This window comes from Aeromonas sp. S5(2024) (assembly GCF_041403025.1).
Classification (GTDB): Bacteria; Pseudomonadota; Gammaproteobacteria; order Enterobacterales; family Aeromonadaceae; genus Aeromonas; species Aeromonas hydrophila.
The window spans coordinates 1-56748 of record NZ_JBGLRI010000016.1; the positions used below are offsets into that span (position 1 = coordinate 1).

Annotated in this window: 51 protein-coding genes; 27 read left to right on the forward strand and 24 right to left on the reverse strand. The window is 61.6% G+C overall.

The window, feature by feature from the left end; translation table 11 throughout:
* Positions 1-219 precede the first annotated feature (219 nt).
* Genes hemG through pepQ form a run of 4 tightly spaced genes read right to left on the reverse strand, consistent with a single transcriptional unit; the run spans position 220 to position 4185 of the window.
* Entirely contained in the window at positions 220-744 is a 525-nt protein-coding gene (gene hemG, locus ACB032_RS21265; RefSeq protein ID WP_371138708.1) for a menaquinone-dependent protoporphyrinogen IX dehydrogenase, read from the reverse strand.
* A gap of 7 nt (positions 745-751) precedes the next feature.
* Complete coding sequence (locus tag ACB032_RS21270) at positions 752-2209, reverse strand: TrkH family potassium uptake protein (RefSeq protein WP_011704169.1); 1458 nt, start codon at positions 2207-2209, stop codon at positions 752-754.
* Between the two features lie 36 nt (positions 2210-2245).
* On the reverse strand, positions 2246-2863 hold the full coding sequence (locus ACB032_RS21275) for a YigZ family protein (protein ID WP_043168037.1): 618 nt from the start codon (positions 2861-2863) through the stop codon (positions 2246-2248).
* A complete protein-coding gene (pepQ, locus tag ACB032_RS21280) occupies positions 2863-4185 on the reverse strand; it encodes a Xaa-Pro dipeptidase (RefSeq protein ID WP_371138709.1) in 1323 nt (440 codons plus the stop codon). Before pepQ ends, ACB032_RS21275 begins: the two co-directional genes overlap by 1 nt.
* Before the next feature lie 190 nt (positions 4186-4375).
* Here pepQ and ACB032_RS21285 point away from each other — a divergent pair, with 190 nt between their 5' ends.
* From ACB032_RS21285 to ACB032_RS21310, 6 genes are all read left to right on the forward strand, one after another.
* Positions 4376-6313, forward strand: coding sequence for an acetoacetate--CoA ligase (locus tag ACB032_RS21285; protein WP_371138710.1), 1938 nt, complete (start codon positions 4376-4378; stop codon positions 6311-6313).
* 202 nt (positions 6314-6515) lie between these two features.
* A complete protein-coding gene (gene fadB, locus ACB032_RS21290) occupies positions 6516-8663 on the forward strand; it encodes a fatty acid oxidation complex subunit alpha FadB (protein ID WP_371138711.1) in 2148 nt (715 codons plus the stop codon).
* A gap of 21 nt (positions 8664-8684) precedes the next feature.
* Positions 8685-9848, forward strand: a complete 1164-nt coding sequence (gene fadA, locus ACB032_RS21295; protein ID WP_016348993.1) for an acetyl-CoA C-acyltransferase FadA — start codon at positions 8685-8687, stop codon at positions 9846-9848.
* 324 nt (positions 9849-10172) lie between these two features.
* Positions 10173-10895: a response regulator gene (locus tag ACB032_RS21300; protein ID WP_016348992.1), complete on the forward strand. Its 723-nt coding sequence runs from the start codon at positions 10173-10175 to the stop codon at positions 10893-10895.
* A gap of 51 nt (positions 10896-10946) precedes the next feature.
* Positions 10947-12392 (forward strand): ATP-binding protein, encoded by a 1446-nt coding sequence (locus tag ACB032_RS21305; protein ID WP_016348991.1) that lies wholly within the window; start codon positions 10947-10949, stop codon positions 12390-12392.
* Positions 12393-12396: 4 nt separating this feature from the next.
* A complete protein-coding gene (locus tag ACB032_RS21310) occupies positions 12397-13635 on the forward strand; it encodes an ABC transporter substrate-binding protein (protein WP_041218421.1) in 1239 nt (412 codons plus the stop codon).
* A 72-nt stretch (positions 13636-13707) separates the two neighbouring features.
* On the opposite strand, the gene ACB032_RS21315 is transcribed toward ACB032_RS21310, so the two are convergent.
* The gene (locus ACB032_RS21315; RefSeq protein WP_005307420.1) at positions 13708-13899 is read right to left on the reverse strand and encodes a hypothetical protein; all 192 of its coding nucleotides are present in this window, start codon (positions 13897-13899) and stop codon (positions 13708-13710) included.
* 171 nt (positions 13900-14070) lie between these two features.
* Here ACB032_RS21315 and tusA point away from each other — a divergent pair, with 171 nt between their 5' ends.
* Together tusA and ACB032_RS21325 are read left to right on the forward strand one after the other, a co-directional pair.
* Positions 14071-14316, forward strand: coding sequence for a sulfurtransferase TusA (tusA, locus tag ACB032_RS21320; RefSeq protein ID WP_005307416.1), 246 nt, complete (start codon positions 14071-14073; stop codon positions 14314-14316).
* Positions 14317-14337: 21 nt separating this feature from the next.
* Positions 14338-14685 carry a RidA family protein gene (locus ACB032_RS21325; protein ID WP_045528576.1) on the forward strand — a complete coding sequence of 116 codons (348 nt, stop codon included), beginning with the start codon at positions 14338-14340 and terminating at the stop codon, positions 14683-14685.
* Between the two features lie 144 nt (positions 14686-14829).
* On the opposite strand, the gene ACB032_RS21330 is transcribed toward ACB032_RS21325, so the two are convergent.
* Positions 14830-15486 (reverse strand): OmpA family lipoprotein, encoded by a 657-nt coding sequence (locus ACB032_RS21330; protein WP_371138712.1) that lies wholly within the window; start codon positions 15484-15486, stop codon positions 14830-14832.
* A gap of 252 nt (positions 15487-15738) precedes the next feature.
* On the opposite strand from ACB032_RS21330, the gene ACB032_RS21335 reads away from it, so the two are divergent.
* Positions 15739-17775: a bacteriohemerythrin gene (locus ACB032_RS21335; protein WP_371138713.1), complete on the forward strand. Its 2037-nt coding sequence runs from the start codon at positions 15739-15741 to the stop codon at positions 17773-17775.
* A gap of 76 nt (positions 17776-17851) precedes the next feature.
* Here the strand turns inward: ACB032_RS21335 and ACB032_RS21340 are convergent, their stop codons facing one another.
* Positions 17852-18433 carry a DNA-3-methyladenine glycosylase I gene (locus ACB032_RS21340; RefSeq protein WP_259232467.1) on the reverse strand — a complete coding sequence of 194 codons (582 nt, stop codon included), beginning with the start codon at positions 18431-18433 and terminating at the stop codon, positions 17852-17854.
* 209 nt (positions 18434-18642) lie between these two features.
* On the opposite strand from ACB032_RS21340, the gene glyQ reads away from it, so the two are divergent.
* Together glyQ and glyS are read left to right on the forward strand one after the other, a co-directional pair.
* Positions 18643-19566 (forward strand): glycine--tRNA ligase subunit alpha, encoded by a 924-nt coding sequence (gene glyQ, locus ACB032_RS21345; protein ID WP_005339464.1) that lies wholly within the window; start codon positions 18643-18645, stop codon positions 19564-19566.
* Positions 19567-19575: 9 nt separating this feature from the next.
* Positions 19576-21645 (forward strand): glycine--tRNA ligase subunit beta, encoded by a 2070-nt coding sequence (glyS, locus tag ACB032_RS21350; protein WP_371138714.1) that lies wholly within the window; start codon positions 19576-19578, stop codon positions 21643-21645.
* Between the two features lie 388 nt (positions 21646-22033).
* Here the strand turns inward: glyS and ACB032_RS21355 are convergent, their stop codons facing one another.
* The 3 genes from ACB032_RS21355 to ACB032_RS21365 all read right to left on the reverse strand — a co-directional run bounded on the left by ACB032_RS21355 (position 22034) and on the right by ACB032_RS21365 (position 24458).
* Positions 22034-22933: a hypothetical protein gene (locus tag ACB032_RS21355; RefSeq protein ID WP_371138715.1), complete on the reverse strand. Its 900-nt coding sequence runs from the start codon at positions 22931-22933 to the stop codon at positions 22034-22036.
* A gap of 41 nt (positions 22934-22974) precedes the next feature.
* Positions 22975-23643, reverse strand: coding sequence for a hypothetical protein (locus ACB032_RS21360; RefSeq protein ID WP_371138716.1), 669 nt, complete (start codon positions 23641-23643; stop codon positions 22975-22977).
* Between the two features lie 308 nt (positions 23644-23951).
* The gene (locus tag ACB032_RS21365) at positions 23952-24458 is read right to left on the reverse strand and encodes an AAA family ATPase (RefSeq protein ID WP_371138717.1); all 507 of its coding nucleotides are present in this window, start codon (positions 24456-24458) and stop codon (positions 23952-23954) included.
* 563 nt (positions 24459-25021) lie between these two features.
* On the opposite strand from ACB032_RS21365, the gene ACB032_RS21370 reads away from it, so the two are divergent.
* From ACB032_RS21370 to ACB032_RS21380, 3 genes are all read left to right on the forward strand, one after another.
* Entirely contained in the window at positions 25022-25402 is a 381-nt protein-coding gene (locus tag ACB032_RS21370; protein ID WP_371138718.1) for a hypothetical protein, read from the forward strand.
* Positions 25403-25662: 260 nt separating this feature from the next.
* Complete coding sequence (locus ACB032_RS21375) at positions 25663-26067, forward strand: g-type lysozyme inhibitor (RefSeq protein WP_371138738.1); 405 nt, start codon at positions 25663-25665, stop codon at positions 26065-26067.
* A gap of 111 nt (positions 26068-26178) precedes the next feature.
* Complete coding sequence (locus ACB032_RS21380; RefSeq protein ID WP_371138719.1) at positions 26179-26658, forward strand: DM13 domain-containing protein; 480 nt, start codon at positions 26179-26181, stop codon at positions 26656-26658.
* Between the two features lie 83 nt (positions 26659-26741).
* Here ACB032_RS21380 and ACB032_RS21385 read toward each other — a convergent pair whose 3' ends face one another.
* Positions 26742-28283: an AexT-like T3SS ADP-ribosyltransferase toxin gene (locus tag ACB032_RS21385; RefSeq protein ID WP_371138720.1), complete on the reverse strand. Its 1542-nt coding sequence runs from the start codon at positions 28281-28283 to the stop codon at positions 26742-26744.
* A 198-nt stretch (positions 28284-28481) separates the two neighbouring features.
* Here ACB032_RS21385 and ACB032_RS21390 point away from each other — a divergent pair, with 198 nt between their 5' ends.
* On the forward strand, positions 28482-28838 hold the full coding sequence (locus tag ACB032_RS21390; protein ID WP_029302611.1) for a CesT family type III secretion system chaperone: 357 nt from the start codon (positions 28482-28484) through the stop codon (positions 28836-28838).
* A 122-nt stretch (positions 28839-28960) separates the two neighbouring features.
* On the opposite strand, the gene ACB032_RS21395 is transcribed toward ACB032_RS21390, so the two are convergent.
* From ACB032_RS21395 to norV, 6 genes are all read right to left on the reverse strand, one after another.
* The gene (locus ACB032_RS21395) at positions 28961-29260 is read right to left on the reverse strand and encodes a hypothetical protein (protein ID WP_017410841.1); all 300 of its coding nucleotides are present in this window, start codon (positions 29258-29260) and stop codon (positions 28961-28963) included.
* 165 nt (positions 29261-29425) lie between these two features.
* Complete coding sequence (locus ACB032_RS21400; protein WP_041218429.1) at positions 29426-30652, reverse strand: aromatic amino acid transporter; 1227 nt, start codon at positions 30650-30652, stop codon at positions 29426-29428.
* A 287-nt stretch (positions 30653-30939) separates the two neighbouring features.
* Positions 30940-32157 (reverse strand): 4Fe-4S binding protein, encoded by a 1218-nt coding sequence (locus tag ACB032_RS21405; protein ID WP_371138721.1) that lies wholly within the window; start codon positions 32155-32157, stop codon positions 30940-30942.
* A gap of 121 nt (positions 32158-32278) precedes the next feature.
* Positions 32279-32620, reverse strand: a complete 342-nt coding sequence (locus ACB032_RS21410; RefSeq protein WP_019840749.1) for a DUF1971 domain-containing protein — start codon at positions 32618-32620, stop codon at positions 32279-32281.
* A 51-nt stretch (positions 32621-32671) separates the two neighbouring features.
* Entirely contained in the window at positions 32672-33838 is a 1167-nt protein-coding gene (gene norW, locus ACB032_RS21415; RefSeq protein ID WP_371138722.1) for an NADH:flavorubredoxin reductase NorW, read from the reverse strand.
* Positions 33835-35319: an anaerobic nitric oxide reductase flavorubredoxin gene (gene norV / locus ACB032_RS21420; protein ID WP_371138723.1), complete on the reverse strand. Its 1485-nt coding sequence runs from the start codon at positions 35317-35319 to the stop codon at positions 33835-33837. Before norV ends, norW begins: the two co-directional genes overlap by 4 nt.
* Positions 35320-35489: 170 nt before the next feature.
* On the opposite strand from norV, the gene norR reads away from it, so the two are divergent.
* Positions 35490-37016, forward strand: a complete 1527-nt coding sequence (gene norR, locus ACB032_RS21425) for a nitric oxide reductase transcriptional regulator NorR (RefSeq protein WP_371138724.1) — start codon at positions 35490-35492, stop codon at positions 37014-37016.
* 77 nt (positions 37017-37093) lie between these two features.
* Here norR and ACB032_RS21430 read toward each other — a convergent pair whose 3' ends face one another.
* Positions 37094-37801 carry a GntR family transcriptional regulator gene (locus tag ACB032_RS21430; protein WP_044798810.1) on the reverse strand — a complete coding sequence of 236 codons (708 nt, stop codon included), beginning with the start codon at positions 37799-37801 and terminating at the stop codon, positions 37094-37096.
* A 284-nt stretch (positions 37802-38085) separates the two neighbouring features.
* Between ACB032_RS21430 and ACB032_RS21435 the strand changes: the two genes are divergently transcribed.
* Positions 38086-39672, forward strand: coding sequence for an alpha-glucoside-specific PTS transporter subunit IIBC (locus ACB032_RS21435; RefSeq protein ID WP_371138725.1), 1587 nt, complete (start codon positions 38086-38088; stop codon positions 39670-39672).
* A gap of 2 nt (positions 39673-39674) precedes the next feature.
* Positions 39675-40994: a 6-phospho-alpha-glucosidase gene (locus ACB032_RS21440; protein ID WP_041217760.1), complete on the forward strand. Its 1320-nt coding sequence runs from the start codon at positions 39675-39677 to the stop codon at positions 40992-40994.
* A 69-nt stretch (positions 40995-41063) separates the two neighbouring features.
* Here ACB032_RS21440 and ACB032_RS21445 read toward each other — a convergent pair whose 3' ends face one another.
* Positions 41064-42068, reverse strand: a complete 1005-nt coding sequence (locus ACB032_RS21445; RefSeq protein WP_011704143.1) for a substrate-binding domain-containing protein — start codon at positions 42066-42068, stop codon at positions 41064-41066.
* Positions 42069-42503: 435 nt separating this feature from the next.
* On the opposite strand from ACB032_RS21445, the gene ACB032_RS21450 reads away from it, so the two are divergent.
* From ACB032_RS21450 to ACB032_RS21475, 6 genes are all read left to right on the forward strand, one after another.
* A complete protein-coding gene (locus ACB032_RS21450) occupies positions 42504-43625 on the forward strand; it encodes a branched-chain amino acid ABC transporter substrate-binding protein (protein WP_016348967.1) in 1122 nt (373 codons plus the stop codon).
* A gap of 64 nt (positions 43626-43689) precedes the next feature.
* Positions 43690-44616 (forward strand): high-affinity branched-chain amino acid ABC transporter permease LivH, encoded by a 927-nt coding sequence (gene livH / locus ACB032_RS21455; protein ID WP_011704141.1) that lies wholly within the window; start codon positions 43690-43692, stop codon positions 44614-44616.
* Positions 44613-45881, forward strand: coding sequence for a high-affinity branched-chain amino acid ABC transporter permease LivM (locus tag ACB032_RS21460; protein ID WP_017410832.1), 1269 nt, complete (start codon positions 44613-44615; stop codon positions 45879-45881). Before livH ends, ACB032_RS21460 begins: the two co-directional genes overlap by 4 nt.
* Positions 45878-46651, forward strand: coding sequence for a high-affinity branched-chain amino acid ABC transporter ATP-binding protein LivG (gene livG / locus ACB032_RS21465; RefSeq protein WP_011704139.1), 774 nt, complete (start codon positions 45878-45880; stop codon positions 46649-46651). The genes ACB032_RS21460 and livG overlap by 4 nt, the downstream gene beginning before the upstream one ends.
* A 10-nt stretch (positions 46652-46661) precedes the next feature.
* The gene (locus tag ACB032_RS21470; protein ID WP_011704138.1) at positions 46662-47363 is read left to right on the forward strand and encodes an ABC transporter ATP-binding protein; all 702 of its coding nucleotides are present in this window, start codon (positions 46662-46664) and stop codon (positions 47361-47363) included.
* A gap of 3 nt (positions 47364-47366) precedes the next feature.
* Complete coding sequence (locus ACB032_RS21475) at positions 47367-48200, forward strand: helix-turn-helix domain-containing protein (RefSeq protein WP_371138726.1); 834 nt, start codon at positions 47367-47369, stop codon at positions 48198-48200.
* Here ACB032_RS21475 and ACB032_RS21480 read toward each other — a convergent pair.
* Positions 48197-48883, reverse strand: coding sequence for a LysE family translocator (locus ACB032_RS21480; protein WP_371138727.1), 687 nt, complete (start codon positions 48881-48883; stop codon positions 48197-48199). The two genes, ACB032_RS21475 and ACB032_RS21480, sit on opposite strands and share 4 nt — an antisense overlap.
* 70 nt (positions 48884-48953) lie before the next feature.
* Here ACB032_RS21480 and glpE point away from each other — a divergent pair, with 70 nt between their 5' ends.
* Both glpE and glpG read left to right on the forward strand, forming a co-directional pair.
* Positions 48954-49277, forward strand: a complete 324-nt coding sequence (glpE, locus tag ACB032_RS21485) for a thiosulfate sulfurtransferase GlpE (protein WP_011704135.1) — start codon at positions 48954-48956, stop codon at positions 49275-49277.
* Complete coding sequence (glpG, locus tag ACB032_RS21490; RefSeq protein ID WP_371138728.1) at positions 49274-50107, forward strand: rhomboid family intramembrane serine protease GlpG; 834 nt, start codon at positions 49274-49276, stop codon at positions 50105-50107. The genes glpE and glpG overlap by 4 nt, the downstream gene beginning before the upstream one ends.
* Positions 50108-50247: 140 nt before the next feature.
* Here the strand turns inward: glpG and ACB032_RS21495 are convergent, their stop codons facing one another.
* Positions 50248-52665, reverse strand: coding sequence for a VolA/Pla-1 family phospholipase (locus ACB032_RS21495; protein ID WP_371138729.1), 2418 nt, complete (start codon positions 52663-52665; stop codon positions 50248-50250).
* A gap of 301 nt (positions 52666-52966) precedes the next feature.
* Here ACB032_RS21495 and ACB032_RS21500 point away from each other — a divergent pair, with 301 nt between their 5' ends.
* The gene (locus ACB032_RS21500; protein ID WP_005307315.1) at positions 52967-53224 is read left to right on the forward strand and encodes an accessory factor UbiK family protein; all 258 of its coding nucleotides are present in this window, start codon (positions 52967-52969) and stop codon (positions 53222-53224) included.
* Positions 53225-53353: 129 nt separating this feature from the next.
* On the opposite strand, the gene fre is transcribed toward ACB032_RS21500, so the two are convergent.
* The 3 genes from fre to ACB032_RS21515 all read right to left on the reverse strand — a co-directional run bounded on the left by fre (position 53354) and on the right by ACB032_RS21515 (position 56728).
* Positions 53354-54052 (reverse strand): NAD(P)H-flavin reductase, encoded by a 699-nt coding sequence (fre, locus tag ACB032_RS21505; RefSeq protein ID WP_045790953.1) that lies wholly within the window; start codon positions 54050-54052, stop codon positions 53354-53356.
* Between the two features lie 168 nt (positions 54053-54220).
* The gene (ubiD, locus tag ACB032_RS21510) at positions 54221-55690 is read right to left on the reverse strand and encodes a 4-hydroxy-3-polyprenylbenzoate decarboxylase (RefSeq protein ID WP_371138730.1); all 1470 of its coding nucleotides are present in this window, start codon (positions 55688-55690) and stop codon (positions 54221-54223) included.
* Positions 55691-55720: 30 nt separating this feature from the next.
* The gene (locus ACB032_RS21515) at positions 55721-56728 is read right to left on the reverse strand and encodes a hypothetical protein (protein WP_123784994.1); all 1008 of its coding nucleotides are present in this window, start codon (positions 56726-56728) and stop codon (positions 55721-55723) included.
* Positions 56729-56748: the final 20 nt, after the last annotated feature.

Sequence of the window (56748 nt, forward strand, 5' to 3'; positions counted from 1 at the left end):
TTTCGCTTTTCTTTCGGCGCCCACTTCGCAAGGAAGCTGGCTCATCAGGTTGGCGTGTTCCGCCGTGCTGGTAGGGGCGCATTATAGGGAGCCGCGCCGCGATGACAAGGGGAATTTTGCAAAAATTGGCATTTTTTGGCTTTCAGCAGTTCAAACGCCTATTTATCCAACAAAAAACCCCGCAACCGCGGCGCTCAGGCCATTCAGGACGATGGATTGCTATCTATTTGACCAGAAATCCCGGGCAAAGCCGCGCACTTTTTCCCAATCGGTAAACTCGAGGTCCTTGCTGGTATCCGTGCTGCCACCGGTGATCTTCATGATCAGCTGGATGATGCGGGTCTGCCACCAGTTGTAGCGGGAGTACTGCAGCGCACCGGCAAACACTCCCAGGGTTTTCGGCTTCCAGGGAGAGAGGCGCAGAAACTTCTTCATATAGGCGTTGGTTTGCGGAGTCTGCTTTTCCGGCTTGCGGGCCGTCAGGTTGACGCAGAAGAAGGCGGCGTTGGCCACTTCCAGCTGTTCGTGATGAGCGTGGATAAAGCTGAACAGACTGGGGTGGAAGTTGCCATAACGAACGGAGGCACCGATCAGCACCTTCTTGAACTTGCTGAGATTGCACTTCGGCAGGGTATGCAGATCCTGCATCACCACCTCACACCCCTCGGTCTCTGCCAGCATGGCATCGACGATCTTTCGTGTTTGCCCGTCACGGGAAGAATAAAGCACCAGAATCTTGTCCATACCAACCTCAACTACGCCAGAATGCAGGGGTAAACAGTACCAGAAGAGTGAAGATTTCCAATCGGCCAAACAGCATGGCGACGACCAGTATCCATTGTGCCGTTGCCGAGATCTTGCCGAAGTTGGCCGACACCTCGCCCAGCCCCGGCCCCACGTTGGTGAACGCAGCCGCCACGGCGGAGAAAGCGGTCACCTCGTTCAAGCCGGTCATCAGCAGCAACAACATAAAAATGAAGAACAGGATGATGTAGGTGGCGAAGTAGCCCCATACAGCTTCCACGATCCGCTCAGGCACGGCACGACGACCCAGCTTGAGGGTATAAATGGCGCGCGGGTGCACCAGCCGCTTCAGCTCGCGCATCCCCTGCAGGAACAGGATCATGAAGCGCATCACCTTGATGCCGCCCCCGGTACTGCCGGCACAACAGCCGATGAAGGCCGAGAACATCAGCAGCATGGGTAGAAAGGAGGGCCACTCCGCATAGCTGGTCGTGCTGTAGCCGGTGGTCGTGCCCAGCGACACCGCCTGAAACAGACCGTGGTTGAGCGCCTCCTGCCAGGTGGCGTAATGGCCGTGAAACAAGAGGGAAACGAAGCAGATCAGCACCAGCACGCACTGGATACTCAGAAACACCTTCAGCTCGGAGTCGCGCAGATAGTTGCTCAGCCGCACCGGCTTGTGGGCGAACACCATGAAGTGCAGGGCAAAGTTGACACTCGCCAGCAGCAGAAACACCACAGTAATCAGGTTGATGGCCGGGCTGTTGAAAAAGCCGATGCTGGCGTCGTGGGTCGAGAAGCCGCCCACCGACAGGGTGGAGAAGGAGTGGCAGATGGCATCGAACAGGGTCATGCCCGCCATCCAGTACGCCAGGGCACAGAGGGAGGTGAGCAGCAGATAGATGAACCAGAGCGCCTTGGCCGTCTCGGCGATGCGCGGGGTGACCTTGTTGTCCTTGACCGGCCCCGGAATTTCGGCGCGATAGAGCTGCATGCCCCCGATGCCGAGCAGTGGCAGTATGGCCACCGCCAGCACTATGATCCCCATCCCCCCCAGCCACTGCAGCAGCTGGCGATAGAACAGAAACGCCTTGGGCAGGTTGTCCAGCCCGGTGAGCACGGTCGCCCCCGTGGTGGTCAGGCCGGAAAACGACTCGAAGAAGGCCTCCGACACCGTCATGCCGGGTACCTCTCCCAGCAGGAATGGCAAGGCCCCCACGCTGCCCAGCACCACCCAGAACAGCACGACGATGAGGAAGCCTTCCTTGGATCTGAGATCTTTCTTCTGATGGCGGTTGGGAAACCAGAGCGCGGCGCCGAGCAGCAGGGCGATGAAGAAGGAGTTGACGAACTCGGCACCACCGCCATCACGATAGCCAAAGGCGACCAGCGCGGGCAGCAACATGGTCGAACTGAACAGCGCGACCAGCAGGCCCACGATACGAATGATGCTCAGAATCTGCATTCCGGCTCCCTCTTCAGACTAAAAGAGCGATGGATTCTAGCCATCTAAGGGACGAAGGGATACCCGACCCTGGGTTCGGTCGGTCAATTCCTGTGCAATTCTGCTCCAAACAGCGGCTTCCCACGCCACCTGCAGGGTGACGCTGGCGCCGTAGTCGGCCGCCAGCAACTGACCCTGATGCGCCTGGATCAGCGCTTCCACCGCTCCCATGTCGGTATAGTCGCACTGGATGAGGGAGGCCGTCTGCTGGCGCTTGATACGGGTTTCGAGCTGCTTGAGGGCGGCGCCCACGCCACCGCCATAGGCCTTGACCAGGCCGCCGGTGCCCAGCAGTACCCCACCGTAATAGCGCACCACCACGGCAGCGATCTCCCCGAGACCGGCCCCCATCAGCTGGGCCAGCATGGGCTTGCCGGCGGTGCCCGAAGGCTCGCCGTCATCACTGAAACCGTACACCTGACTGTCCTGCGGGGCACCGGCGACAAAGGCCCAGCAGTGATGCCGGGCCCCGGGATGTTGCTGTTTTATCTCGCCGACCCAGGCTTTGGCAGCCTCTACGGTCGGCGTGTGGGCAATATAAGTGATGAAGCGGCTCTTCTTGATCTCCTCACTCACCTCCAGCGGTGCAGCCGGTATGGAATAGTCTGCCGCCATCAGAGCCCTGCTTGTCTGGTCAGGTTTTCCACCCCGTTGGCGTGCAGCACCACGTTGTCTTCGATGCGGATGCCGCCATAGGGGCGCAGCGCCTCGACCTTGTTCCAGTTGACCCGTTTGCCCTGTTCACCGAGGCGCAGCGGCTCCAGCAGGCTGTCGATGAAGTAGAGCCCCGGCTCGATGGTGAACACCTGGCCCACTTCCATCACCCGGGTGCAGCGCAGGTAGGGGAACTGTTCGGGGGCCGACAGGTGGGTACCGCGCTCATCCTGCATGAAGCCGCCGGCATCGTGTACCTGCAGGCCGAGGAAGTGGCCGAGACCGTGGGGGAAGAAGACGTTGGTCACCCCGGTATGGATCATCTCGTCCACCGACATGTCCACCAGCTCGGTGGCTTGCAGCAGGCGCGCCAGTCGGTGGTGCATCTGCAGATGCAGCTCGCTGTAACGGCGACCCGGCTTGATCTCCTCGATGATCTCCTGCTGCTGGGCATCCAGCGCCGCAATCAGATCGGCAAATTCACCGCGGCGCCAGGCCCAGGTCCGGGTGATGTCGGAGGCATAGCCGTGCACATCCACACCGGCGTCGATGAGGAAGGAGTGCCGCTCCGCATCGGGCACCCGCTGGGTGGAGAGGTGGGTGTAGTGCAGGATGGCCGCATTGCGGTTGATGGCAACGATATTGCCGTAGGGCGCCTCATTGGCCCCCTGCCCGACCGCCTTCATGTAGGCCAGGTTGATCTCGAACTCGCTCGCCCCCGCCATGAAGGAGTCCTTGGCCGCAATGTGGCCGCGTACCCCGATGCGGTTGGCATCGCGCAGGCATTCCAGCTCATAGGCCGTCTTGTAGGCGCGATGATAATGCAGATAGTTGAGCACCGCCTCCGGATTGGGCTGGCCCAGCCCCAGCAGCTCGGCCACCTCCAGGTGGCCGCCCAGATAGGCCCACTCCTGCTTGTTGGCCGGCAGGTGATCGGCAACCTGCTCCGGGCGGGTCAGGAAGCGTATATCGAAGAAGTCGACCCAGAAGGCGTTAGGCAGCTCCGCCACCTTGTGCCAGAAATCCACCGGCCGGTAGAACAGCAGCACCGGCTTGTTCACACCGTCCACCAGCAACCAGCAGTGGGGATTGTCCAGCACCGGCAACCAGGCCTTGAACTGGGGGTTCACCTTGAAGGGGTAATCCTGATCATCGAGGAAGATGCGGTGGGTCTGGCCGGAGTGGATGGCCAGACCGCTCAGTCCCTGCTGTTGCAGTATGTCGCGGGTGCGCTGCTGCAAGGTGTCGAGGTGCTGGGCAAAAAGTTGGCTGTAGCTGCTCATGGCGTCCTGCTCCGGGAGAAATGTGGTTTCAGCATAACATCAAGCGAATCAAGGCTCGAACCGTCAAGCAATCGCTTCGTGAGGTAACGCATACGTTACAAGGCTTTTGTTATGAAACAAAAACCAACCATTAACAAATAAAAAACAATTCAATACACTGCCGGTAGATACATGCAGTCAGGGACTACTCATGCACAACCTTTGCCTGTGGCAACCGGATCAGGAGCGGATTCAGCAATCCAACCTCCAGCACTTCATGGCCGAGGTCAACCGCTTCCACGGCCTGCAGCTGCACAGCTACGCCCAGCTCTACCAGTGGTCGGTGGAGAAGACAACCCGTTTCTGGCCGCTGGTGTGGCAGCACTGCGGCGTCAAAGGCGAGCTCGGCAACATAGTGGCGGAGAACCGCCAGGAGATGCAGCGCACCCGCTGGTTCCCCGACAGCCGGCTCAACTTCGCCGAAAACCTGTTGCGCCGCCAGGATGACACGCCGGCCATCATCTCCCGCATCGAAGGTAGCCCCAGCCAGACCTTGAGCTGGTGCGAGCTGGCGGATCAGGTCGCCAGGCTGGCCCAGTGGCTGCGTGGCCAGGGAATCAGCCGGGGCGATGTGGTGGCGGCCTACCTGCCCAATATCCCGGAAACCGTGGTGGCCATGCTGGCGACCACCAGCCTGGGGGCGATCTGGACCTCCACCAGCCCCGATTTCGGCGAAGCCAGCGTGGTGGAGCGCTTCGGCCAGACCCGGCCGCGGGTGCTGTTTGCGGTGGATGGCTACCGCTACAACGGCAAGGCCATCGACATTCAGGACAAAGTGGCGGGGGTCGTCAGCCAGATCGACAGCATACAGCAGACAGTCATCATCCCCCTGCTGGGCCATCCCCTGCAGCTGGGCCACGACTGGCGCCAGATCCTGGCCGGTCAGCCGGATGCCAGCCTGCAATTCGAGCCCATGGCCTTCAATGACCCGCTCTACATCCTCTATTCGTCCGGCACCACCGGCAAGCCCAAGTGCATCGTGCACGGCATCGGCGGCACCCTGCTGCAACATCTGAAAGAGCACCAGCTGCACTGCGACATCAAGCCGGGGGAGCGCATCTTCTACTTCACCACCTGCGGCTGGATGATGTGGAACTGGCTGGTGAGCGCGCTCGCCTCCGGCGCCACCCTGGTGCTCTACGACGGCTCCCCCTTCTACCCGGACGGCAACGTGTTGTGGGATCTCGCCCGCGACGAAGAGGTCGCCCTGTTCGGCACCTCGGCCAAATACCTGGATGCGCTGCACAAGCAGGGTTATGCCCCGATCAAGACCCACCAGCTGCCGCAGTTGCGGCTTATCTGCAGCACCGGTTCCGTGCTGTCGCCGGAGGGATTCGACTACGTCTATCAGCAGATCAAGCAGGATGTGCAGCTCAGCTCCATCTCAGGTGGCACCGACATCTGCTCCTGCTTCGTCATCGGCAACCCCATCAGCCCCGTCTACCGCGGTGAGAGCCAGGGACGCGGCCTCGGCCTCGCGGTACAGGTGTTCAACGAAACGGGCCAGCCGGTGCAGGGCGAAAAGGGCGAGCTGGTCTGTACCAAACCCTTCCCGGCCCAACCGATCGGCTTTTGGGGGGACGACAGCGGCGACAAGTACCACGCCGCCTATTTCGAACGGTTCGACAACATCTGGTGCCATGGCGACTGGATCGAGCTGACCCCGACCGGCGGCATCCTGTTCTACGGTCGCTCCGACGCCACCCTCAACCCGGGCGGCGTGCGCATCGGCACCAGCGAGATCTACCGCTATGTCGAGCAGCTGGAGGAAGTAGAAGAGAGCATCGTCATCGGCCAGCAGTGGCAACAGGACGAGCGGGTGGTGCTGTTCGTCAAGCTCAAGCCAGGCCTCATGCTGGACGAAGCGCTGCGTGAGCGCATCCGCCAGCAGGTACGCCTGCACTGCACCGCCCGTCACGTGCCGGCCCGCATCCTGCAGGTGGACGCCATTCCGCGCACCAAGTCCGGCAAGATAGTAGAGCTGGCGGTGCGGGAAGTGGTGCACAACCGGCCCGTCAACAACACCCACGCCCTCGCCGATCCCGAGGTGCTGAGCCAGTATCGCGACCGGCCCGAGCTGGCCAGCTGAGGCCACACAAGGTTAATAAAGGCGTCATCAGACGCCTTTATTTTGGTTGTTAATCTGAGGCGAGCTTTTACTCGAGATCTGTTAAACAAATGTTTTAAATAGGTGTTGAAATTGTCTTCTTTTGGATCAATAGTGAGCCTCGCCCCCTGCTGGGGATAAAGGAGCACCACCCCCCACCATGTGGGAACAAGGAGACACTCTCATGATCTACCAAGGCGAAACCCTGACGGTCAGCTACCTCGAAGACGGCATTGCCGAGCTGAGGTTCGATGCTCCGGGTTCAGTCAACAAGCTGGATCGCGCAACCCTGCTCTCCCTGAGCGAAGCGATCGCCGCATTACAACAAGAACGTGAACTAAAAGGTCTGATCCTCACCTCCGGCAAAGACGCCTTCATCGTCGGCGCCGACATTACCGAATTCCTGGAACTGTTCGATCTGCCGCAGGCTGATCTGCTCGGCTGGCTGAAAAAGGCCAACGACATCTTCAGCGCCATCGAAGATCTGCCGGTGCCCACCCTCTGTGCCATCAAGGGCCACGCCCTGGGCGGCGGCTGCGAGACCATTCTCTCCACCGATTTCCGTCTGGCAGACACCACAGCCAAAATCGGCCTGCCCGAGACCAAACTCGGCATCATGCCGGGCTTTGGCGGCACCGTCCGTCTGCCGCGGGTGATCGGCGCCGACAACGCGCTGGAGTGGATCACCACCGGCAAGGATTACCGTGCCGATGACGCCCTCAAGGTGGGTGCCATCGACGCCGTGGTCGCCCCCGACGCGCTGCAGAGCGCTGCGGTGCAGATGCTCAAGGACGCGATCAAAGGCAAGCTGGACTGGCAGGGCCGCCGCGCCGCCAAGAAGGCCCCGCTGCGCCTCTCCAAACTGGAAGCAATGATGAGCTTCACCACCGCCGCCGGCATGGTTGCCGCCGTGGCGGGCAAACATTACCCGGCGCCGATGACGGCGGTGAAAACCGTCGAAGCGGCTGCCGGCATGGGTCGTGACGAGGCGCTGGCCGTCGAGGCGCAAGGCTTCATCAAGCTGGCCAAGACCGATGTCGCCAAGGCGCTGGTCGGTATCTTCCTCAACGATCAGCACATCAAGGCGCTGGCCAAGAAGGCTGCCAAGCAGGCAGCTAAGGCCACTGGCCACGCCGCCGTACTGGGTGCCGGCATCATGGGGGGCGGCATCGCCTACCAATCCGCTAGCAAGGGTATCCCGGCGGTGATGAAGGACATCAACGAGAAGGCGCTGGCACTTGGCATGGGTGAAGCCACCAAGCTGCTCAACGGCCAGCTCGAAAAGGGCCGCATCGACGGTATCAAGATGGGCCAGGTGCTCTCCGCCATCACCCCGACTCTCAGCTATGACAACATCAAGCATGTGGACGTAGTAGTCGAAGCCGTGGTCGAGAATCCCAAGGTGAAAGCCGCCGTACTGGGCGAAGTAGAAGGGATCATTGGCGAAGACGCCGTGCTCGCCAGCAACACCTCCACCATTCCCATCTCTCTGCTGGCCAAGGGGCTGAAGCGCCCGCAGAACTTCTGCGGCATGCACTTCTTCAACCCGGTGCACCGCATGCCGCTGGTGGAGATCATCCGCGGCGAGCAGACCTCCGATGAAACCATCAACCGCGTGGTGGCCTACGCCGCCGCCATGGGCAAGTCCCCGGTGGTGGTCAACGACTGCCCAGGCTTCTTCGTCAACCGGGTGCTGTTCCCCTACTTCTTCGGCTTCAACAAGCTGGTCGCCGATGGCGCCGACTTCGCTGCCGTCGACAAGGTGATGGAGAAAGAGTTTGGCTGGCCCATGGGCCCTGCCTACCTGCTGGACGTGGTCGGCATCGACACCGGCCACCATGCCGGTGACGTGATGGCGCAGGGCTTCCCGGCACGTATGAGCAAGGAAGGCCGTACCGCCATCGACGTGATGTACGAAGTGAACCGCTTCGGTCAAAAGAACGGCAAGGGCTTCTACGCCTACGAGCAGGACAAGAAGGGCAAGCCGAAGAAGGTGGCCGACGCCGCCAGTTACGAGCTGCTGGCCCCCATCGCCAAGCCGAAACAGGATTTCGACAAGGACGCCATCATCGCCCGCATGATGATCCCGATGATCAACGAGGTGGTGCTCTGTCTGGAAGAGGGCATAGTCGCCACGCCAGCCGAAGCCGACATCGCGCTGGTCTACGGCCTGGGCTTCCCTCCCTTCCGCGGCGGCGTGTTCCGCTATCTGGACACTATCGGTCTGGATCGCTACGTGGCCATGGCCGACCAGTATGCCGACTTGGGCCCGCTCTACCGCGTCAGCGACAAGCTGCGCGAGATGGCCGCCCAGGGCAAAACCTTCTACTGATTGCGGAAAGGAGATCCATTCATGAAAGACGTAGTCATTGTCGACTGTATCCGGACCCCGATGGGCCGGTCCAAGGGCGGCGCCTTCCGCAACGTGCGTGCAGAAGACTTGTCCGCGCACCTGATGAAATCCATCCTGCTGCGCAACCCCAACCTCGACCCGAACGAGATCGAGGATATCTACTGGGGCTGCGTGCAGCAGACCCTGGAGCAGGGCTTCAACATCGCCCGCAACGCCGCCCTGCTGGCCGGCATTCCCAAGCAGGTGGGGGCGGTCACCGTCAACCGCCTGTGCGGCTCCAGCATGCAGGCGCTGCACGATGCCTCCCGCGCCATTCAGGTAGGTGATGGGGATATCTTCATCATCGGTGGCGTCGAGCACATGGGTCACGTGCCGATGAGCCACGGAGTAGACTTCCACCCCGGCATGGCCAAGTCGGTGGCGAAAGCCTCCGGCATGATGGGGCTGACCGCCGAGATGCTCGGCAAGCTGCACGGCATCAGTCGTCAACAGCAGGACGAGTTTGCCGCCCGCTCCCACCGCCGCGCTCACGCCGCCACCGTGGAAGGGCGCTTCGCCAAGGAGATCGTCGGGCTGGAAGGCCATGACGCCAGCGGCGCCCGCTTCTTCTACGACTACGACGAGGTGATCCGCCCCGAGACCACGGTGGAAACCCTGAGCCAGCTGCGCCCGGTGTTCGACCCGGTCAACGGTACCGTCACCGCCGGCACCTCGTCGGCGCTGTCCGATGGCGCCGCCGCCATGCTAGTGATGAGTGCGGACCGCGCCAAGGCGCTCGGCCTCACCCCGCGTGCCCGGGTACGCGCCATGGCCGTCGCTGGCTGCGATGCCGCCATCATGGGTTACGGCCCGGTGCCGGCCACCCAGAAGGCGCTCAAGCGGGCCGGCCTGACCATCGGCGACATCGACCTGTTCGAGCTGAACGAGGCGTTTGCCGCCCAGTCCCTGCCCTGCGTGAAGGATCTGGGTCTGCAAGACGTGGTGGATGAGAAGGTGAACCTGAACGGCGGCGCCATCGCCCTGGGTCACCCGCTCGGCTGCTCCGGCGCCCGCATCTCCACCACCCTACTCAACCTGATGGAAGAGAAGGACGCCACCCTGGGGGTTGCCACCATGTGCATCGGCCTGGGTCAGGGCATCGCCACCGTGTTCGAACGAGTGTAAGTATCCCCCTGGCCGGTTCGCCGGTCGGGGCTGGATTGACAGAGAGGAGCCCGCTCCTGCTTCCCGGCGAAGCGGGCTCCTGTCACCGGTTTTGGGGTCGGTCTGCCCGGCCCGTCATCGAGTCTGTGGAGTGCGCCACACGGGGTGCACTTCTGCCGTCGGAATCTGCGTATTGGCCGGCCCGTTTGGGTCGGCCTTTTTTATTTGCACGGCAGGATATGGGAGGATATTGCCCATAACCTCACATTAGATGGGGGGCTTGCTTGCTTTTTGCGCCCCTGACAGGTTCAATCTGCACAAAAAAATGGGTGGATGCACATACATATGTCAACGAGCAAACAACTGCTGATCGTCGACGACGACCAAGAGATCCGCGAGCTGCTCAACGAATACCTGACCAGGGCCGGCTTCGAGGTATTGACCGCAGCGGAGGGCAACGAGATGCGCAAGCAGCTCGCCCAGCACAACCCGGACCTCATCATTCTCGATATCATGATGCCGGGTGACGACGGCTTTACCCTCTGCCAGCAGATCCGTCGCGACTCCCAGGTGCCCATCATCATGCTGACCGCCGCCTCCGACGAAGCGGACCGGGTGATCGGCCTCGAGCTCGGTGCCGATGACTACATCGCCAAGCCGTTCAGCCCGCGCGAGCTGCAGGCCCGCATCAAGGCGCTGCTGCGCCGCGCCGAATTCCGCCAGCCGGAGAAAGAGAAAGAGCCGAGCCGCCGGCTGCGCTTCGCCGAGTGGACCCTGGATACCCTGAGCCACCAGCTGACCCACGAGGATGGCAGCCTGCTGGATCTCTCCGGCAGCGATGCCCTGCTGCTCGGCATGTTCCTGCAACAGCCCGGCGTGGTGCTGGATCGGGATACCATCTCGGACGCCACCCGCGGTCGCGAAAGCCTGCCGATGGAGCGCGGCATCGACGTGCAGATCAGCCGCTTGCGCCAGAAGCTGGGTGACAACGGCAAGAGCCCGCGCATCATCAAGACCATTCGCGGCAGCGGCTACATGCTGATCGCCGAGGTGCACGAGATCCCATGAGAGCCAGCAAGGTAGCGACGGCATGCTGATCGACACAAGGCGAGAGATCCCATGAATACCAGATGGTTCTGGCGGGCGCTGGTGCCCCGTTCCCTGCTGTCGCGGATGCTGCTGCTGTTGCTGCTGGCGATCCTGCTCTCCCAGACCATCCTCACCGGCATCTGGATGCAGCAGATCCAGAAGCGGGAACTGGAAGGCATGCTCAGTACCACCCGAAACCTGGCGCTGTCGGCCGCCTCCACCGTCAACTTCTTCAAATCTCTGCCGTTGCAGTACCGCCACATCGCGCTGGACCAGTTGCGCAACATGGGCGGCAGCCGCTTTTTCGTGTCGCTGAACGAGGAAGAGATCCACATCAGCGCCATCCCCGACAGCGAACGCAAGACGCTGGTGCTCAAAGAGGTGCAGGGGGTGCTGACCCGCAAACTCTCCGACGCCATGGCGATCAAGGTGGATTTCTCGCGGCCCGAAGAGCTGCACGTCTTCAACAACGACACCCTGCTGGCGGATCTGCCCTCCTCCTGGGCCCGCTACACCCTGTCGCTGGAGCCGATCAATCCACCTGTGCTGGTGACCCAGATCGAGATAGAACCGGGCGAGTGGCTCTATCTGGCGGCCCTGCTGCCGGCCCCCTACATGACGCTCGACGACACCGTCATGCCGAGCAACCAGGTGCGCTTCATCGCCCTGATGACGGTGTTCCTCTGCTTCTTCACCTTCCTGCTGGTGCGCTGGCAGACCCGGCCGCTGCGCCGGCTGGCCAAGGCGGCGGTCAACCTCGGCAAGGACATCGACCAGCCCTCCCTAAAAGAGGAGGGGGCCTCCGAGATCGTGGCGGCCACCCGCGCCTTCAACATCATGCAGCACCGCATCCGCCGCTATATCGACGATAGAGAGCGGTTGTTCAGCTCGATTTCCCACGACCTCAAGACCCCCATCACCCGGCTACGGCTGCGGGTCGAACTGCTCGACGACGAGCAGCAGATCGCCAAGTTCAACAAGGACCTGGACGAGCTGGAGCTGATGGTGAAGGGGGCGCTGCAGACGGTGAAAGACACCGACATCCACGAGAACATCGAGCAGCTCGACATCGACGCCATGCTGGAGCAGATGGCGGAAGCCATGAACCTGCACGACGAGCGGCTGACCATCGAAGGCCACTGCAAGCAGCCCTACCGCGGCAAGCCGCTGGCCCTCAAGCGCTGCATCGGCAACCTGGTGGACAACGGCATCAAGTACGGCCAACGGGTGCGCATCATCATCATGGACGATGAGGAGATGCTGATCCTGTTCATCATGGACGAGGGGCCTGGCCTGCCGGAGGATCAGTTCGAACGCATCTTCGAGCCCTACTACCGGCTCAGCACGGATCTGGCCGGCACCGGTCTGGGTCTGGGCATTGCCCGCAACATAGCCCACGCCCACGGCGGCGATCTGGTGCTGGAAAATCGTCCGCAGGGCGGCCTGCAGGCCACCCTCTCCCTACCAAGGCAGTAACCTTATGAAGTGGTTGTCTTTTTCTGTCATCGCCCTGCTCTCCCTGCCTGTAAGCGCCTCCCAGGTGGAAGTACTGCACTGGTGGACCTCCGGCGGCGAGGCCAGGGCGGTGGAAGTGCTCAAGTCCGAGTGGACCGAGCAGGGCAACCAGTGGAACGACTTCGCGGTGCAGGGGGGCGGCGGCAAGAGCGCCATGACGGTGCTGAAAAGTCGGGCACTGGCGGCCAATCCGCCGGAGGCGGCCCACCTCAAGGGGTTCGAGTTGCGGGAGTGGGCCGGGCTCGGCTTCCTGCGCGATCTCACCCCCATGGCCGAACACCTCGGCTGGTATCCCCAGCTGCCGCCCATGGTGCGGGAGACCCTCAGCCAGAACGGTGCCCTGATGGCGGTGCCGACCGGCATCCACCGGGTCAACTGGCTGTGGCTCAACCGCAAGATCTTCGAGCGCAACAAGCTGACGCCGCCCACCAGCTGGGCCCAGTTCGTGACCGTGGCCGATCGGCTCAAACAGCAAGGGATCACCCCGCTCGCCATCGGCAACGAGCCCTGGCAGCTGGCGGTGCTGTTCGAAACGGTGGCACTCGGTGAAGGGGGCAAGGCGTTCTACCGCAAAGCCTTCGTGGAGCAGGACAGCGCCACCCTGACCGGCCCCGACATGGTGCGGGTGCTGACCCGCTTTCAGCAGCTGCGCGGCTATGTGCCGGAGAAATACGCCGGCCTGAAGTGGCACCAGGCCACCAACCTGCTGGAGAGCGGCGGCGCCGCCATGCAGATCATGGGGGACTGGGTGAAGGGCGAGCTGAGCGCCGGCAACTACCGGCCCGGCGAGGATATCGAGTGCCTGCCGAGCCCCGGCAGTGCCAACCTGTTCAGCTACAACCTCGACTCCATCGCCATGTTCAAGCAGCGGGATCCCGCCCAGCTGCAGGCCCAGGGCGAGCTGGCCCAGCTGCTGATGACGCCGCGCTTCCAGCAAGAGTTCAACCGGGTGAAAGGTTCGATACCGGCGCTGACCAAGCCGGACATGAGCAAGTTCGACCGCTGCGCCATCCGCTCCTATCAGGATTTTCTGCTGGCGGAGCGGGAGGGCAACCTGCTGCCCAGCATGGCGGAGGGGATGGCGACGCCGACCAACATGCGCCAGGCGATCATGGATGTGCTGAGCAACTTCTTCAACGACCCCAGAGCCAACCCGCAGCAGACAGCGCTGCATCTGGAGCGGGCCATGCGCTCGACCCGCTGACGCTTTTCGCTGCGGCCAGAAACGACAAAGGCGGATGAGATATCCGCCTTTGTCGTTGTGAAAGTATTGGGGTCAGGATTGATCGTTTTCGTCCTCATCCTCGTCGTAGTAATCGCTGAGCTCGATCCAGAGCCCCAGTCCGATCATCACCATGGAACCGAACCAGGTGCCGGTGTTACCGATCGGGCTGCCCATCACTATCATGGCGAAAGACAAGAACCCCATGCCTGCGTAGGCTTGTAATCTGCCGTAGGAGACCTGCATATTCACACCTCCTTGTTGAATATGGTTCAATTTTTATATTACTCATACGGCGGGGAGTGGGTAGGCCCAGATAAAACTTTGGTTACATATGCTGCCAGTTGCCGGAGTGATTTGATTATTTTTTCGCCGTGAGTATCATTGGCAGCTGATTTGGTTGAAGGTTGATTATTGATGAGTGCTTTATTCTGCGACGCGACTCACGAGTTGGACGCAATCGGGCTTCGTTGCCCCGAGCCAGTGATGATGGTTCGTAAAAAAGTGCGGCTGATGGCTGACGGGGAGACCCTGCTGGTCAGTGCCGACGACCCCTCAACCACCCGCGACATCCCCAGTTTCTGCCGCTTCATGGATCACACCCTGGTCGCCAGCGAGACAGAGCAGGCCCCTTACCGCTATCTGATCCGCAAGGGTCAGTGAGCCCCAACACCGGAGCAATCCATGCCAGCCATTACCCGAATCGGCACCACCCAGCGTTGGTCTGACGTGGTCATTCACAACGGCACCCTCTACGTGGTGGAAGTACCCGCCACCGAGACCGCCGATATTCACCAGCAGACCCGTGAAGTGCTGGAGAGCCTGCAGCGCCTGCTGGAAGCCAACGGCTCCGGCGTCGACAAGATCCTGATGGCCAACATCTATCTCAAGGACATTGCGGACATCGCGGCCTTCAACGAGCAGTGGGATGCCTGGATCCCGGCTGGCACAGCGCCGGTCAGAGCATGCGTACAAGCCCGTCTGGCCCACGAAGGCTACAAGGTCGAAGTGCAGCTGACGGCGGCAGTCTAAGAGGCAGCTATCCCCCTCATCCCCGCCCTTCTCCCACAAGGGGAGAAGGGCGCAAAGAACAAGGTGCCATTGCCCACAACGCCGAATAGCAAAAGGCCCCGCCATCGCTGGCGGGGCCTTTTTCATGGCTACGAACCGGACCGCTTAGGCGGTCGGGGTCAGGGTGATGGTCACCCGACGGTTCTGGGCCTTGCCTTCGGCGGTGCTGTTGGTGGCTACCGGCTGATCCGGGCCCACGCCGCTGGTGGAGATACGGCTGCCGCTCACACCCTGGCCGATCAACTGGGCGGCGACGGCATCGGCGCGCTGGGCGGAGAGCTTCATGTTCAGCTCGCGGGAACCAGTGCTGTCGGTGTGACCGACCACGTTCAGGCGGGTCTTGTCGAACTCACCGACCACCATGGCCACGCCGGACAGGGTGTTGGCACCGGCCGCTTTCAGCTGGGCGCTGGAGCTGTCGAAGGTGACGTTGTTCGGCATGTTGAGGATCAGCTGGTCACCGTTGCGGGTCACGCTGACACCGGTGCCTTGCAGCTTCTCGCGCAGCTTGGCTTCCTGCACGTCCATGTAGTAGCCGATACCACCACCCAGAGCAGCACCGGCGGCCACGCCGGTCAGGATCCCCTTCTTGCGGTCACCCTTGCTGGAGGAGAGCGCGCCCACGGCGGCGCCAGTGGCCGCGCCAGCCAGCGCGCCCCAGGCGCCCTTGGAGGTCTGGGATTCGCCAGTGTAGGGGTTGGTGGTACAGCCGGTCAGGGCTACGAGCAGGGCAACGGCGGGAACAAGTGTCTTGAAATGCATGAAAAACCTCTAAAAAAACCGACTCAAATCCAAAGAGGGCGCATTCTACCCCAGAGGTGTGCCAAGGTGTGACGTTATCAACATCACGCTCCTCTCTGCCCACCCCTCAGTATCCGCAGGCCGGCTGGATGCCGCCTGAACCGGTAGCCGGATCAAGCTCATAACTGTGACCTATCTCCTTGTTCAGCGGACCAAAATGCGCCCCCTTTGGCTACTATTGAATGCACTATCAACAGGAGTTCGAGGTCTCTCATGTCCGCACTGCTTCGCAACGTCTCGATCCGGCACCTGCTGCTGAGTGCCAGCCTCATCATTCTGATCACCATGGCGCTGGGCGGGCTCTGGCGCAGCAGCCTGACCGCCCGCCTCGGCGAGCTGCCCAACCAGCTCATCATCAGCGCCAACGAGCAGATCGCCCTGCAGGAGCTGCGTTATCACACCACCCAGGTCCAGCAGTTCCTGACCGATGCCGCCGTCTCCGGCGAGATGGACTCCATCGGCGAGGCCGAACAGCATGCCCAGGCGGCCCGCCAGTTGCTGGAGCGGCTGCCGCAGCTGAAGGCGCCGCTCACCCCGCTGCTGGCCCGCCAGCTGGAGATCGGCAAGCGGATGGTGGACATCTATCTCAAGGAGGGGCGCGAGGCCGGCAACCAGCTGATGAAGCAGCCGACCGAAGGGTTTGACGCCCTCACCGACAATATCGCCAGCCAGGTCGAAGCGGTGCTGGAGCAGCAGCAGCACCAGTTCCAGCAGCGGGAGCAGGATATCCGCGGCCAGAGCGAGGCCCTGCAGCATCAGGACCTGCTGCAGCTGGCCGTCAGCCTGGCCATCATCCTGTTGATGCTGCTGCTCATCTACTTCAAGACCGTCGGCCCGCTGCAACATCTGATGGGTCAGCTGGTCGAACTGGCCAATCACAGCCACAACCTCACCTTCCGGCTGCACAGCCAGGGCAAGGACGAGTTCGCCTATCTGGCGGAGGTGTTCAACCGCTTCCTCGGCAATATCGACAGCCTGATCGGTACCGTGCAGCAGGTTTCGCGCAAGACCCATGACAAGATGGCCCTGCTGATGTCGCACTCCGGCAGCACCCTCAGCAGCATGCAGCAGGCCCAGCAGAACACCGACATGCTGGCGACCGCCATCAACGAGATGACTGCCACCGTTCACAACATCGAGCACAACACCGAGCAGGCCAGCCAGGATACCCTGCTCACCCAGCAGCAGGCCCACGACGGTCAGCGGCAGGTGAGCCAGACCATCTCTCTGATCCGGCAGGTGGCCGACCACATCGAGCAATCCGCCGGGGAGGTGACCCAGCTGGATCAGGAGAGCACCCAGATCGGCAACATCCTGCAGGTGATCCGCACCATCTCGGAACAGACCAACCTGCTGGCGCTCAACGCCGCCATCGAGGCGGCCCGGGCCGGTGAGCAGGGTCGCGGCTTTGCGGTGGTGGCCGACGAGGTACGCCAGCTGGCGACCCGCACTCAGGCCGCCACCGTCGACATCCAGCAGCGTATCGAGGCGCTACAGCACAACACCCGCCACGCGGTGACCACCATGCACACCACCCGCAACGTGAGCGAACAGGCGGTCAACCAGGCGGCGGGTACCGGCGAGACCCTGACCGCCATCGTCGAAGCCATCACCCGGGTCAACGACATGAACGGCCACATCGCCACCGCCACCGGCCAGCAGGCCCAGGTCACCGAAGAGACCAACCGCAATGTGATGGAGGTCGCCAGCATTGCCCGCGAATGTCTGGAGCTGGCGCGCCAGAGCCGCAGCCACACCCGGGACATGAACCAGGCCAACGAGGAGATCGGCCTCATCAGCGATCAGTTCGACGTCAGCAAGGCTGGCTCTGCCAGCCAGGATCAAGAGCTGCTGCACTGGAACGAGGCCTTCATGGTGCAGGTGCCCAGCATGGACAGCCAGCATCTGGGCTTGTTCGAGGCGATGAACCGGCTCTACCAGGCGGTGCTCGACAAGAGCCCGTCCCAGCTGCGCAAACAGCGGCTCGACGAGCTGCTCAAGCTCGCCACCCAGCACTTCGCTGACGAGGAGCGCGTGATGGAGCAGGCGGGCTACCCCGAGCTGCGCCGCCACAAGCAGGAACACGCCCGGCTGCTGGCCGAGCTCGACACCCTGATGCAGCGCAACGGCACGGACGACGAGGAGTTCAACATGGAGCTGCTGGTGTTTCTCAAGAACTGGCTGCTCAACCACATCTCCAAGGTCGACAAACAGTACTCAGGCACGCTGCGTCAGGCCGGGATCGCCTGACAGCCCCATGGCGAACGACATGCCGATATGCAAAAGGGAGGCATCAGCCTCCCTTCTCTTTTACCTTGCGCCCGGTTTATTGGCACGCAGGCCCCTGCTGGCACTCGGTGTGGCAGGGGCAGGTCACCAGATGATCGTTCACCATCCCCACCGCCTGCATGAAGGCGTAGCAGATGGTGCTGCCGACGAAGGTGAAGCCACGCTTCTTGAGCGCCCTGGACATGGCATCCGACTCCGCTGAGGTCGCCGGAATGTCGCCGTTGCCCTGGCGCTGGTTGACGATGGGGGCGCCGCCCACGAAGCCCCACAGATAATCGACAAAGTCGACGCCTTCGGCCTCCAGCGCCAGATAGGCGCGGGCATTTTTGATGATCGACTGCACCTTGAGCCGGTTGCGGATGATACCGGTATCCTGCATCAGCCGCTCCACATCCTGCTCGTCGAACTGCGCGATGCGCACCGGATCGAAGTCGGCATAGGCGCGATGGTAGCTCTCGGTGCGTTTCAAGATGGTGATCCACGACAGCCCCGCCTGCTGGCCGTCGAGGCAGAGCTTGGCAAACAGCTCGCGCGAGTCATGGACCGGCCTGCCCCACTGTTTGTCATGGTATTCGATGTATTCCGGGTCCTTGGTCACCCAGGCGCAACGCAACTCCATTTCCTCTCTCCTGTCATTTCATCCAATCCCCGGGGTCGATGCCAACCCGGGCGTGGGAGTGCCGACAACCCCTCCCGCCCAGGCCCGGCGCAGCGCCATCACATTAATCCGCTGTAATTTCGCCTATTATCCGACCATGCCAGACGGTATACTCCTTCGGTTCACATTCAGCAAATCTTGCTCTGATTTCATTTCGCGCGAAAAAAATTATGCAAAAATTCGATGTCAAAACCTTTCAGGGCCTGATCCTGCAGCTGCAGGACTATTGGTCCCGCCAGGGCTGTACCATCATTCAGCCGCTGGATATGGAAGTGGGTGCCGGTACTTCTCACCCCATGACCTGCCTGCGCGCCCTGGGCCCCGAGCCCATCGCCTGCGCCTACGTGCAACCGTCCCGCCGTCCGACTGACGGCCGCTACGGTGAAAACCCGAACCGCCTGCAGCACTACTACCAGTTCCAGGTGATCATCAAGCCTTCCCCCGACAACATTCAGGAACTCTATCTGGGCTCCCTGAAAGAGCTGGGCATGGATCCCGAGATCCACGACATCCGCTTCGTGGAAGATAACTGGGAAAACCCGACACTGGGTGCCTGGGGTCTGGGCTGGGAAGTGTGGCTGAACGGCATGGAAGTGACCCAGTTCACCTACTTCCAGCAGGTTGGCGGCCTCGAGTGCAAGCCGGTCACCGGCGAGATCACCTACGGTCTCGAGCGTCTGGCCATGTACATTCAGGGCGTGGACAGCGTCTACGATCTGGTCTGGTCTGACGGCCCGCTGGGCAAGACCACCTACGGCGACGTGTTCCACCAGAACGAAGTGGAGCAATCCACCTACAACTTCGAACACGCCGATGTGGAGTTCCTGTTCCACTGCTTCGAGCAGTACGAGAAGGAAGCCCAGAACCTGCTGGCACTGGAAAAACCGCTGCCGCTGCCTGCCTACGAGCGCATCCTCAAAGCCGCTCACTCCTTCAACCTGCTGGATGCCCGCAAGGCCATCTCGGTCACCGAGCGTCAGCGCTACATCCTGCGCATTCGCACCCTGACCAAGGCCGTGGCAGAGGCATACTACGCCTCCCGCGAAGCGCTGGGCTTCCCTATGTGTCAGCGCAGTGAGAACAAGCAAGGTTAAGGAACGGACATGGCACAACATACATTTCTGGTAGAGATCGGTACTGCTGAGCTCCCGCCCAAAGCCCTGCGCTCCCTGGCCGAAGCCTTTGCCGACAACCTCAAGAGCGAACTGACCAAGGCCGATCTGGCCTTTGGCGACGTCGAGTGGTTCGCCTCACCGCGCCGTCTGGCGCTGAAGGTGCACGCGCTGGCCGGCGAACAGCCGAGCAAGAGCGTCGAGAAACGCGGCCCGGCCGTGGCCCAGGCGTTCGATGCCGAAGGCAAGCCAACCAAGGCTGCCGAAGGCTGGGCCCGTGGCAACGGCATCACCGTTGAACAGGCCGAGCGTCTGGTCACCGACAAGGGCGAGTGGCTGGTCCACACCGCCAAGGTCGAAGGCCGCCCGGCCGTCGATCTGCTGGGCGAGCTGGTTAGCCAAGCACTGGCCAAGCTGCCGATCCCGAAGATGATGCGCTGGGGCGACAAGACCATCCAGTTCGTGCGTCCGGTCTTCACCGTGACCCTGCTGCTGGATGGCGAGCTGGTTCCCGCCCACATTCTGGGTATCGACTCTGCCCGCACCATCCGCGGTCACCGCTTCATGGGCGAGAGCGAGTTCACCATCGACAACGCCAGCCAGTACCCGCAGATCCTGCAGGAGCGCGGCATGGTGATTGCCGACTTTATGGCCCGCAAGGCCAAGATCAAGGCTGACGCCGAAGCGGCCGCTGCCGCCTTCGGTGGTGTGGCCGATCTGGACGACGCCCTGCTGGAAGAAGTGACCGCACTGGTCGAGTGGCCGGTGGTGCTGACCGCCAACTTTGAAGAGAAGTTCCTGGCCGTGCCGGCTGAAGCGCTGGTGCACACCATGAAGGGTGACCAGAAGTACTTCCCGGTCTACGACAAGCACGGCAAGCTGCTGCCGAAGTTCATCTTCGTCACCAACATCGAGTCCAAAGACCCGAGCCAGATCATCAGCGGCAACGAGAAGGTGGTTCGCCCCCGTCTCTCAGACGCCGAGTTCTTCTTCAAGACCGACCTCAAGCAGACTCTGGCCTCCCGCCTGCCGCGCCTTGAAACCGTGCTGTTCCAGCAACAGCTGGGCACCGTCAAGGCCAAGGTCGAGCGCATCGAGACCGTCGCCGGCTTTATCGCCGAGCGTATCGGCGCCGACGTGGCTCAGGCCAAGCGTGCCGGCCTGCTCTCCAAGTGTGACCTGATGACCAACATGGTCGGCGAGTTCACCGACACCCAGGGTGTCATGGGGATGCACTACGCCCGTCACGATGGCGAAGACGAAGCAGTGGCCGTGGCCCTCAACGAGCAGTACATGCCGCGCTTTGCCGGTGATGCCCTGCCGTCCGGTCTGGTTGCCTGCGCCGTTGCGCTGGCCGACAAGTTCGACACCCTGGCCGGTATCTTCGGCATCGGCATGCTGCCGAAGGGTGACAAGGACCCGTTCGCCCTGCGTCGCGCCGCCATCGGTGCCCTGCGTATCATGACCGAGAAGCAGCTGGATCTGGATCTGGTTGAACTGGTTGAAGAAGCGGTACGCGTCTACGGCGACAAGCTGACCAACAAAACCGTCGTCACCGACGTGGTCGACTTTATGCTGGGTCGCTTCCGCGCCGCCTATCAGGACGAAGGCATCGGTGCCGACGTGGTGCTGGCCGTACTGGCCCGCCGTCCGACCCGTCCGCTCGACTTCGATCGCCGCGTCAAGGCCGTCAGCCACTTCCGCACGCTGGATGCCGCACTGGCACTGGCTGCCGCCAACAAGCGCGTGAGCAACATTCTGGCCAAGGTTGAAGGCGAATTGCCGACTGCCGTCAAACCGGAACTGCTGGTCGATGCCGCCGAGAAGGCGCTGGCCACCCAGGTTGCCGAACTGCAAGCCGAACTGGCCCCGCTGTTCGCCGCCGGTGACTATCAGGCTGCCCTCACCCGTCTGGCCGCCCTGCGCGAGCCGGTCGACACCTTCTTCAACGAGGTGATGGTGATGGCCGACGACGAAGCCCTCAAGGCCAACCGTCTGGCGCTGCTGAACAACCTGCGCAACCTGTTCTTGCAAGTCGCGGATATCTCCCTGCTGCAGTAAAAACGAAGTCACGGATTGAGAAGAAAGGCGCCCTTTGGCGCCTTTCTATTTCTATCTATCGTTCCGCAGTTCTCACTAACAACCACACACTATGTAGTCTCTAAACTACTGCTCCCGAGTCATCGAGTCATCGGAGTGATTAAGACCTAGACAAATTTATATTATTATTGAAATCACTTAATGGTTTAGTTGTTACATACAATATGGATGCATGACTTAAATTACCTGCCATTTTAAATTTAAAAAATCATTATTATAAAGATAACATTACCGTCTATCTTTAATGGATTGAATGTATAGAGAATTAAAAAAATGTGCGACAGTAAATAGCACACCTAATAAAAATTAGGTCTCCAAAGGAGCATAACCTTGAAAAGAAAATATATTTTCATTTTTCACAGCATGAAAAATAACTCTCATCAGGCACCTTCCCATGCCAAATAAAATCAACTTTATCAGAATAAAGTTTTTGCGCTTCATTCCTAATGAATGAGGAATAAAATAAATTACATATTGAAAATATCAAGCTAACAACTAGAACGCATATGATGATAGCCTTATTAAGGCCAGAAAGGATATTCTCATGCTTTACGACAAAAATAGTACCATACACAAAGAAAAGGATACATAGCAGACTTGAGAAGAGCAAAATAAATGCTTGGTATACAGTATCAACCTTTGAATAGACTGTAACATTAACAGATAAAAAGGCAAAAAAACCGACAAAAAGAGAGATTGATGACAATATTGAAGACTTGACGTTATCTGTTTCTTTTTTTACATTTGAGAGTATTTCGCCTCCCTTTTGATCAACAATGTCTTTAAATGATCTTTCACTTTTTTGAGCTTTATCAATGACCTCTGATTCTACTTTTTTAATATCTTCTTTCAATGCATTTATAGCTGCCGAAAGTGCGACTGTATCGGTTAAGTTATTATCCTTCGAAGATACCGAAGATACCGAAGATACCGAAGATACCGAAGATACCGAAGATACCGACGATGCCGACGATGCCGACGATGCCGACGATGCCGACGATGCCGACGATGCCGACGATGCCGACGATGCCGACGATGCCGACGATGCCGACGATGCCGACGCTATTGTACTACTACCAACATTATCATTGTTTTTTACAGGCACACCTCCCTGCAGAAAGGAGGTATTATAAGAATTTGGATAACTGAAGACATAGCTTGATGCCCCACCACCTCCCACAGGAACATCATTGATATTATTGTCTCTATCCTTGTCTTTATCTTTATCTTTATCTTTATCTTTATCCATCGATTGATTACCAACCTAGTCTATGAGCTATTGCAGAGTATTTAGGAAATAATATCATCCTTGCTCATTGAATTATCTGCAATATGAATCAACTCATCTATAACTGTAGGTGTGACATTTACAAACTCATCATGCGCAGTATTAAAATCACGCATGAAGAAAAAACTTTGCTTATCTTGGTTAACAACTGAATTAGATATGTTTGTTATTTCATTGTATGGGAAGTTTGATGCTTTTTTTCTATACACAAGATTTATTGATGCTTCAATCAGCCCATTTTCACGAATGCTTTTATTTATGTATTTATCATGAATAAACTTAGATGGTTGTATATCGCTCAACACATGACGATACACAAACCCTGCTCTAGTGAAGGATATTCCATCATAAAGAAGCCCACTCACAATACGTTTTGATGACTCATGAAAAGCTTCCTTTTCCTCTGAAGAATTTAAATCAATAACATTTTTTGTTAATGTGATCGCCAATCTAGAGATATTAATTGTCACCTTTCCATCAAGAGAAAACATTTGTACTCTCGGTATCTCTGCTGGAGCATTATCAGGAACAGGGATCATATTAGCTGGTGACTGAAAAGTTACATATGTGCTTAAAACTTTCCTGATAGTTACTATTAGATTCTCAAAAACCAAAACACTCTGAGCTTTTGGGGAAAAATAAAAACTGCTCTGTAATTCAATAAGTGCCACAAAAAAACTCCTTAAATAAAATTTTATAGCATTCTATCCAATATTATCAGGAGTGTGAAGCAACTATAGACGCTCGTAGGTTAGATTAGCCGCCAGGCGTAATCGGACGTTCGCGTCAATGGATTCTCACGCCATTACGGCCAGCCCGTAGGTTCGATTAGCCGTCAGGCGTAATCGGACGTTCGCGTCAATGGATTCTCCCGCCATAACGGCCAGCCGAATTCCCCCTCCGACTGGCCCCCCCTGTTTGACGGCAACAACCGCAATCAAAACCTCTCGTTCGTCCGATTACGCTGCGCTAATCGAACCTACGATTCCTTTTCCAACGCGACAATGATCCGCTCCACGCTCTGGGCTACCGACAGGGTGGCGCTATCCAGTACCAGACGCTCACTGTCCCAGGGTTGATAGTCGCGATCGATCACCGCCTGCCAATCCGGCAATACCAGCCCCTCGATATCCACCGTCCGGTTTTCGACCCGCTCGCGGTGCAGCTTCGGGTTGGAGCAGACAACCTCTATATCGAGACAGGGCACCCCGACCGAGCGGGCGATGTCGTGGTAAGCATCCCGGGTGAGCTGGATGGGGTTAACGGAATCCGTGATGACGATCGAGCCAAGTGCCAGGTTCTCTCTGGCCAGCCCATAGGCAACGAAATAACCAGCCGGCCCCATCTCGTTATCCGCCTGCTCAGCGGCACGAATGGCCTGCTCTATGGTATCAATGCGCAGGTAGACGGCGCCCAACCGCTGGGCCAGGGCCCGCGCGATGGTGCTTTTTCCACTGCCCGGCAAACCACTGAAGATGATCAGCATGTTCCATTCCCGTGATGAAAGAAGAGCCGAGCCATAGGGTATCGGATTGTCATCGCGCCCACAGCATCTTGTTCAGGGCTGCACGGGATATGCCCGCCAGTGGCTTCTCTTGGTCGACAGTCGTCATCGAATATGCGCGAATATAAGCCTGTCTCTCTACCGATCATCCAAATTCATATGCAGGCTGGCTGATGGATAGCAATAACCACAAAAGATATTTTGTACGTCCATTTTTCTTGTTGTGCCTCATCAATGAAGCTGTTATTTATGCCAAGACATACCTAAAAATAAACAACGCAGCATTAAAGTGGCGTTGTTTTATATATCCAACCATCTTTCATATCACCGTGATGATGAAAAATGGTGACATCCACATTCAAAAACAAACCTTTTAAAATCAATATCTTATTTTCAGTTAAAGATAGGAGGCCCAAACAATGCACTTGCAAAGCAATATATAAAATCAATATCAGACTTATCAGAATTAAATAGGCATGGCCTTTTCCACCTCCCCATTTTAATTTCCGCCATTCACCAAAAAAACACAGATGGAGATGTGTAGAATGATAATGAAACAGAAGTTCGTTATGTTGGCCGCCTTGTCCACCCTGATGTTATCTACCAGTGCCTTGGCTACTTACCGGGTAGACGTGCAGTGTCTTGATCGGGTCATGTTGACCGATGTGCATGCCGGCTATATCAAATCGGCCAGTGGCGGCCCCGACGCGGGCAATGCGGTGGTGATTTCATGGGAAAATAATTATGAGCAGGGCAGCACGAGCTTCCATGTCTTCAAAAACCTGAATGATTACCCCGGCAGGGGCATGTTCGAGATGGCCCTGCTGGCGCTGGATCGCGGCCTGCCGGTCAGTGCCTGGGGCAATGACTCCCAATGCTCCGGTGGGATTCATCAGTTGAAGATTACCCGCAGCTTCAACCCCTAATCCTGCCTGCGCACTGATTCGTGCGATAAAGGGAGTGAACACCAAGCCGGGTCAGTCAGCTGCGCCCGGCTTTAACAACCCGCGCGACCGTCACTTGCCTTGCGCTGTAACATGCGAAGCAGCGTCGCCACGTATCTCACCTGTTCATGCCAACTCGGCCGGGACGATATCGCTGAGCCGGATAGGCAGCCCGCCGATTTGGGCATATCTTGTCGGGGCGGCTCTGCCAGGGTGACAGGGCCCCTTCACGAGGTGCAATGATGAAACGAGCAATCCAGGCCGCCCTGCTGGCCATCACCATGGCCACCGGTGCGCAGGCTGCCGACAAGGTCACCACGGTTCCGGTGCAGTTTGCCAAGGGGGCCCACAGCGCCCAGCTCAAGGGCAGCTTCACCGGCTATGACACCATCCATTACACCCTGGTGGCCAAGGCGGGCCAGACCATGACGGTCAAGATCGGCGGCAGCAGCAACGCCAACTTCAATGTCTTCGCCCCCGGCGCCCAGCCCGGTCAGGCCGAGGCGCTGGGCAGCAACGATGGAGATGGTCAGTGGCAAGGTGCCCTGCCCACCTCCGGCAAGTACCTGATCCAGGTCTATCAGATGCGTGCCTCCGCCCGTCGCGGCGAGCAGGTGCCCCACACCCTGGCGGTCAGCATCCAGTAAACCCGCCCACACGATGCCCGTGCAACCACCGTCATGCCCCATCCCGGGCTGGGCATGACGGCGGCCTGCTGGTAGGGTGGTGCCATCAATTAATCAACGACCGAGACAGTCATGCAACGCAAAACCCTGGCCCTGCTGCTGGCCAGCCATCTGCTGGTGGGCGCAGCCGGCTTTGCGGCCGGCATCTATGCCCTGCCGATCCTGATCGCCCCACCCGCCCCCGCCAACGAGCTGGTTGCCGCCCGGCAGGCCCAGGCCAGCTTTCACGGCACCTTTCGCCGGGATCTGCAAGACAGCGACCGGCTGCACTGGGGCGAAGGGCAGGTCAGCATCGGGCCCGATGCCATCAGCCTGATAGGCAAGCTGGCACCCGGCCCCGACTACCAGCTCTACCTGTCACCCACCTTCGTCGAGACCGAGGCCGACTTTGCCCGTCTGAAGGAGAAGATGGTGAAAATCGGGCCGGTGAAGACCTTCGACAACTTCATCGTCCCCCTCCCTGCCGATGTGAACCCGGCCGACTACGACAGCGTGATCATCTGGTGCGAAACCTTCGGCCAGTTCATCACCGCCGCCCGCTACCGGCAGTAACTCCGCAACCGGGCTACCCACCATGTAATAACGGACACCCTGAGGTGTCCGTTATTACATGCAGTTTCCTTGTAGGGAGCCAATTACTCGAGATAACCGGCCTCGACGCCGATATGGGCCAGGGCCGCCAGCTCCAGCGGGGTCAGCTGGCTGACGGAGTCGATCATGGTCGGCTCACCGCGCGCTGATTCGGGCAGCTGGAGGCGCACCTTCAGCTCGTCGGTCAGGCTGCCCACCAGGTTGCCCATGCGGGTCAGGCGGGAGACCAATACGGCTTCCGGGCTGCTCTCGCTGTCGGCAAAGGTAGAGACCTGCGCCACCGCGAAGTCGCAGACGGCCTTGGCTCGATCACCAAAATCCCCCTCCAGCTGTAGCAGCACCTGTCGCGCCGCACTGTCGTCAAAACGAGCCAGTTCCGCCTTCATGTGGCCGGTATCAAAGTGCAGTCTTGCCCCCGCATCGAGTCGATCCTCCGGCTTGCCGGCGGTCTGGTCTGCCCATGCCTGATCGGTCTGACCGGCAAACTGCATCAGGCCGCCCAGCACCAACCGCTGGTTGGGACGCGCCGAGGCGAGACTGTCGAGTGCATTACCCAGAGAAGCACCATTGGCATCGCTGCCGCCCGCAAGAGAGAGTGCCAATGTACGCAGGATCTGCAGATCACCCCGGGTTTGCAGCTTGGCCATATGGGAGCCATTGATGGAGCCATCGGCAATGTGCTGGTGCAAGGCATTGAGGTCATCACTGCTCAGGGTAACCTCGGTCGAAGCCTGATCCCGCAGCAGGAAGCTGGCCTGGTAGCTGATGAGCTCCAGCGCCTGCTTGTAACCGGTGACCTCGGTCTGGCGTGCCATGGCGACGGTTTCACGGGCGGCAGGCTTGGCCTCCCCATGTGGAGCCGCCACAACCCCGGCATTGGTGGTGGCCGGCAGCGGTTCGCCGGCGACCTCGGCCTTGACTGCACGCTGCAAGTCGGCCACTTCCACCATCACGGCGTGCAGTTGACTCATCGCCTCTTGTAACTGCTCCGGGGTGGCACTGGCGATCAACTCCGTTACCTTGCCGCCCACCGTGCCCCACTGCTGGAGCGGGATACCGGCGATGGGACGTTCAAGCAACCCGGCCGCCAAGGTTTGGCTCTCCTGCCGCATGGAGCCATCCTTGATCCCGTTCAGTGAGGTTGCCAGCGAGCGCAGGGCGCCATTGCCGGTCGCCAGCCGGGCATGTTCCTGCCCCAGCTGCTGTGCATCTATGTTATTAAGCTCACTCGCCTTATCGAGGCCACCCAGGGTAAAGGGCAACGCCTTTTGCAGCAGCAGGCGCTTTTGGTCGGCCAGGGAGAGGTTGTCTGCCGGCGGTGCCGAGCGGGCGGGCGCCGCGGGGCGAGCCCCCAGCAGATTGCCGATCCACTCTTTCAGTGCCACAAACGGACGGGCCAACTGGGCTTCCAAACGGGACAGCAGCCCCTGTCCTTTTTGCGGTTCACTGCGGCTGCCCAGCTGAAGGGCATCCTGACTGGTGGCAACCTGACGAGCATCCAGCTGGCCGAACTTGCCAACCCCGGCCGCAGCATCACTGTGCTGGGCGACGGCCTGCAGGCCGCCAGTATGTGTTTGAATCTGCATGGTGTTTATCTTCTCGTGATGTTTCGCGCTCAGTCTAGGAGAGGCAATGGGGGCGGACTATCGCGATTGGTCGGGATTTTTGCACTGAATGCGACACGCCACCCAACTGGCCGGAAAGCTAAAAAAACAGAGCCACCATTAACAGTGTCGTCAGCGGTGAGCTGCTCTAATTGCACCATCACCAATTTGGAGCCCTCGATGAACTCTCTCTATCACGCCGCCCTCCACCAGCTGTTTCTTTCCCTCTCTCTCCCCATGCCAGCACAGGAAGAGAGCGTCACCAGCCTGCAGATCGGCGAGCAAACCTACCACCTGACCGAACATCCGGCCAACTACCTGCTGATGTTTACCCGCCTGGAAGCCGCTACCAGCGCACAAGCCGCAGCGCAGAACCTGTTCAGCCAGGACCCCTGCAAACCGGTTCTGGCATTCGATCCGGATAGCCTGACCCCAGTACTCTGGAGCCGTCAGCCACTGCAACAGCTCGATCGCGGCCAGATCCATCATCAGCTGGAGCAGCTGGTACATGCCGCCAGCGAGATTGGCGCGATCTGACTCGCCCGCAGCAGGGCCGTATGACCGACTGCTGACCACGCCAACCACAGCCCGCTCGGGATGCGGTTGCCAGCCAATAAAAAAGGCGCCATCAGGCGCCTTTTTGTACTCAACCAGACCACTCAGCTCGGTGGGAAATGGCCACCTATGCTGATCACATTCACCTGCTGCAGGGTGCTGTTGATGGTAAAAGCGACCCTGTGCTCCTGGCTGAGGCGGATCGTGTAGATCCCTTTATTCTTGCCGCTCAACTGCTCGTAGTGCATGTCGCCCACCTTGTCGGCAGCGTTCTTGGGATCGGTACCCCGCACTATCTCCCGGCGCCACTCATGGTACTTGCTCATGGCCGACGCCGTCACGGCCACGTGCTTGTCCTTGTTGTAGAGGATGCGGGGTTGCGAATCATCGATAGTCCATGCCATAGCCAGCTCCTGTTTTGGCTCCAAAGAGAACCAAACTATAGTGCACACCATCCCACTGGCGAGTCCGAACGGCACCAACCTGTCTGCCTGCGTCACAATTTTGAACGCAAAACGGCGCCATCAGGCGCCGTTTTTTGTCGCAGTCTGCCGGGGCAGGCCGGGGTATCAGCCGGTGTAGACGGGAAGCATGCCCGCCATGTTGAGCAGGTGAAACGCTGCGGTCAGCACCCCGAACAGGAAGACGCCGGCGATCATCGGCATGCCGCCCGGTGCCCGGAAGCCCTCCTGTTTGTCACCTTGCTTGCCCTTGCCGGCGCGCACCTTCCAGGCCAGCAGGGCCGGGATGATGCAGGTCCACAGGGTGGCCACGGCACCCGCATAGCCAATGGCCATCAGGAAGCCGAACGGGAACAGCAGGGAGAGCAGCAACGGCGGCAGGAAGGTGGCCGCCCACGACTTGGCGCGGCCGCCACGGCCGTTGTCGAACTTGAATAGATCCGCCAGATAGTCGAATACCCCCAGCCCCACCCCGATGAAGGAGGAGAGGATGGCCGCCATGGAGAAGAGGTTGAGGGCGCTGGCGACCGCCTCGGATTCGATCACCGAGGCCAAGGCCTTGAGCAGCACGTCGACGTTGCCGCCCTGGGCCACCACGGGGCCGAACTCGCTGCGCGGCAGGTTGCCGAACACGCTCACCAGCCAGATGAGGTAGAACAGCAGCGCGATGGCGGTGCCGCCGAGGATGGCGTAGCGGGCGCGGCGCTCCTCACCGTAGTAGGCGCGCATGGACGACACCGAGTGGTGATAACCGAACGAGGTGAGTGCCACCGGCAGCATGGCCAGCGCATAGGGGGCATAACTAGCGTGCTCGCTCAGGGTATCGAACAGCAGGGTCGGCTTGATGTTGAGCGACAGCCCAGAGATGCCGAACACGAAGCTCAGCCCCATGGCGATGACCAACACTACTGAGATGCGATCCACCGCCCGGGTGGAGTGCCACACCAGGCCGGAGAAGCCCAGGGTAAACAGGACTGAGCCCAACTGGCTGCCAATGCCGGTCATGCCGTCGATGATGAGGCCGGCCGAGGTGATGTAGGCGTAGAGCAGGATGCCGCCGACGAAATAGACGGTGAGGTTGTTGAGGGCGTTGAGCTTCTCCCCCAGCAGTTCGCGGGTGACGGTATCGAACGACACGCGCAGCGGATAGCCCTGATAGGACTCCAGCAGCATCCAGCCGGAGAGCGTCATCACGATCATGGTCAGGGTGATGGCCAGCACCGACCAGATGGTCCAGGCGCCCGCCCCCGCACTCGGCAAGCCCAGCATGCCGGCCCCTACACAGACGCCGGCAATGATGCATGCCCCGCCCACCAACGATGGTTTCTGTCCCATTTACTTCTCCAAAGACGATTGTGGATCTGATCGCGACCGCGGACCGTTGCATTTGCTACGCCGGTTGTCATGGTAGATCGCGCTCATCTAGGTGCCGGCGCCCGGCGCTGGCTGCTTCGCAAGGGAAGCAAGGTGCGCTCAAGGCGGGCTGCCGGCCCGACACGGCAGCAGGGCCGCATGTCGGGGAAGGGACTTTACCCTGCTACCCCTCAGGTATCAAATGCGGGTGCATGTTCAGGCTGCCCAACGGGCCCTTCGCAGACAGCCTGCAACTGGCTCCTTGTGACTCAATGAGTGAGTTGCGGCAACAGTTGCAGCAGGTGGGCGCGATCTGCCAGCGGCGTCTGGCTGACCCAGATCCCCAGCAGGCCGTAAGCGAGCAGCGGCAGCACCAGCAGCAACAGGCAGAGCAGCCCCAGCAGCTGGCGAGGCGCGAGCCGGTGCCCCTGCGTGCCCAGCTGCAGCGCATCGGCCCGCTTGGGGCAGGCGGCCACGCAGCTCAGGCAGCTGGTGCACTCGAGACTGCGCACCGCGATGAGCTGGTGTACCTGGATGCGCGACGGGCAGGCCCGGCTGCACTTGTCGCAGTCGTGGCCCGCACTGCGCAGGCAACGGACCGGATCACGGCGAATGCGCAGTGGGGTCAGCAGGCCGAGCAGGGCCAGCCAGGCACCATAGGGACAGAGGTAGCGGCAGAACCCTTGCCGGAAGGTGGCGGTGAGCAGCAGCACCCAGCCAAGGCACAGACCCGAGATCAGGGTCAGGTTGAAGAAGAAGGCCCCCATCTTCATGTCCGCCGCCTGATGGTAGGGGCTGGTGAAGTAGCCGGGCAGGGCAGCGCTTGGCACCGCGATCAGCACGATAAACAGCAGGAACGCGAGCACCAGAAACTTCTGGCCGCGCAACACGACATCGAGCCAGCGCGGCGGCGTCCACTCCCCCGCCAGCCATCGGCTGCGCAAACCGTGCAGCCATTCACCCACCAGCCCGAGCGGGCAGAACCAGGCACAGAACGCCCGCCCCAGCAGCAGGGCCGACAGCGAGAGCACCAGTACCGTGACGGTGGCCGCCGGATGGTGGGGATCCACCAGCCCCTGCCCGAGCCAGGCCCGCAGCCCGAGGCCGCCGGCAATGGGCAGGAAGCCGTCCACCACGTCAGGGCGCACCAGCCAGGGACTCATCCCCTGCCCCAGCTGCCAGACATGCAGGCCGTACTGCAGCGTCACCAGACCCCAGCAGAGCAACAGCAGCTGGCGTGTGCGTGCCCGCAGCCACTGGCTGTCGAGCGCCTCGAGGGCAGGCAACGGCTGCCGCTGGTGCCAGAGGGCAAGCGCGCCGGCCACCAGCCCCATGCCGAGCCAGAGCAGGCTGTCCGCCGCCAGCAGCCAGAGCATGAGCAGCAGGCCGAGGGCAAGACGCCACTGCCAACCCGATCGCGCCTGCCACGCCAGCAGCACCAGATAGGCCAGGCCGGCGGCCATGGTCACGGCTTCGATCACGCTCATGTTTCCCTCACTGCCTCATCCACAACTGGCGGCAAGGATAACGGACATCTGAATTGATTATTTTGATCTGCATGGGCAGAGGGGGACATTTGCGCCCAATGCCCCTCCCCATGGTTGCACCTTATGCCTTGCGGCTGTTGAACAGCGGCTGGTCGGATTCGGCCTGCTCGGCCCAGAAGTGGATGTTGAAGCGGGCATCCTCCGACAGCTCGACCCTGTGCCAGTACTGGGGCGGGCTGGTGGCAAACTCCCCGGCCCGGATCACCAGGCTAACCTCGGGCTCCTCGGCCTGCTCGTCGGCAAAGCCGTGGTAGGTGACGGTGCCCTCCATCACGCAGAGCTGGCCGAACACCCCGGCCGCGGTGTTGTGGTGGGTGAGCAGGGCCTGGGGCACATTCTGGCGGGTGAAGAAGGGGGTGGAGCGGCGCACTACCCAGTGAGACGGAATCAGTTGCATGGCCATATCGGTTCTCCTCAGATGGCCGGGTCGACCCGGCCGGTGCAATGAAAGGGGTTAACGGGGCAGCTGACGCAGCAGCGGGAAGGCGGCGCTCATCTGGTCGCCCCCCACCACGAAGCCGCACAGCTCGCCGGCTTGGTCGCGCGCCTCGGCCACCATGCCGTGGCTGTTCCAGCGGCACTGCCAGGCGAGTTCCTCGCCCTTGGTACGACCCGCCAGTTGCAGCGGGTAGCGCGGCGTCTTCACCTTCACCAGCATGGGCGGCAGGGCCAGCGGGGTCGGCGTGCCGAGCAGGGTGCGCGCCAGCGCATTGGCCCCCAGCACTATGGGTTGCAGGAAGGGGAGCAGCTGACCCTGCCACTGCACGCAATCCCCCAGCGCGAAGATATGGGGGTCGCTGGTCTGCAGCCGATCGTCGACCAGGATGCCACGCTCCACTGCCAGCCCGGCCCCGCGGGCCAGGGCCAGATTCGGCCGCAGGCCGATCGCGGCGATCACCAGATCCTGCTCGCTGACGCACCCGTCACTCAGAGTGACCCGCCAGCCATCGCCCGGCTGGGCATCTATCCTGGCGAGACCTGTCCCGAACTGCAGGCTGACCCCCTGACTGCGCAGCGCCTGTTGCAGCGGCTGGGTCAGGGTGGCGGGCAGCAGGGCGCTGAGCGGGCTGTCGGCCAGATCCAGCAGGGTGACCTCGCGGCCATCGCTCGCCATGTCCATCGCCAGCTCGCAGCCGATGAGGCCGGCCCCCAGCACCAGGATGCGGCGAGCCTGCTGGATTGCCCCCTCGGCGACGGCATACTCCTGCTGGCTGTTGAGGGTGACCAGATGCTCGCTGCCCGGCAGCTCGGGGCGTACCGCACTGGCGCCGGTGGCCAGCACCAGCTGACCATAGGGGAATTCCCCCTGCTCGGTCAGCACCAACCGCCGGGCTGGGTCGATGCCGAGCACCGGGCAGTGGGGCAACAGCGCAATGCGCTGCTGCTCGGCAAAGTCGCTGCCACTCTGGCGGGTCATGGCCGCGGCGGCGCAGCCCCGGCTCACCACGTGGCTCAAGTCCGGCTTGTTGTACTCGTCGCCGCTGTCGGCGGTGATGAGGCGGATGGGCTGCTCGGCGTCCAGCTTGCGCAGGCTCTTGACCAGCTGCTGGGCGGCGAAGCCGCTGCCGATCACCACTATCTCGCGGCTGATGCCGGCGTCACTCTGCGTTGTTGTGCTCATACACAGGCCTCCACCCCACAGGGTTCAAATACCTCCTTGCCGATGCCGCAGCCGGGGCAGAGGAAGCTGTCAGGTACCTGAGCCCAGGGGGTGCCCGGCGCCACCAGCTGATCCGGCTCGCCCTGGGCCGGGTCATAGACCCACTGGCAGACGGTGCAGAGCATGGTCTGGTCGTCATCCCATTCAGCAGTGGCCGCTGCGGCTATCGGCTCAACAGCTGGCATCAGGGGGGCAGGCGTCACGTCTGTCTGAGTTGTGGTGATCGGACGGGGTGCGTCCAGCGGATGCAGCGCCCACTGGCGGGCGAGCTGACGGCCGTGCTCGCGGCATTCCGCCAGCGCCGAGCCATCCGGCCGCCACTTGGCCTTGAGGGAGATGCTGATGTCAAAGCCCGCATCCATCAGCCGGGTCTGGATCCGGTCCACCGCACCGCCGGTCCAGCCGTAGCTGCCGAAGGCCGAGGCGCGCTTGTTACGGAAGCGCAGGCCGGTGATCTCTTCGAGCATGCCCGCCACCTTGGGCATCATGACGTTGTTCATGGTGGAGGAGCCCACCAGTATCCCCTTGGAGCGGAACACCTGGGTCAGGATCTCGTTCTTGTCGTGGCGGGCCACGTTGTAAATCTTCACCGCCACGCCGGGGTCCACCTCGTGGATGCCCTGGGCGATGGCGTCGGCCATCATGCGGGTGTTGTTGGACATGGAGTCGTAGAACAGGGTGATGCGGTCTTCCTGATAGTGGTCGGCCCACTCCAGGTATTTCAGGATGATCTGGGTGGGCTCCTCGCGCCAGACGATGCCGTGGGAGGTGGCCACCATGCTCACCGGCAGGTTGAAGCCCAGCACTTCCTTGATCTTGGCGGTCACCAGCGGGCTGAAGGGGGTGAGGATGTTGGCGTAATAGCGCTGGCACTGCTCCATCAGCTCGGTCTGATCCACCTCGTCGTTGAACAGGTGCTCGTCGCAGTAGTGCTGGCCGAAGGCGTCGTTGGAGAACAGCACGGCGTCCTCGGTCATATAGGTCATCATGCTGTCTGGCCAGTGCAGCATGGGGGTCTCGATGAATACCAGCTGCTTGCCGTTGCCGATGTCCAGGCTGTCACCGGTCTTGACCGGGTGGAAGTTCCACTCCGGGTGATGATGATGGCCGGTGATGGAGTCGATGGCGTTGTGGGTGCAGTAGATGGGGGTGCCGGGGATGCGGGCCATCAGCTCGGTCAGGGCGCCGGCGTGATCCTCCTCGGCGTGGTTGATCACCACATAGTCGATGGCAGCGAGATCGATCTCCGCCGCCAGGTTCTGCACGAACTCACGGCTGAACTTGTGATCGACGGTATCGATCAGCACGTTCTTCCCTTCGCGGATGAGATAGCTGTTGTAGCTGGTGCCCTTGTGAGTCTTGTACTCGGTACCGTGGAAGTCGCGTACCTCCCAGTCCCGTTGGCCGACCCAGTGGATGTTGTTCTTGACGTGAATGCTCATCAGGCAGTTCCTCGAATGCAATAGTGTATGTTCGACTGAACCAGCTATTGCAGCGGACGTGCCAATATGTAACTTGTTGTTTTTAATGAGTACACACATCCATCATTGTCATTTAGACAGTCTCTCTTTATAGTCAAAATCACAAACACACTGTCATTTGGACAATCATCGTGATCTCGACCGACAGCCTGGCGCGCATTGCCCTCGACCTGCAACTCGGCATCTCCCATCAGGACCGCTTCCACCGCCTTATCCAGAGCGTGCGCAGCCTGCTGAACTCGGATGCCTCGGCCCTGCTGCGCTACGAGGGGGGCCAATTCATCCCGCTGGCCATCGACGGCCTGATGCAGGACGTGCTGGGGCGCCGCTTCGCCCTCAAGGATCACCCGCGCATGGAGGCCATCGCCCGCGCCGGCGACGTGGTGCGCTTCCCTGCCGACAGCAGCCTGCCCGACCCCTATGACGGCCTGCTGCCGGATCACGACGACTTCAAGGTGCACGCCTGTGTCGGTCTGCCGCTGTTCTCGGATCAGGCGCTGATCGGCGCGCTGACCATAGACGGCATGAACCCCACCCAGTTCGACGCCATCAGCGACGAGGAGCTGCGGCTGGTGGGCGCCCTGGCCGCCGCCGCCCTGAGCAACGCCATGCTGCTGGAGCGGCTCGCCCGCCAGAGCAGCGAGCCGCTCGTCCCCGGCACCCGGCCCGGCCCTGAGCAGCCGGAGATGATCGGCCAGTCCCCCGCCATGGCACGGCTGCGCCACGAGATCGAGGTGGTGGCGAACTCGGAGCTGAACGTGCTGATCCTGGGGGAGACCGGGGTCGGCAAGGAGCTGATCGCCAAGGCGGTGCATCGCGGCTCCCAGCGCGCCAAGGCACCGCTGGTCTACCTCAACTGCGCCGCCCTGCCGGAGTCGGTGGCCGAAAGCGAGCTGTTCGGCCACGTGAAGGGGGCCTTCACCGGCGCCATCCACAACCGGGCGGGCAAGTTCGAGCTGGCGGATCAGGGCACCCTGTTTCTCGACGAGATCGGCGAGCTCTCCCTGCCCCTGCAGGCCAAGCTGCTGCGGGTGCTGCAATACGGCGATCTGCAGCGGATCGGCGACGACACCCCGCTCAAGGTGAACGTGCGCATCCTGGCGGCCACCAACCGGGATCTGAAGCAGGCGGTGGTCGAGGGGCAGTTCCGGGCCGACCTCTACCACCGGCTCAGCGTGTTCCCGATCCACGCCCCGGCGCTGCGCGAGCGCCCCGGCGACATCCCCCTGCTGGCCGGTTACTTTTGTGAGCGCTGCCGGCTCAGCCTGGGGCTGGAGCGGCTGCGCATCCAGCCACAGGCGCTGCAACTGCTCGAGCGCCACGACTGGCCCGGCAACGTGCGGGAACTCGAGCACGCCATCCACCGCGCCGCCGTGCTGGCGCGGGCCGAACAGGGCAGCCAGACCCCGACCCTCGCCAGCCATCACTTCAACCTGGCGGCCGCCCCCCTGCCCCCCTCCACCAGCCCCGCCATGGCGCCAATGACCCCCTTGCCCGGCGGCCTCGGCCTGCGCGCCGCCACCGACGCCTTCCAGCTTGCGCTGATCGAGCAGACCCTGGCCGCCCATGACGGCAACTGGGCCGCTACCGCCCGCGCACTGGAGCTCGACAGCGGCAACCTGCACCGCCTCGCCAAGCGGCTCGGCCTCAAGGCCTGAGGCGCCCATTCAGGGCCATCAAACAAAAACCCCCTCGCTGGCGAGGGGGTTGGCATACGCAGCAAGATGGGGGCAAGCTAGCCGCGGGCGCGGCGCAGGTGGTAGTCGACGTGATAGTCGTTGGCATTGCGGAACATGATGGAGTAGTTGAGAAACTCGCCGTTCTCACCGTATGAGAGCGAGGTGAGCCGCAGGATGGGCGCCCCCTGCTCGATGTGCAGCAGCTCGGCCATGCGCCGGTCGGCCAGCACGGCGCTGAAGCTCTCGTAGTTGCCGGCGATGGGGAGCTGGCACTCGTTCTCGATGTAGGCGAACTTGGATCCCTCCAGATGGGCCACCGAGAGGGTGCGAAACAGCCGCACCGGCATGTAGCTCTCCTCCACCAGCAGAGCCCGGCCGTCCACCGAGCGCACCCGGTTGGAGAAGTAAACCGGCTCGTTCACCTTGATCCTGAGCTGGCTGGCGATGGCGGGCGGGGCCGGCATGGTGCGAAACTCCAGCACCTCGCTGGTCAGGGTGCGGCCCTGTTCACGCATCAGCTCGGTGAAACCGCTCAGCCCCTTGGTCTCGTGCTGCACGTCCTTCTTGGTCACGTAGGTGCCGCTGCCGTGGCGCCGCTCCACCAGCCCCCACTCGATCAGCATGTCCACCGCCTTGCGCACCGTCATCCGCGATACTCCGAACTGACTCGCCAGGGTTTTCTCGCTCGGCAGGACATCCCCCACCCGGCAATCCGCCCCGTTGACCCGGATACGCAACCGATCCGCCACCGATTTGTAGATCACTGCTAGACCTCTCTTCACCCCGCCGGGGTGGTGCTCCATTCGATCGCCTTTATTTCAACTTTCTGAAAATAAACAATTTTAAATTCAAATAACCCGATAAAAACGTCACAAAAACAAGACGTACAACAATATCGCAAAATTTAGATCTCTTTGTCTAAATAAGTGCATGCGCCGGATCACATAACCACCACATATTTCATGAGGGCCTGATCGCTTGTTGTTAGGTTCAACTCAGCAATACGACAACAGCAGTCAGACAATTCTCTAATAAAAAGGGACGCTATATGCTCAGTCAAATTCAACGTTTTGGCGGGGCAATGTTTACGCCTGTATTACTGTTTCCATTCGCAGGTATGGTGGTAGGCATTGCAATCATGCTGAAAAATCCCATGTTCGTGGGAGAGACGCTGGCCAATCCTCAGGGACTGTTTTTTCAAATAGTCCATATTATTGAAGAGGGTGGCTGGACGGTATTTCGAAATATGCCGCTGATATTTGCCATCGGCCTGCCGATCGGTCTGGCAAACAAGGCTCAGGCCCGCGCCTGCCTCTCCGTGCTGGTCAGCTTCATGACCTGGAACTACTTCATCAATGCCATGGGGATGACCTGGGGCGACTATTTCGGGGTCGACTTCAACCAGGCGGTCGGTGGCGAGAGCGGGCTGGCCATGGTGGCCGGCATCAAGACCCTGGACACCAGCATCATAGGTGCCATCGCCATCTCCGGCATCGTCACCGCCCTGCACAACCGGCTGTTCGACCGACAGCTGCCGGTCTTTCTCGGCATCTTCCAGGGCAGCTCGTTCGTCACTATCGTCGCCTTCTTCGTGATGATCCCCTGCGCCTGGCTGACCCTGCTGGGCTGGCCCAAAGTACAGATGGGCATCGCCTCCCTGCAGGAGTTCATGCTGGTCTCCGGCCCGCTCGGCGTCTGGGTTTACACCTTCCTCGAGCGGATTCTGATCCCGACCGGCCTGCACCACTTCATCTACGGCCCCTTCATCTTCGGCCCGGCCGCGGTGGAAGGCGGCATCCAGCTCTACTGGGCCCAGCACATGCTGGAGTTCAGCCAGAGCACCCGACCGCTGATCGAGCTGTTCCCCCAGGGCGGCTTCGCCCTGCACGGCAACTCCAAGATCTTCGGGGCCATGGGGATTGCGCTCGCCATCTACGCCACCGCCGCCAGAGAGAACAAGGCCAAGGTGGCCGGCCTGCTGATCCCGGCGACCCTGACCGCCATGCTGGTGGGGATCACCGAGCCGCTCGAGTTCACCTTCCTCTTCATCTCGCCCCTGCTGTTCGCCATCCATGCCCTGCTGGCGGCCACCATGGCGACCGTGATGTACCTGTTCGGGGTCGTCGGCAACATGGGCGGCGGTCTGCTCGACCAGTTCCTGCCGCAAAACTGGATCCCCATGTTCCACAATCACGCCGGCATGATGTTTACCCAGATTGCCATCGGGCTGACCTTTACCGGGATCTGGTTCCTGATATTCCGCACGCTCATTCTGAAATTCAATTTGAAAACCCCTGGACGGGATGAAAGCGAAATAAAACTGTATTCCAAGGCCGATTATCAGGCCGCCAAGAAACAGCGCGGCCATGATATTGCCGGCCATATTCTGACGGCGCTCGGTGGCGCGAAAAATATCAACAGCCTGAACAACTGCGCCACCCGGCTGCGCATATCGCTGCGTGATGCGAGCCTGGCGGCACCGGATGATGCTTTCAAACAATTGGGTGCCCACGGCGTGGTCCGCCACGGTGACAGCATCCAGATCATTATCGGTCTGCATGTGCCCCAGCTAAGGGAAAACATGGAGAGCCTGATGAACACACCCTCCTCCTCTTCTTTCGTAACGGAGTCATGATCATGAAAAAATTCTCTGTCGTCATTGCCGGCGGTGGCAGCACCTTTACCCCGGGCATCGTTCTCATGCTGCTGGAGAACCAGCACCGCTTCCCGCTGCGGGAGATCAAGTTCTACGACAACGATGGCGCCCGCCAGGAGGTGATCGCCGAAGCCTGTCGTGTCCTGCTGCGGGAACAGGCCCCTGACATCGCCTTCAGCTATGGCACCGACCCCAAGGCGGCCTTCAGCGGGGTGGACTTCGTGATGGCCCATATCCGGGTCGGCAAGTACCCCATGCGCGAGCTGGACGAGAAGATCCCGCTGCGCCATGGCGTGGTCGGCCAGGAGACCTGCGGCCCGGGCGGCATCGCCTACGGCATGCGCTCCATCGGCGGCGTGCTGGAGCTGGTCGACTACATGGAGCAGTACTCGCCGGATGCCTGGATGCTGAACTACTCCAACCCGGCCGCCATCGTGGCCGAGGCGACCCGTCGCCTGCGCCCCCACGCCAGGATCCTCAACATCTGCGACATGCCCATCGGCATCGAGGGACGGATGGCCCAGATCGCCGGCCTGCCGTCACGCAAGGAGATGCGGGTACGCTACTACGGCCTCAACCACTTCGGCTGGTGGACCCGCATCGAGGATCTGGCGGGTAACGACCTTATGCCGGCCATCAAGGCCCATGTGGCCAAACACGGCTATGTGCCCAAGCAGGCCGGCCACGCCGAGGCCAGCTGGAACGACACCTTCGCCAAGGCCAAGGACGTGTGGGCCCTTGATCCGGACACCCTGCCCAACACCTATCTGAAGTACTACCTCTACCCGGACTATGTGGTGGCCCACTCCAATCCGGAGCACACCCGCGCCAACGAGGTGATGGAGCACCGCGAGAAGCACGTGTTCAGCGCCTGCCGCGCCATCGTGGCGGCCGGCAACGCCGCGGCTGGCGAGCTGGAGATCGACGAGCACGCCTCCTACATAGTGGATCTGGCCACCGCCATCGCCTTCAACACCCAGGAGCGGATGCTGCTGATCGTGCCGAACCGGGGCGCCATCCCCAACTTCGACCCGGAGGCCATGGTCGAGATCCCCTGCCTGGTGGGCAGCAGCGGCCCCGAGCCGCTGCAGGTGGGCAACATCCCGCTGTTCCAGCAGGGCATGATGGGCCAGCAGGTGGCCGTCGAGAAGCTGGTGGTGGAGGCGTGGATCGAGCGCTCCTATCAGAAGCTGTGGCAGGCGATCACCCTCTCCAAGACGGTGCCGAGCGCCTCGGTGGCCAAAGCCATCCTGGACGACCTGATCGCCGCCAATAAGGAGTACTGGCCGCCCCTGCAATAAACGCGGGCCAAACAAAAACCCCCTCGCTGGCGAGGGGGTTTTCTTGTTGATGGCGCTGCCGTGGCGCGATCAGCGCAGGGACTTGACCGAGCGGCGGACGATCAGCTCCGGCTGGACCGTCATCGACTCAACTTCCAGCTCCTTGTTGCGGATCCGGCTCACCAGCTGCTGCACCGCCAGCAGACCGAGCTCGGCCTTGGGGTGGCGGATGGTGGTCAGCGGCGGGCTGGAGAAGCGCGCCATCTCCACGTCGTCATAACCGATCATGGAGATGTCGTCCGGCACCTTGACCCCGGCTTCCCAGGCGGCGCAGATGGCGCCGATCGCCATGGGATCGTCGAAGGCAAACACCGCGGTCGGCCGCGGCTTGAGCGCCAGGATCCGCTGCATGGCATCGAATCCGCTCTGGCTCTCGTAATCCCCTTCGAAGATCTGCTCGTCTTTCAGGGTCAGCCCCTGCTCGCCCAGGGCATCGCGCACCCCGTCCAGCCGCTGCTGGGTGGTCGGCTTGGCCAATTGACCGGTGATGCAGACGATGTCGCGGTGACCCTGCTCCAGCAGGTGGCGCACGGCCAGACGCGCACCGATGCGGGCGTTGTCGTTGATGACGTTGGCAAAGTCACACTCGGTACCCCAGTCCAGCACCACTTGCGGCACGTTCTTGTGGATGCGCAGCATGTCGCGCAGCGGGGTATCGATGTCGGTTCCCAACACCAGCAGACCGTCGACCCGCTTCTCCATCAGCATGCGCAGGTAGTGCTGCTGACGGGGCGGCTGGTTCTCGGTATTGCAGAGGATCAGGCTGTAGCCCTGCTCGAAGCAGTACGCCTCCACCCCCTGCACCACTTCCGCAAAGAAGGGGTTGGCACTGGTGGTCACCAGCATGCCGATGGTCTTGGTCGAGTTTATCTTGAGGCTGCGCGCTACCGAGTTGGGCGCGTAGTTGAGTTCTGCCACCGCCTCAAGCACTTTTTGGGTTGCGTCTTCGCTGACCCGACGGGTGTGATTGAGTACATGTGAGACGGTGGAGATGGATACGCCTGCGCGGGAGGCGACATCCTTGATAGTGGCCATCTCTGTCTCCTGAAGATCAAAGGCGGAACATTAGCAGATTTCCCGAATAAAGGCTTGGTTTTAACGAGCACTGCCAATGAATTGTCAATGCTGGCTAATCTAGGCGCTCATTTCTATTTGCGCAAACGGATTTTGGTCAAAATGGGAGCAGTGTCAGGGTAAAATATCGTCAGTTTTTTCATCTATCATTTATCGAAAGCACACCTTGTTGAGAAGATGTTAATCAACACCTTTAGCATCAATATCTAAATCAGATTTCAATATTGGTTATTTGTTTCAAAAAAACACTATTCCACCCTCTCTGGTTAGTATCTTTAACAGCTTGTTATTGCCCAGCGAGGAATGATAGAACCATACCTATTGCCGGACTGGCGGGATCACGGTTCGGAATGGCACACGGAAAATGAAACAATCCACTGATTAAGGGACGAATCGATGAATAAGTTGAGCAAAATGGCAGTCAGGACAGCGGTTTCTATGGCCCTGTTCGGATCGGTATCACTGGTCCACGCGGCGGACACCATCAAGATCGGCATCGCCGGTCCGGTCACCGGCCCGGTCGCCCAGTACGGCGACATGCAGTTCACCGGCGGCAAGATGGCAGTCGAGCAGATCAACAAGGCCGGTGGCATCAAGGGCAAGCAGATCGAAGCCGTCATCTATGACGACGCCTGCGATCCCAAGCAGGCCGTGGCGGTCGCCAACAAGGTGATCAACGACGGCGTCAAGTTCGTGGTCGGCCACCTTTGCTCCGACAACACCCTGCCCGCTTCCGACATCTATGAAGATGAAGGCGTGCTGATGGTCACTCCGGCCTCCACCAACCCCAAGATCACCGAGCGCGGCTATCAGCTGGTGCTGCGTACCATCGGCCTGGACAGCGACCAGGGTCCGACCGCCGCCAAGTACATCATCGAGCAGGTCAAACCCAAGCGCGTGGCCGTCATCCACGACAAGAAACAGTACGGCGAAGGCATCGCCTCCAGCGTGAAAGCAGCGCTGGACAAGGCCGGCGTCAAGGTGGTGGCGTTTGAAGGCATCACCGCCGGCGACAAGGACTTCTCCGCCCTGATCGCCAAGCTGCAGAAAGAGAACGTCGACTTCGTCTACTACGGTGGCTATCACCCGGAACTGGGTCTGATCCTGCGTCAGGCTGGCGAGAAGGGCCTCAAGGCCAAGTTCATGGGTCCGGAAGGGGTCGGCAACAAGGACATCTCCGCCATCGGTGGTCCGGCCTCCGAAGGCCTGCTGGTGACCCTGCCGAACAAATATGACCTGGTGCCGGCCAACGCCCCGCTGGTGGCCGCGTTCAAGGCCAAGGGCCAGGACTCCTCCGGTCCGTTCGTGTGGACCACCTATGCCGCGGTGCAAACCCTGGCTGCCGGTATCGCCAAGGCGGGTGAGGATGACCCGGCTGCCGTTGCTGCCGCCATCAAGGCCGCACCGATCGATACCGTCATGGGCACCCTGAGCTGGGCTCCGAGTGGCGACCTGAAAGGCTTTGAATTCGGTGTGTTCCAGTGGCACGCCGACGGTACCTCCACTCAAGTCAAATAATCTGCCGGTCGGGGTGACATGAGTCACCCCTCCTTTCTTTGCGGGCAAGTACAGGGAACGCAGTATGTCCGAACACTTCCTTTACCTGGTTCAGCAGTTGCTGAACGGGTTAACCATAGGCAGCACCTATGCGTTGATCGCCATCGGCTACACCATGGTCTATGGCATCATCGGCATGATCAACTTCGCCCACGGCGAGGTCTACATGATCGGCTCCTATGTCGCTTTTATGGTGATGGCGGGGCTCATGATGATGGGCATCGACAGCACCTTCCTGCTGCTGGGGGGCGCCTTCCTGGTCAGCATCGTCATCACCGGCACCTATGGCTGGACCATAGAGCGGGTCGCCTACCGCCCGCTGCGGGGCGGCAACCGGCTGATCCCCCTGATCTCCGCCATCGGCATGTCGATCTTCCTGCAGAACATGATGCGGATGGCCCAGGGCTCGCGCGACATCGCCATGCCCACCCTGATCTCCGGCGGCTGGACCCTGGGTGAAGCCGACGGCTTCCAGGCCAGCCTTTCCTGGATGCAGCTCATCATCTTCGTGGTGACCTTCATCACCATGCTGGCACTGACCCAGTTCATCGGTCGCTCCCGCATGGGCCGCGCCTGCCGCGCCTGTTCGGAAGACATCAAGATGGCCAACCTGTTAGGGATAGACACCCACGTGGTCATCTCCATCACCTTCGTGCTGGGGGCCACCCTGGCCGCCGTCGCCGGCGTGCTGCTCGGCATGTATTACGGCGTCATCAACCCCTACCTCGGCTTTATGGCCGGCTTGAAGGCCTTTACGGCGGCGGTCTTGGGCGGCATCGGCAGCATTCCCGGCGCCGTGCTGGGCGGCCTGCTGCTCGGCGTGGTCGAGGCGCTCACCGCCGGCTACCTCAGCACCGAATACAAGGATGTGATGGCCTTTGCCCTGCTGATCGGCGTGCTGCTGTTTATGCCCACCGGCATTCTGGGTCGCCCGGAGGTCGAAAAGGTATGAAAAAACAATTCATTCATGCCTGCATCGCCAGCCTGGTGCTGCTGGTGCTCTCCTTCTGGCTGCTCGGCTTCAAGCTCGAAACCGACGGCACCCGCCTGCTGGTGACCAGCCGGCTCGACGTGTCGCTGGCTTGGCTGCTGGGCGGCGCCACCCTGGTGTTCTGGTTCCAGATGCTGCGTGGCCAGATATCCAGGCTGTTCCAGGCCTCCATCAGCGGCTTCTCGGTCGGCTTCACCAAGCTGGTGCTGCCAAGCCCCGAAGAGGCCCCGAAGCTCTATAACCTCACCGCCGTGCTGGTGCTGCTGTTCGCGGTGAGCTGGCCCTTCATGGCCTCGCGCGGTGCCATCGATCTGGCCACCCTGGCCCTCATCTACATCATGCTGGGGCTGGGTCTGAACGTGGTGGTCGGCCTCGCCGGTCTGCTGGATCTCGGCTACGTCGGCTTTTACGCGGTCGGCGCCTACAGCTATGCCCTGCTCAACACCTACTTCGGGCTCAGCTTCTGGGAGTGCCTGCCCATCGCCGGGCTGACGGCAGCCACCTTCGGCTTTTTGCTCGGCTTCCCGGTGCTGCGGCTGCGGGGGGATTATCTGGCCATCGTCACTCTGGGCTTTGGCGAGATCATCCGCATCCTGCTCAACAACATGACCAGCCTGACCGGTGGCCCGAACGGCATCTCCGGCATTCCCAAGCCGACCCTGGGCGGTCTGGAGTTCAACCGCACCGTCAAGGATGGCGGCTTCGAAACCTTCCACGAGTTCTTCGGCATCGCCTACAACGCCAACCACAAGGTGATCTTCCTCTATCTGATGGCGCTGGTGCTGGTGATCGCTACCCTGTTCGTCATCAACCGCCTGCTGCGCATGCCGCTCGGCCGCGCCTGGGAGGCATTGCGGGAAGACGAGATCGCCTGCAAGTCGCTGGGGCTCAACCCCACCATCATCAAGCTGACCGCCTTCACCATTGGTGCCTGCTTCGCGGGCTTCGCCGGCAGCTTCTTCGCCTCGCGCCAAGGCTTCATCAGCCCGGAGTCCTTCGTCTTCATCGAGTCGGCCATCGTGCTCGCCATCGTGGTACTGGGCGGCATGGGCTCCCAGATCGGGGTGGTGCTGGCCGCCATCGTGATGACGGTGCTGCCTGAGCTGGCGCGCGAGTTCAACGAGTACCGCATGCTGATGTTCGGTCTCTTGATGGTGTTCATGATGATCTGGCGGCCACAGGGATTGCTGCCGATGACCCGTCCGCATCTGGAGTTAAAGAAATGAGTGCCAATCAGAAGTTAATGGAAGTCTCTGATCTGTCGATGCGCTTCGGAGGGTTGCTGGCCGTCAACGGCGTCAAGCTGGACGTGGACAAGGGGGAGGTGATCTCCATCATAGGCCCCAACGGGGCGGGCAAGACCACCGTCTTCAACTGCCTGACCGGCTTCTACCGCCCGAGCGGCGGCATCATCCGCTACAAGGGCGAGGAGATCCAGGGCCTGCCCGGCCACCTCATCGCCCGCAAGGGGATAGTGCGTACCTTTCAGCACGTGCGGCTGTTCAAGGACATGACAGCGGTGGAAAACCTGCTGGTAGCCCAGCACAGGCACCTCAACACCGGCTTTCTGGCCGGGCTGTTCAAGACCCCGGCCTTTCGCCGCGCCGAGCGGGAGGGGCTGGAGCAGTCCGCCTTCTGGCTGGAGAAGGTGGGGCTCAAGGATCTCGCCAACCGCGCCGCCGGCAACCTGGCCTATGGCCAGCAGCGCCGGCTCGAGATTGCCCGCTGCATGGCGACCCGGCCCGAGCTGCTGATGCTGGACGAGCCGGCCGCCGGCCTCAACCCGCACGAGACCGACGAGCTGAACGAGCTCATCTCCAACCTGCGGGACGAGTTCGGGGTCTCGGTGCTGCTGATCGAACACGACATGAAGCTGGTGATGGAGATCTCCAACCGCATCTTCGTGGTCAACCAGGGCACCCCGCTGGCCCACGGCAAGCCGGACGAGATCCGCAGCAATCCGGCAGTGATCAAGGCCTATCTGGGCGAGTCGTAAGGACAAAAAGATGTTAGAACTTCGCAACGTATCGACCCACTACGGCAAAATTCAGGCGCTGCACGACGTCAGCGTCCAGGTCAAAGAGGGGGAAATCGTCACCCTGATCGGTGCCAACGGCGCCGGCAAGACCACCTTGCTGATGACCCTGTGCGGCGAACCCAAGCCGAGCAGTGGCTCCATCTGGTTCGAGGGAGAGCAGATAGACTCGCTCTCCACCGCCCGCATCATGCGCAAGGACATCGCCGTGGTGCCGGAGGGGCGCCGCATCTTCGCTCGCCTGACGGTGGAGGAGAACCTGCTGATGGGGGCCTTCTTCGTCGACAAGGCCGAGCAGCGCGGCCTGCTGGATCAGATTTTCACCCTGTTCCCCCGCCTGCACGAGCGACTGGAGCAGCGCGCCGGCACCATGTCCGGCGGCGAGCAGCAGATGCTGGCCATCGGCCGCGCCCTGATGAGCAAACCGCGCCTGTTGCTGCTGGATGAACCCTCGCTGGGGCTGGCCCCCATCGTCATCCAGCAGATCTTCGACACCATAGAGCAGCTGCGCCGCGACGGCATGACCATCTTCCTGGTGGAGCAGAATGCCAACCAGGCGCTCAAGCTGGCCGATCGCGGCTATGTGCTGGAGAACGGCCACGTGGTACTGCAGGACACGGGGGCGGCCCTGTTGGCCAATCCGGCCGTCCGTCAGGCCTATCTCGGCGGCTGACCCATGAGCAGGGCCGACACGGCGCCGGATCACCACAGTTTCTGGCACGATCCGGCCCTGCCTTTCATCGAGGCGCGGGCGGTGCAGGATGGCCGCCGCGTCTGCTACGACAAGCACAGTCACCCCCACTTCTCCATCGGCGCCATCACCGGCGGCCACAGCCACTACCTCAACCAGCGCAGCCGGCAGGAGGTCGGCCGCGGCCACCTGGTGCTGATGAACCCGGAAGAGGTGCACGCCTGCAACCCGATTGCGGATGAGCCCTGGTCCTATCTGATGTTCTACCTCGACACCGGCTGGCTGCAGCACCAGCAGGAAGAGGCGGGGCTGGGCAACGCGTTTCGCCCCTTCGACATGACCGCAAGCCGGGATCCCCCGCTCTACCAGGGGCTGTGCCGGCTCCACCGGCAGCTGTGGCAGGAGCCGGAGCCGCTCGCGCGCGAGGTGGCCTGCCACCAGTTCAGTCGCCAGCTGCTGGCCAGGCTCACCCCGGCCAGCTGGGACGATCGGCCGCCGCAGCACCTGCAGCGGGCCGCCGAACTGATGCAGGACGACTGCAGTAGCCCCCTCACCCTCGCGCAATTGAGCGCGGTGGCCGGGCTCACCCCCTCCCACTTCGTGCGCAGCTTCAGCCGCCATTACGGCATGACGCCCCACGCCTACCTGCTCGATCAGCGCATCCGCCATGCCCGCACCCTGCTCCGGCGAGGAGAGCAGCTGGCGGAGGTGGCGCTGGCCAGCGGTTTTGCCGATCAGGCCCACTTCCAGCGCCAGTTCAAGCGGCGGGTGGCCGCCACCCCGGGTCACTACCGCAATCAGCTGACCCGGCTGGGCTAGCGCACCAGATAGGCGGCGCAAAGCAGCAGCAACAGCGCCATCGCCCGGTTGAACCAGCGCAGCCGCTGCGGCGCGAGCAGCAACCCCTGCAATCGGCTGCCGGCATAGGCCCAGCAAGCGATGGAGCCGAGGCAGATGACCAGGTAGAGGCCGCTGAACAGGGCCACCTGCCCCACCCCGCCCGCACTGCCATAGGCCCCCATCCCCATGCTGGCGGCGAGCCAGGCCTTGGGATTGAGCCATTGCATCAGTGCCCCGTACCAGAAGGAGGGCACCACCCCGTCGACCCCTTCCACCCGGCCGCTGTCCACCAGCAGCTGCCAGACCATCCAGCCGAGAAAGATCACCCCGGCCCAGCGCAGTGCCTCCGCCGCCAGCGGCCACTGCAGCAGGGTGGCGCCCAGCCCCAGTCCCATCAACAGCAGCAACAAAATGAAGCCCAGGGTGGCCCCGACCACGTGGCGCAGGCTGGCCGCAAAGCCGTGCCTGGCGCCGCTGCCGAGGGCGACCAGATTGACCGGCCCCGGGGTGATGGACATGGCCAGGGCAAACCCGGCCATGGATAACAGCAGACTCGTCTCCATGAATAACGCTCGTAGCAGCAAAAGGAGCCCCCAGCCTAGCCGGCACCCCGCCCCCGGTATTGAAGGAAATTGCGATCGATCACGGCAATAACCGGACACATTGCGGGCTTAGCGCCGGCCTCCGCTTGCGGTAAACTGACCCTCAATCACCTATTCGCAGGACATGTTAATGGACCAGTTTGCCCATATCAGTGCCCATGATGCCCACCAGAAGCTTGCCGCCGGTGCAGCCCGCCTCGTGGATATTCGCGACCCCCAGTCGTTCGAGACGGCCCACGCGGTCGGCGCCTTCCACCTCACCAACGGCACCCTGGTGCGTTTCATGAACGAGGTGGACTTCGATACCCCGGTGATCGTGATGTGCTATCACGGCAACAGCAGCCAGGGCGCCGCCCAGTACCTGCTGCAACAGGGGTACGATGAGGTCTACAGCCTGGATGGCGGCTTCGAGGCGTGGCGCAGGGAGTTCCCGATCCAGGCGGGCGACGCATGATCCAGCTGCTGGTGCTCGACAATGCCCGCATGGCCCAGGCGCTGGTGGACTATCTCTCCACCCTCGGCATCTCGTGCGAGCTGACCCAGTCCGAGCTTGGCGTCTCGGTCTGGCTGGCGGACGAACAGCGCCTCGCCCAGGCCCAGATGGAGGTGAAACGCTTCCTGGCCGAACCGACCCACCCCCGCTACATGGAAGCCTCCTGGCAATCCGGCCGGGCCGATGCCCGCATCGACTACAGCAAGGGGATGACGGACCCGGTCACCGACTTCCTGCATCAGGCCGGGCCGCTGACCCTGGTGGTGATCATCGCCTGTCTGGCCATCTACGGGCTCGATGCCATCGGTCTGCCGATCTTCGATGAGCTGGCGTTCCACCCGACCCTGGCCCAGTTCACCGACTGGCAGGCGTGGCGCTACTTCACCCCGGCCTTCATCCACTTCTCGGTGCTGCACCTGGTGTTCAACCTGCTGTGGTGGTGGTATCTGGGGGGCCAGATCGAACAACGGCTCGGCAGCGGCAAGCTGCTGATCCTGCTGCTGGTCGGCGCAGCCCTGCCCAACCTGGCCGAGTTCTTCGCCAGCGGTCCGCTGTTTGGCGGCCTCTCCGGGGTGGTCTATGCCCTGCTCGGCTACTGCTGGTTGCGCAGCAAGTTACAGCCGGCCTGCGGCCTCACCCTGCCACCGGCGCTGATGGGCTTCATGCTGTTCTGGCTGGCGCTCGGCTTCTTCGATCTGCTCGGCACCCGTACCGCCAATATGGCCCACCTGGCCGGTCTGCTGGTCGGGCTGCTGCAGGGCTGGCTGGACAGACACCATCAGCCCGCCTGAGTGGTAGTGGCCATCGAGGTGCAGCAAGCTGCTCGGCAGCCAAAGCGGCCACCAACCAGGCCAATCTGAACCGGCGACAAGTGCGATGCTGGAAAACAAAACGCCGCCCCGAGGGGCGGCGTCTTTATTGGCCGACTGGCTTACTGCTTGAGCAGGCTGCCGTTGGTCACCTTGACCGCAGTGCCGCCGCTCATGAAGAAGCTGGCGAACTGGGACTGCATCTCGGTGGTCACATCGCCGCTCGGGTCGAAGTTCTCGTCCGGCGCCAGCAGCGAGCTGTGGCCACCGGCCACGAAACGGGCCGCGTTGTGGCTGGCCGCACCGGTGGCGGTCAGCGGCTGCAGTGCCAGCACCTTGAACAGCGGCTCGGTACCACCCAGCGGGGCGGAGGCGATGCTGTTCGGGATCACCTGGTCAGACAGGCTCAGCGCGCCATCGCCGACGATCTCGGTGGCGAACAGCGGGAAGCTGCTCTGGATGCCGCGGCCGAGGTTGATCGGGTCAGCCGAATCCAGCACCGACTGGGCCGCGAAGCTGTAGCTCTGCAACGTGCTGGCCGCCGCCGCCTGCTGGGTAGTGCTCAGGCTTGGCAGGAACTCGTTGACGAAGCAGGTCGGCACCGCGGTCTTGCAGTTGGGCGCATAGGCGGTGAAGCCGGCTTTCAGCTCGGCACTGCCGCTGGTCAGCACGCCCATCTTGATGGTCGGGCCGAAGGTCGGCGAGTTCAGCAGCAGCGGCGCGATGCCGCCACCCGGCATGGCCAGGCCGCCGGTGTCGAACTTGAACAGGGCATCCGCCTGCGCATTGCCGATGGGCTGGTTGGCAACCGCCAGCAGGTTGGTACCTGAGATGGCACCCAGCGAGTGGCCCAGGAAATGCACCTTGAGGCTACCGGCGGTGCCGATGGCACCCTTGGCATTGGCCAGACCGACCGCCAGACGCAGGCCCAGCAGATCTGCCACGCTCTGTTTCAGGTTGTCGCGGGCCACGGTCAGGTAACTCAGGTTCAGATACGGGGTCGGGTTGTCGGAGGTGGTCACGGTCGCCATGCTGCCGCTCAAGGCGAAGCCGCGCTCACCGTGCAGCGGGTGATCGATCACCACCAGCGCCACTTTCTTGCCTGCCTGCATGCCGGCATAGATCTGGCCCAGCGCCAGCGCATAGGCGTTCTCTTTCACCGAGGTGACGCCGTGCTGATAGATGATCACGTCGGTGATGGTGTTGAGGGCATCCTTGGCGAAGACCCGCATCGGCACCGACTGCACCTCTTCCAGCATGGGCAGCGGGTTGAAGCGGCCGATGTTCTGCTCGGCATCCAGCGGCTTGCCGCCGGAGGTGAGGGTCACCCCGATCAGCTTGCTCGCCTCGGCCAGCAGCTCGGCCTGACGGGTCGGATCGGCAATCAGGGTCGCCAGCAGGGCCGGATCCACGCCCGCGCCCACCAGCCCGGCGATCACTTCGCTGTCAGAGGCTTTCAGGGCATTGGCGATGGCGTACAGGCTGGGGATGGCGCCGTGCCAGGACTGGGTCTTGGCCTTGTCCCAGGAACCGGCGGTGGCCGGTGAGGCGAGGAAGTAAGGCAGCTTGACGGTACCGGTATAGACCTTGGTCGCTTGAGCGATCGGGTTGAGCGGAGCTCCTGGGCCGAAGGCGGTGGCGATCGCATCTTTCTGCTCCTGCGGCAGGAACTGCTCGGCGTCCAGCTGGGTCAGGAAGGCATTGCTGCCGGTCACGCTCAGGGTATAGGTACCCGGCAGACTGGTGTTGCCCTTGGCATCCTGCTTCCACAGGGCGGCCGCATCCAGGGTCGGGCTCTTCAGCACGGACGCCGCAGCGCCTTTCACCGCTACCAGCACGTCGGCGCCGGACTGGGTACCGAACCAGTCGGAGAAGATGACGTGATCGGTGGAGACGCCGGTGGCAGCCTTGAACAACCCTTCCTGCAGGGCGATCAGACCATTGATGGTCTGCTCCTGGGCATTGCTGCCGGCGTTGTTCTTGTAGTTGCCGTAGTCGTTGCCGGCCTTGACCGCATTGCCGCTGCTGTCCTTGAGGGAGTCGGTGGCCACGATCATGTAGTAGGAGGAGGGATTCAGCGGCTTGAGCGGCACCAGGTTCAGCTTGCCGGCCGAAGCGGCCACCACGAAGTCCACCCCGTAGGTCAGCACCTTCTTCACGCCGTTCGGGCGCAGGGCGGTGCTGTCAAAGCTCAGTTCCAGCAGGTAGAGCGGCGCGACCGAGGCAGCAAACTCCGCCGCGGCCGGGGCCTGCACCTGGATGCCGGATGACGTCACGGGCACGATCTGGATAGCCTGGGTCGTGGACCAGCCATCCAGGGTCGACATGGCCGAGACCGGGTTGGAGAGATCTGCCGTTTCGGTGGAGAATTTCAGGGTGCCATCGCTGGCCCGGGCTGCCAGAGCACTGGGGCGCACGGCGTTGGAACCGGTCAACAGATAGTCGAGATAGCTGGAGGTGTCGCCTTTGTTATCGTCACTGCCACCACAGCCAGCCAGCATAGCACTGACAACCGCGGCGTAAATTAGCTTCTTTTTCATATCCTTATCTCTTTTTAGTTGTTATCCATGAAATGCTGACTGAGTTGGGTGAGAACCCGACCGGTACATCTTAACAGCAACGCAACAATTATTAAGCCTCTGGTCGGTCATCTGATCTGCTTTTTTTGTGTACAGCATCAAGGAATTGGAATAGAAACGGGACTCGATAGGTTAACAGCTTCATCCCGAATACCAGACCCGACCAGCGACTACCCCTATGGCAGCTGGCAAAAAGCGACCCTCGATCTCGGCAAAGCGGATCAATTGCCGGTAGAATGGCGCATTGCTTAAGGAGAACCACATGATCGACCCGAAGAAACTGGAAGAGATCGCCAAACAGGTGCACAACTCCCTGCCGCCCGGCATTCGCAGCATGGGTGAAGAGGTGGAGAAGAAGATCCGTCAGGTGCTGCAGTCCCAGCTGGGCAAGCTGGATCTGGTCAGTCGCGAAGAGTTTGACGTGCAGACCAAGGTGCTGCTGCGCACCCGCGAGAAGCTGACCGCGCTCGAGGCCAAGCTGGCCCAGCTCGAGCAGCAGCTCGGTGCCAAGGGCGAATAACGCTGGTCGCCCATAAAGCAAACCCCAGCCAGGCTGGGGTTTGTTGTTTCTGGCCTGCCACAGGGCAAGCAGCAGGCTGATTCGGCGAGGCCTCCTCGGTCACGCTAGGTGGCCGGCCTCATGCCGAACTCAGATGAATTCGTAGGCGTCGCCAAAGATGCGCTCTGGCTCGGCACCCAGGATCTTGAACTCCTCCCGCGCCGCGCCCGCCATCTCGAAACGGCCGGCGACATAGATGTCGTAGTCGTGCAGGCTGACGAAGTCATCCATGATGGCCTTGTGCACCAGCCCGGTCTTGCCGGTCCAGTCCGCTTCCGGCTCCTGCACCACCGGGATGAAGGTGAGCGGGGCGTAGTCGCGCTCCCACTGCTGCATCTGCTCCTGCTCGTAGAGCCAGTGCGCCTGGCGCACGCCCCAGTAGAAGAACACCGGGCGCTTGCTGCCGGTATCGATCAGGTATTCCAGAATGGAGCGGGCATAGGAGAAACCGGTGCCACCCGCCATCAGGATCAGCGGCCGGGGCGACTCTTCCCGCAGGAAGGCCTTGCCCGCCGCCAGCTCAATCTCGATCTCCCCCTGCTCGCGCATGCGGCTCAGCACCTGGCCGGCATAGGCGTTTTCCGGGGTGGCGCCGATCTGCAGCTCCAGCATGCCCGGACGGGTCGGCGAGTTGGCGATGGAGAAGGGACGCTTGTCCGAATCGCTCATCACCACCAGCAGATACTGGCCCGGCTTGAAGCTGACCTCTTGCAGCGGCGTCAGGGCCACGTGCCAGATGGTGTCGACATATTCGCGCAGTTCCTCTACGCGGCACTTGATACGTTGCATTCTTATCCTTGTGACGGGCTCGCTCGGCCCGCTTTCGCTCTTGATTCACTGTGGACTGGCGACCAGCAAAGTGGTCAGGTCAGTCGAGCATACCCAATTCAGCTCAAATGGCATCAATCTTTTGCATCCCGGCCAGGCGGCACGGCCCGTCGGGCCTGCCGCCGGTCGTCAGCCGAGAATGTTCAGCTCGTCCCAGAGGGCATCGATCTTCTGCTTGACCGCCTCGTCCTGGACGATGGGCTGGCCCCACTCGCGATTGGTCTCCCCCGGCCACTTGTTGGTGGCATCCAGCCCCATCTTGGAGCCGAGCCCCGAGACCGGCGAGGCGAAGTCCAGGTAGTCGATCGGGGTGTGCTCGATCAGGGTGGTGTCACGGGCCGGGTCCATCCGGGTAGTTATGGCCCAGATCACGTCCTTCCAGTCGCGGGCGTTGATGTCGTCGTCGCAGACGATCACGAACTTGGTGTACATGAACTGGCGCAGGAAGGACCAGACCCCCAGCATCACCCGCTTGGCGTGGCCAGGGTAGCGCTTCTTGATGGTCACCACCGCCATCCGGTAGGAGCACCCCTCCGGCGGCAGGTAGAAGTCCACGATCTCGGGGAACTGCTTCTGCAACAGCGGCACGAACACCTCGTTGAGCGCCACCCCGAGCACCGCCGGCTCATCGGGCGGACGACCGGTGTAGGTGCTGTGATAGATGGCATCCTTGCGCATGGTCATGTGGGTGATGGTAAAGACCGGGAACTCGTCCACCTCGTTGTAGTAGCCGGTGTGATCGCCATAAGGCCCTTCGGGGGCCATCTCGCCCGGCTCCAGATAGCCTTCCAGCACGATCTCGGCGCTGGCGGGTACCTCCAGATCGCAGCTGACGGCCTTCACCACCTCGGTGCGACTGCCGCGCAGCAGACCGGCAAAGGCGTATTCGGAGAGGGTATCCGGCACCGGCGTCACCGCGCCGAGGATGGTCGCCGGATCGGCACCGAGCGCCACCACCACCGGGAAGCGCTCACCCGGGTGGGCCTCCTGCCACTCGCGAAAATCGATGGCACCGCCGCGGTGATCCAGCCAGCGCATGATCAGCTTGTTCTTGTCGATCTTCTGCTGGCGATAGATGCCGAGGTTCTGCCGCTTCTTGTAGGGGCCACGGGTGATGGTCAGACCCCAGGTCACCAGCGGGGCCACATCGCCGGGCCAGCAGTGCTGGATCGGGATCTGGTCCAGATCGACCGCCTCTCCCTCCAGCACCCGCTGCTGACAGGGGGCAGAGGAGAGCCGCTTGGTCGGCATGTTGAGCACCTGCTTGAAGATCGGCAGCTTCTCCATCAGCTCCTTGAAGCCACGGGGCGGCTCCGGCTCCTTCAGGTAGGAGAGCCAGATCCCCACCTGGCGCAGGGCGGCCACGTTGGGCTGGCCCATGCCCATGGCGACCCGATCCGGGGTACCGAACAGGTTGGTCAGCACCGGCATGGTGTAACCCTTGGGATTTTCGAACAGCAGGGCAGGCCCGCCCGCCCGCAGGGTGCGGTCGCTGATCTCGGTCATCTCCAGATAGGGGTCTATCTCGCGGCTGATGCGCTTGAGTTGTCCGCTTTGTTCCAGCTGCGCGATGAAATCACGCAAATCCTTGTATTTCATGCAGGTACCCTGTGTTCAGGCGATGCCGCATTATAACCCTGGGCGGGCGGCGGGTGTACCCGAATCGGGCAGCATCACCGGACTTGCATGGCGCTTTTCCTGCCGGGTCAGCCGATCGGCAAGCTGAGCCAGCAGCCTGGGTTCGTCCATCTGCAGCAGTAGGCTGGCCACCTGACCGCTGTATTGGCGATTGCCCAGCTCCGCCAGCAGGAACTGCTGGGCCGTGTCCGGCAGCGGCGAAAGTTGACTGAGTTGCTGCAAAGCGGGCAGCTTGAGACGGGCATTGCGACTGGCGGCAATCAGTAGATCGCTGGCCGCCTGGCCCTGATGAAAACGGCCCACGCTGGCGAGCGCGGCCACGCTGTCGTGATCCACCGGTTGATGCCACAGCTTCTGATAGAGGGCGCTGTCACCGGTACGCTCGGCCAGCAGCCGCAGCAGCCGGTTGTCGGGCAGGAAGATGCTCATGGCGGCCAGCGTGTGCGCCTCCCGTTGCAGGAGCGGAAGCGGCTGCCGATCGAGTACGGTCAGCAGCGCCTGCTGCTGCTGGGCCAGATCGGGATTTCGGCTGTTGTAGATCTGCTTGAACTCGAACGTGCCCTCTTCCAGCTGCTGGCGATAGTTGTCCTGCCAGGCCTGCTGCTGCCAGCGGCTCAACACCTGCCGTGCGGCGGCGGCAAAGTCGTAGGCGGGTTGCTGCACCAGAAAGCCGTCCACCTCTTTTTCCACCAGCCAGCTGGGGGCCTTGAACGACTGGGCGCGCACCCAGGCCAGCAGTTGTGGGCTGGTGGCTCTGGGCTGGCTATTGAGGGTGGCCAGCAGCTGGCACAGCAGATACTCCCGCTGCCCCACCGCCAGGGAGTCCAGCAGGGTGTCGATGGCGGCAAACTGCCCCAGCAGCAGCCGGCCGGTCAGATAGTCGAGGTGACCCTGCAGCCCCTCGTCGGCCACCAGTGCCGTCCGGGGCGGCTGCGTCTCGGCAGCCCCGACCGGCAGCACCAGCAACCAGCTCAGCAATATCAGGAGTACATGCTTCATGACGTCCCTATCCTTGTGAC

Excerpts from the sequence above, each read along its gene's own strand:
- norW (WP_371138722.1), bottom strand. The coding sequence starts at position 33,838 with ATGAGCACAACAACGCAGAGTGACGCCGGCATCAGCCGCGAGATAGTG.
- glyS (WP_371138714.1), top strand. The coding sequence starts at position 19,576 with ATGGCACAACATACATTTCTGGTAGAGATCGGTACTGCTGAGCTCCCG.
- ACB032_RS21330 (WP_371138712.1), bottom strand. The coding sequence starts at position 15,486 with ATGCATTTCAAGACACTTGTTCCCGCCGTTGCCCTGCTCGTAGCCCTG.
- ACB032_RS21390 (WP_029302611.1), top strand. The coding sequence starts at position 28,482 with ATGAACTCTCTCTATCACGCCGCCCTCCACCAGCTGTTTCTTTCCCTC.
- livG (WP_011704139.1), top strand. The coding sequence starts at position 45,878 with ATGAGTGCCAATCAGAAGTTAATGGAAGTCTCTGATCTGTCGATGCGC.
- ACB032_RS21380 (WP_371138719.1), top strand. The coding sequence starts at position 26,179 with ATGCAACGCAAAACCCTGGCCCTGCTGCTGGCCAGCCATCTGCTGGTG.
- ACB032_RS21410 (WP_019840749.1), bottom strand. The coding sequence starts at position 32,620 with ATGGCCATGCAACTGATTCCGTCTCACTGGGTAGTGCGCCGCTCCACC.
- ACB032_RS21400 (WP_041218429.1), bottom strand. The coding sequence starts at position 30,652 with ATGGGACAGAAACCATCGTTGGTGGGCGGGGCATGCATCATTGCCGGC.
- glpG (WP_371138728.1), top strand. The coding sequence starts at position 49,274 with ATGATCCAGCTGCTGGTGCTCGACAATGCCCGCATGGCCCAGGCGCTG.
- ACB032_RS21365 (WP_371138717.1), bottom strand. The coding sequence starts at position 24,458 with ATGCTGATCATCTTCAGTGGTTTGCCGGGCAGTGGAAAAAGCACCATC.
- pepQ (WP_371138709.1), bottom strand. The coding sequence starts at position 4,185 with ATGAGCAGCTACAGCCAACTTTTTGCCCAGCACCTCGACACCTTGCAG.
- ACB032_RS21275 (WP_043168037.1), bottom strand. The coding sequence starts at position 2,863 with ATGGCGGCAGACTATTCCATACCGGCTGCACCGCTGGAGGTGAGTGAG.
- ACB032_RS21270 (WP_011704169.1), bottom strand. The coding sequence starts at position 2,209 with ATGCAGATTCTGAGCATCATTCGTATCGTGGGCCTGCTGGTCGCGCTG.
- ACB032_RS21450 (WP_016348967.1), top strand. The coding sequence starts at position 42,504 with ATGAATAAGTTGAGCAAAATGGCAGTCAGGACAGCGGTTTCTATGGCC.
- ACB032_RS21285 (WP_371138710.1), top strand. The coding sequence starts at position 4,376 with ATGCACAACCTTTGCCTGTGGCAACCGGATCAGGAGCGGATTCAGCAA.
- ACB032_RS21315 (WP_005307420.1), bottom strand. The coding sequence starts at position 13,899 with ATGCAGGTCTCCTACGGCAGATTACAAGCCTACGCAGGCATGGGGTTC.
- ACB032_RS21435 (WP_371138725.1), top strand. The coding sequence starts at position 38,086 with ATGCTCAGTCAAATTCAACGTTTTGGCGGGGCAATGTTTACGCCTGTA.
- fre (WP_045790953.1), bottom strand. The coding sequence starts at position 54,052 with ATGCAACGTATCAAGTGCCGCGTAGAGGAACTGCGCGAATATGTCGAC.
- ACB032_RS21440 (WP_041217760.1), top strand. The coding sequence starts at position 39,675 with ATGAAAAAATTCTCTGTCGTCATTGCCGGCGGTGGCAGCACCTTTACC.
- glyQ (WP_005339464.1), top strand. The coding sequence starts at position 18,643 with ATGCAAAAATTCGATGTCAAAACCTTTCAGGGCCTGATCCTGCAGCTG.
- ACB032_RS21310 (WP_041218421.1), top strand. The coding sequence starts at position 12,397 with ATGAAGTGGTTGTCTTTTTCTGTCATCGCCCTGCTCTCCCTGCCTGTA.
- ACB032_RS21405 (WP_371138721.1), bottom strand. The coding sequence starts at position 32,157 with ATGAGCGTGATCGAAGCCGTGACCATGGCCGCCGGCCTGGCCTATCTG.
- ACB032_RS21300 (WP_016348992.1), top strand. The coding sequence starts at position 10,173 with ATGTCAACGAGCAAACAACTGCTGATCGTCGACGACGACCAAGAGATC.
- ACB032_RS21500 (WP_005307315.1), top strand. The coding sequence starts at position 52,967 with ATGATCGACCCGAAGAAACTGGAAGAGATCGCCAAACAGGTGCACAAC.
- ACB032_RS21335 (WP_371138713.1), top strand. The coding sequence starts at position 15,739 with ATGTCCGCACTGCTTCGCAACGTCTCGATCCGGCACCTGCTGCTGAGT.
- glpE (WP_011704135.1), top strand. The coding sequence starts at position 48,954 with ATGGACCAGTTTGCCCATATCAGTGCCCATGATGCCCACCAGAAGCTT.
- ACB032_RS21325 (WP_045528576.1), top strand. The coding sequence starts at position 14,338 with ATGCCAGCCATTACCCGAATCGGCACCACCCAGCGTTGGTCTGACGTG.
- fadA (WP_016348993.1), top strand. The coding sequence starts at position 8,685 with ATGAAAGACGTAGTCATTGTCGACTGTATCCGGACCCCGATGGGCCGG.
- ACB032_RS21445 (WP_011704143.1), bottom strand. The coding sequence starts at position 42,068 with ATGGCCACTATCAAGGATGTCGCCTCCCGCGCAGGCGTATCCATCTCC.
- ACB032_RS21515 (WP_123784994.1), bottom strand. The coding sequence starts at position 56,728 with ATGAAGCATGTACTCCTGATATTGCTGAGCTGGTTGCTGGTGCTGCCG.
- norV (WP_371138723.1), bottom strand. The coding sequence starts at position 35,319 with ATGAGCATTCACGTCAAGAACAACATCCACTGGGTCGGCCAACGGGAC.
- ACB032_RS21370 (WP_371138718.1), top strand. The coding sequence starts at position 25,022 with ATGATAATGAAACAGAAGTTCGTTATGTTGGCCGCCTTGTCCACCCTG.
- ACB032_RS21305 (WP_016348991.1), top strand. The coding sequence starts at position 10,947 with ATGAATACCAGATGGTTCTGGCGGGCGCTGGTGCCCCGTTCCCTGCTG.
- ubiD (WP_371138730.1), bottom strand. The coding sequence starts at position 55,690 with ATGAAATACAAGGATTTGCGTGATTTCATCGCGCAGCTGGAACAAAGC.
- ACB032_RS21375 (WP_371138738.1), top strand. The coding sequence starts at position 25,663 with ATGAAACGAGCAATCCAGGCCGCCCTGCTGGCCATCACCATGGCCACC.
- hemG (WP_371138708.1), bottom strand. The coding sequence starts at position 744 with ATGGACAAGATTCTGGTGCTTTATTCTTCCCGTGACGGGCAAACACGA.
- ACB032_RS21475 (WP_371138726.1), top strand. The coding sequence starts at position 47,367 with ATGAGCAGGGCCGACACGGCGCCGGATCACCACAGTTTCTGGCACGAT.
- ACB032_RS21385 (WP_371138720.1), bottom strand. The coding sequence starts at position 28,283 with ATGCAGATTCAAACACATACTGGCGGCCTGCAGGCCGTCGCCCAGCAC.
- ACB032_RS21460 (WP_017410832.1), top strand. The coding sequence starts at position 44,613 with ATGAAAAAACAATTCATTCATGCCTGCATCGCCAGCCTGGTGCTGCTG.
- tusA (WP_005307416.1), top strand. The coding sequence starts at position 14,071 with ATGAGTGCTTTATTCTGCGACGCGACTCACGAGTTGGACGCAATCGGG.
- ACB032_RS21495 (WP_371138729.1), bottom strand. The coding sequence starts at position 52,665 with ATGAAAAAGAAGCTAATTTACGCCGCGGTTGTCAGTGCTATGCTGGCT.
- ACB032_RS21470 (WP_011704138.1), top strand. The coding sequence starts at position 46,662 with ATGTTAGAACTTCGCAACGTATCGACCCACTACGGCAAAATTCAGGCG.
- fadB (WP_371138711.1), top strand. The coding sequence starts at position 6,516 with ATGATCTACCAAGGCGAAACCCTGACGGTCAGCTACCTCGAAGACGGC.
- livH (WP_011704141.1), top strand. The coding sequence starts at position 43,690 with ATGTCCGAACACTTCCTTTACCTGGTTCAGCAGTTGCTGAACGGGTTA.
- ACB032_RS21355 (WP_371138715.1), bottom strand. The coding sequence starts at position 22,933 with ATGGATAAAGATAAAGATAAAGATAAAGATAAAGACAAGGATAGAGAC.
- ACB032_RS21340 (WP_259232467.1), bottom strand. The coding sequence starts at position 18,433 with ATGGAGTTGCGTTGCGCCTGGGTGACCAAGGACCCGGAATACATCGAA.
- ACB032_RS21395 (WP_017410841.1), bottom strand. The coding sequence starts at position 29,260 with ATGGCATGGACTATCGATGATTCGCAACCCCGCATCCTCTACAACAAG.